This is a genomic window from Sediminibacillus terrae (assembly GCF_009602435.1).
Lineage (GTDB): Bacteria > Bacillota > Bacilli > Bacillales > Amphibacillaceae > Sediminibacillus > Sediminibacillus terrae.
Map to the genome: position 1 here is coordinate 1 of NZ_VZDQ01000024.1, position 57,671 is coordinate 57,671.

Consider the following 57,671-nt stretch of genomic DNA (forward strand, 5'->3'; position numbering starts at 1 on the left):
AGACCTGGCCTTCTTCCAATTGGCCCATCGGTCTTAAAGCGCCATTCCCTCGATTGTCATAGACTGTGGTAGTGTCGGTCACTTTAAAATAACCCGCTTCCGAGCCATCCCACGGATTCACGCTTTGGATGGTCATCTTCATGGACGATTGATCTTCAAGCTTCTTTTCCTCTTCCTGGACAGGATCAATCTTTTCTAGGTTATTAGTATCGATCTCTTCTTCTGAGATACTTTCTTCCTCTTCTGCTATCGGTTCTCCTTTAGAATAAATGCCATCCTGGTTTACTGATTCATTGGTAGGTCCTTCCTCAGTTCCAGCGTCTGCTATCTTAGTATCCTCTTCAATTACGGAGAGCTCCTCACCCGCCTTCTGAACCAAAGCACGGCTTCCATTATTGGTCAAATAAAATGCCACATTCCCTATGTAAATAATGTTTTTACCGTTCTCACTTTTATATACAGGATACTCACTAATTTTTTCTAGTGCTGTTACCTTCTTTTCTCCTGTTACATCTTTTGGGTATATAATTGCTTCCGGTTTAATTTCAACAAGTTTATACTCAGCGTTTGAGGGGAGTGATTGAAAAGTTGATATGTTATCTGTTGGCATTTCTGCCTTTTTAATATCTTCAGACGGAATACTAATTTGACCGTCTCCGAATTGTATGTTAATTTTCTCTTTGTCTATAACAGTTCCAAAGAAGTACGTATTAGGATTAATTACGAATTGATTATTGATGTTTAAAGGTTTTTCGGAATATAAAACTTCAACTTTATTACTTTCACTAGCCATAAAAGCATGGGGAAAAATAACCATGGAAAATAAGAACAAATATATAAAAAAGATTATTTTACTTTTCACTATATTAGACTCCTTTTCACAAAAAATATAACCTCCCTTATTTTATTATAAAGGAATTATTAAAGATAGATTTTTTTACCTCAAAGGGAATTCAATGTTAATAAAGCACGTAATATCCTAACTGGATTAACTACGTGCCATTTAGAGAATAGATTCACTTTAAAATTTATATCACCTTAAACTAATTTTCATTTCTTTTTGTATTGAATCTAAATACACATAATAGTTTTCTAAAGACAAACAATAAAGAGTTCCATCAACTGATTTGATAAACGCTTCGTTCATTATTTCTTCTATCACCGAGTTATTAAAGTCTATTTCATTTATTTGTAAAGTACCAACCTTATTATTATCAGTAATATAGGCTATATTTTCATAACTATATTCTACAATCAATTGGCCATCATCATTCAAATACTCATTTGTGATTCCTTGGGTAGTTTTTCTCAATTCCTCTAAATCACTACCTAACAATGAAATAAAAAATTCATAGGAATTTGATATTCTCCTAGGAAAGATATCAATGAAGTCTTCTATCTTCAAGTCAGATGTAATCTGCTCAGCTTGATCAATAATTAAAAGATCGTTTTTACTAAGGTAACCGCTAATACCATTAACTTCTACTTTATAAAAATTTTGTCGGGTCTCTTCTTCTAAAATATTCACCTTAGTTCCGAATGCTAAATCTTCAACTTTTTCCCTAGTGTCTATATTTTTATATATACTTGACTCATTTACAATAATCCATCCATCCATATTTAGAATATCTTCAGGAGAAAGCTCTTGTACAGGTTCTCCTTTCTCTACTTGAGATACTAATTTTTCGTCTCCTTTATTGTTAAAACTATTATCTAATGCTTGAAGAGGATTTTCTATAAACATAAGGAATGTACTAAAAAGAAAAAGCAATAATAATATTGATAATTGAACTATATGATGTTTCGAATGATTTTTTTTTCTATGTCGTGCATATCTTTTAGTTAAGACAGGTTCTTCTTTTCCATTTGATATCTGATTCCTTAATTTCTCATACCTATACTCTTTTTTTTCTTTGTTAGATAAACTGTTAAACCAAGAAGTAAACTTTTTATATTTCTCTGCAACCTCTTTTGTTTCCCCAAAAAGTTCAACTCTTCCAAAGTTCAACCATAAAATTTTATCAGAAATTGATTGAACTTGTGGTAGCGAATGACTAATAAAAAATATAGTTTTTCCTTGAGCCTTGAATTCATCAAATTTGTCAGTACATTTTTGATAAAAAGTATTATCTCCTACTGATAAAGCTTCATCAACCACAAGGATATCGGGTTGTACATGAACGGAAATAGCAAACCCTAATCTTGATTTCATTCCACTGGAATAACTCTTAATTGGTTGATCAATAAAATCTCCCAAATCGGCAAAGTCAATTATAGCTGGGGTTATCTCCTCAATTTCTTTCTTTTTCAACCCATGCATTAAGCATTTTAATTCTATATTTTCTCGTCCCGTAACAAAATTATTTAAGCCTGCTGAGATAGCAACTAATGAAGGGTCCCCCTTAACGGTTATCTCCCCAGAAGTAGGAGGAGCTATCTCAGCAAGTATGTTAGATAAGGTTGACTTTCCTGAGCCATTAATCCCTATGATTCCAATTGTCTCTCCCTTGAAGACTTCGAATGAGATATTTTTAAGAGCTGAAAATGTTTTCTTTTTTTGATTAAAGGAAAACATATCCAGTAAAATATCAGACTTTTTCCTATATAAATTATAAGTCTTGGAAACATTTGTTAATTTTACTATAGGGTTTTCCATAAGCAACCTCCTGCTATAAATAATCCACAAATTTATTTTTATAATTTTCATGCAGAAGTGCACCCAAAAATAAAATCAATATTGTGAGTGACCAAAAATACAATGTGGTTCTCCAATCTTCATAAAACCATGTACTATTCAATAAAGAGTCCCTAAATCCATTGACGATGTATGCAAAAGGATTCAATTGAATTATAGTATGGTAACGTTCGGGAAATTCATTCACACTCCATAATATTGGAGTCATAAAAAACAACAACCGCATAGAAGTTTGGACCAGTAATTGGAAATCCCTGATAAGCGCTGAAATGGTCGAAGTAAAAATCGTTATAGAATATAGCAACATGAATAAACAGACTAAGTAATATGGAAGTTGTAAAATATATATATTTACTGGTATACCATAAACAATCATTACAACAGCAAGAATTAATAAAGTAATTAAGAAACCAAATATATTACTCATTATTGTAATAGATGGCAATATACTAACCGGAAACTTCATCTTCGAAACAAGATTTATTTTACTGTAAATACTATTTGAACCTTGCACTATTGTAGGACTGATGAAGAACCAAGGAATCAACCCTACCAGCAGCCAAATGAAGAAGGGAGTTCCTTCAATAGGAACTCCATTTCTAATTCCCACTCCAAACACAAACCAATAAACACCTACTTGTAGTAAAGGGTTTATAAATTGCCAAAGTATCCCTAAAAAGTGCATTTGATATTTGCTCTTTGTCTCATAGAGAGCCACTCTTAAGATTAGTGGGAAATACAAAAACTGCTGTTTAATAGTATTTAGAACCGTCTTCATACTGGTAGATATGAGCGTTTCGTATTTTGATAAAGGTTTCCAAAATTAATATATTGAACATCCTTTGGTAGAGTTGAAATAACATTCTTGGTATCAAATATTCTTGCATGATTCATTCCTTTAAATTTAGACCAGTCCATATCCCTAAACTCATTATGATCGGTCAATATCACTACTAAATCTGAATCCTGTAAGGCCTTTTCAATGTCATTATCAACCCAGTCATTTTCCACATGTGGATCATACGCACTCACTTCATAATTTGAATTCGTTTTTAAGTGTGAATAAATATCCATTGCTGGGCTCTCACGAATATCATCTACATTCCCTTTGTAAGCTAGGCCAAATATAGATACCTTCCGACCACTGACTTGTTCCATAAGTTCATTTATATGTTCTACTACATAACCAGGCATAGATGTATTGATAGATCTAGATAAGCCAATTAACTTAGCTGCTTCTGGTGCTTTAGATACAATAAAATAAGGATCTACAGCCAAACAATGTCCTCCTACACCTGGACCAGGAGTATGCATATTAACTCTTGGATGTTTATTTGCCATTTCTATAACGTCTAATGCATTTATTTCTAACTCATTACAAACTTTAGTTAACTCATTTGCTAAAGCTATATTTACATCTCGAAAAGTGTTTTCCATTAACTTAGACATTTCAGCTGTTTTTGCATTGGTCTTAAGAATTTCTCCTTTTACAAATGTACTATAGACCATAGCCCCTGCTTCCGTACACTGGGGAGTTATTCCTCCCACAATTCTATTATTATATATGAGTTCATGCATAATCTGCCCTGGAAGTACACGCTCCGGACAATGTACTAAGAAAATATCTTCTCCAATGATAAATCCCACTTCTTCTATAAGAGGTTTTACCACATCATCCATTGTACGAGGAGCAATCGTAGATTCAACAATTACCACATTACCTTTTCTGAGGACTGGTATTACATTTTTCACTGCACTAATAACATAACTTGGATCCATAGATTTATGTTCATCATTATTGTTAGGTGTAGGAACAGAAATAATAAAGGCATCGGCCCTTTCAGGCGATAATGCAGCTTTAAATGTTCCTCTTTTAATAACCTCTTCTAATGCTTCTTGAAGGCCCGGTTCTTCTATATGAATATTGCCTGCATTCAATGATTCAATTACTTCCGGTTTAACATCTACACCTACAACTTCCACATCATGTTTAGCAAACATAATAGATGTTGGAAGACCTATATACCCCAAGCCCATTGTATTTATTTTCATAATTTTTAATTCCTCCTGTTTTTCACAAACTAACTATAAGTTTCTCCCATTCCAAACCAATCTTCTCAATGCTGAAGTTATCATTTACATATTTTTTTAACTCTTGCATCGTCTGTTGATCATAGCTAACATTTTTTATTCTTTCAACGGATTCTTCTACACTTGTCATTAAATATTTTTCTGGATAAATTGTATTACTACCATCCCAATTTAAGATAATTGGATAAGTACCCGAAGCCATCCCCTCGCTTGGTGATAAATGAAAACTTTCAAAGTCACTAGTTGAAAGAATAAACCCTATTTTCGTAAACCATTCTGGTATGTCACTTCCGAAACCATCAAATATTACAGAATCTTTCCATGGAGCCTTTTCAATTCTCTCATATAAACTCGTATAGTATAATCTTTCTTCTTCTTTTCTCCAAAGCCAGGGATACTCTTCAGGACGTTTTCCTTTTATATAAAGCGTATATCTTGAATCTTCATTCCAAAGTTTTTCTAAAATATCTACTGCTAAATCCAATCTTTTTCTTTTAGGACTCATTCCCACAAATCCTAAGTTGAATTTTGGTTTATCCTTTACTCTATCAAATTTTTTAGTATCTATTACATTATATATCATTGTCATTTTCTGTCTAGGGAACTTAAACACTCTATAGAATTCTTCATATACATAAGGAGAAATGGCTATAATTTTATCAATGTTACTTAAATTAAACCTTTTCGGATAAGGTGTATCGACTTCTTGTAAATGCATTCTTACAATCAGTTTTTGGTGCGAGAGCTTGTTTTGGGAATACCACACAGCATTGCCGAGCCCCCATTCACATACAATAACATCTGCCCAATGCAAATATTTTAGACTTTCCTCTTCATCATGCCCCGTATGTCCCTTCCAAACATCCTCCTTAACATCAAACCCTTCCCTTAATTCAAAGTAATTAATTATGTTGGTTGCAAATTTCAAATCATGCCCAGCAAACAATATATTAATATTTCCCATAATTTTACCCTCAGATCTCAATATAATCTTCAATCTCTTTTATATAATTTGGTTGAAGTTTTTCTTTATAAGCTCCTTCTACGTAATTTAACTTGTTGCTACTATAAAATTGCTTACCATATTTAAAATAAGGAGAAAAGTCACTTTTCACTATAAAGCTCTTCAGCAACTCTTCTAACGAAGCTTTACTAAAGACATTCGTTTTAATAATTGTTCTAGAAGCAGACAAACTTGAAACAAAAGTGTACTCAAGACCTGAATTACTCTCCAAGAGCATCCCCTTATCCATAGTAAAGTAATTAAACTTACCAATAAAGTCACTATCGGTGTACAAGGTACTTAACATTAAATCCAGAAGATAATTTTTTCCATAATAATCCTCCAAGGAAAAGTAAGCTATATAAGGAGTATCAACCCATTCCAATATATTATTATAGTTATGCATGTAACTTCTTATAAAAGTCTGGATAGAATCATCATTATATTTATTATACATTTCTAAATATCCATCAAAAGTGTCCACTAAAACAAGCAATTTCTTATGTTTGTATGCTTGCCTATTAAATTGTTGCAGAATTTGTAGATATTCTTCTTTAGTTGATGCAAATGCAATAACACTAACTTCGGGATATTGAAAATCAAAATTCAAGCCTGCATTTTTAACTATAGAATATAATCTATTTGTGTAGGTATGTTTTGTTAGTACTTCCCTAATTCCAATTATAGATTTCTTGTTATAAAAGCTTTCTTCTTCCAGTAGCTTTCTAAAGGATTCATCTAAATCTTCAGGATTTTCTTCCATTTCAACTAAATCCCCAAAAATATTTGAAACACCCTGAGCATAGGTACTTATTACGGGAGTCCCACATGCCAATCCTTCAAAAACGCGTCTAGAAAACATGGTTGGTGAATCTTTCACAGTATTAACATTGATCATTACTTGATAGCCTTTGTAGGCTTTATCAATTTCATAATATTTTAGATTCCCTTTTATAAATGGTTGGAATCTCTCTGGAAACTGATGATTAGGCATTAACCCTTTTTTAGTCATCAAATAGTTCCTATCATAAATATCTAATCCGAATTTCGAAGCTGAATCTAATAGCCTATCCATGTCTACTGATCTTTCTTCGTGATGACGGTAATAGGAACCTGCAAAGCATGCTTTCTTTTCCCTTTCATCAACAATTTTCATCGGATTATGGATTAAAGGTTGAGCAGCAAAGGGCAAGGCATAAACGTTACTATGACCTACACTTTTTTGATAGCTTTCAATCATATTCTCATCTGTGGTATAAATATAATCAAATTTTTTTGCTGTTTCAATAAATCTATTAAAATGGACCGGATCTTCTTTATTCCAAAATACAGTTGGTATATTATGCTGTCTACACCAATCAATCAGCATAGCTAGGGGCTTAGAATTTTCTTCTCCATAATCACCAACCCTTTTATTCCACGTTCCATCATTCCCATTCCACGCCGATTCCACCATTAATAAGTCTGGTTCTTCACTAGTTAAAACTTCCAACCAATTTTCTGGGGTAAACTGAATAAGATTACACTCGTATTTATAGCTTTCATAAGTAAACTCATCAAAAATTACGGCCATTTTTAACTTTTTTAGTGGTTTGTCCGGTAAAAGGTTTAATTTATTCACTTCAAATTTATCAATAAAGTTTAAAGACCGTTCACTCTTAAAGGACTCTATCTCTTTAATTTCAAATTTGGATATTTCAAAAGCACCTTCTCCTGCAACCCTTAAAGCAATTCTAAATTGGGTTACTTCAGGAGATGGTTTTATTTTCATAGAAGAATTAGGCTTCAATTGTAAAACCTGAATCTTTGTATTGTTTGAATATCCTATAAACATGGGCAACAGATTAACCCCATCATCAACTTGGGATTTAACAGAAAACTCATATTCATATCCTTTTTGAATATCCATTAATTTAGTTGTAGGCATCTTTCCAAAACTTGTATTGTTTTCTTTATAGGATATATATAAGTGTTTACCTACTGGAATATTTATGTTTCCTGTTAAGTTATCTTTTTTAGTATCAAGCTTTATATTTTTTTGGTTAGTCGAATGCCATAAAACGCTAGACAAGTCCAACTCCATACTATTTGTGATTTCAATCGGTTTTTCATCAATATTAATTTCCAGGTTTTTGAAATAACCTTCACCTGTGATTCTAATCATGAACCCAACCGATAAGACATCTTTATCAAAGATTATATTGAGACTTTCATTTAAAGGAACTTCATCTAATATGTTTTGCCCGCCCTCAGTATATCCAATTATTAAAAGCGAGATATTTGTTTTGTTATACGTTTCTCCCGATGGCATTATAGTGTAACTTTTACCGTCTAATGGGGTAATAAACTGAACCTCACTTTGATCAACGCATGTTAAATGTCTAAATTGGTTCCCTTTCAATTTTGTTTCAAAAATATCATACTTTTGAGAGTAATTTATTTTATCATCTTTTCTTTTCCAACCAATTAATGTTTCGCTGTTCAACCTGTAACTTTTTTGATGTTTTATCTCTAGATGCTTCTTAATTGGCGGCAACTCTTTTCCCCACCAGTAAAACTCATTATTTATTATTATTTCCTCAACACTAAAGGTTCCTTTTCCCGAAACACGAATTGCTAACCTGAAATAATCATATTCGTCGTCCAAACTTATATTGCTCTTCTCATTTAGCTTTATTTCACTACTATTGTTTTTTATTCCATCACAATAAAGAATAATCACTAATTTAACATCTACATTTGTTGTCTTTTGCCCATTAAAAAACACAGATAAGGAATTAGTGTCATTGATTGGGATACCATTTCCTTGAAGATTTTCAAACTTTGCGTTAGGTTCACTGTGAACTAAATATGTGTACCCTTGATCTACAAAATCAGCTTTAAAAGTGTTGTTTTCACTACTGTAAGAAAGATAAGTGTTTTCAGGAACATACCAATCACAAAAACTCAGGTAATGATATGTACTGTTTTTTTCCTCGTTTTTTTCTTCCCAAAGTATATTATTGTTGAGTTGCAATCGCTCAAGTTTAAGCTTTCCTTTTCCTTTAAATCGTATTGCAATCCTTATTTTTTCTATTTCTTCAGATAAAGTAATCTTTCTATTAGTATTTAAATCAGCTTTTAGTGTTTCAACTTTCCCACTATTATTATAGGAAAATACAAAAAAATCCACTTCTAGGGCACCAAGTTTTTTACCTTCGAATTTAAGAATGTTTTCATTTTGCCCTTTTTCGAATGGGATAGAATAGTTAGGGATATGGTCAAATCCATTGTTCTTCTCTAAGTACGTTAGATAACATTGATTATTTTCAGGAATGTTTACTTCGATAAAATTACTATTCTCATTATACATAATGTTATCATTTGTCTTTTTAAACCATTGAGATCCATGGATTAATTCTTCGAAAATTGATCCGGAGTTTCTTTTATTAAGCCAAGCCCTCTTTTCTTGTATGGATTTTAGCCTCTGTTTGATATTAATCGTCATACTTTTCTTGCTCCTTTTCTTTTAGGAAAAGTATCTTTCAACTTTTTTCTTAACTTCCAGTATTTTATTGTGAATTTACCTAACAAAGAATTATAAAGAGCAAAATACTTTTTTTCTAATAATTGATGTTTATTCTGTACATTCTCTAATTCTTTTATTTCTCTTTCTCTTAAATCTAACTGCTTTTCGATTTCATTTTTTAATAACTCATTCTCTTTCTTTAGTGCGATTTCTAGTTCATTGAGTGATTTGTTTTCATCCATCACTTTTTTTTGTTTTTCATATAGAAGGCTGTATTTACGCAATTTTTCTTGAAGAGAAGCGATTTCCGCTTTCAAATTATCTACTTGTTTTAAAACATTTTTTCTTTCCTCATAATTTGCATTTTTTGTTCCGTAAAGTTCTTTTTTCAGGATTTTGTTTTTTTCTTCCAACTCTTCTATTGTTGCTACTTTTTCTTTAATTAATTCGTTCTTTTCTCTTAATTCCTGAGTCAGTTCATATAATTCTTTTTCTAGTTTGTTTTCCTTATCCACTTCACTTTTTAATATTGCTATTTGGTTTAAAAAGTCTCTTTCTCTGTCATATATCTTGGTCTCAAATTCTTTCAGTAACTCAAGATTAAATTTATTTCCCTTTTCTTGATTGTTTTTCACAGTTAGTATTGTTCCTACCCAATTTCCTAAAAAGACTACATCATCAAGTTCTAATTTATCATTTTGCAAACGTAGCAGACCCTCAAGATAATAGGTTTTTTTATGATCAAAATAATCGTTAATACCAAAGGGTACAGTAACTATAATTCGGCCGTCTTCTCTTAGTAATGTAGAAGCCCTGTTAATAAATCTATGTGGGTCAGCAATGTGCTCTAAAATTTCCCCAAATATAATAGTGTCATACTTTTTTTCTCCAAAATCATAATTCATAAAATTTGCTATTTTAAAATCTACATTCTCTATTGTGGTTTGAGCTTCATCACTTAGTAAATCTTCTGCATGTTCTATAGATTCTTTCAATAAATCGATTCCTAATACCTTTTTTCCTTCTCTTGCTAACAATATAGATGTGATCCCCTGCGAACAACCTACATCTAAAATGGACTCCCCAAAAGCATTTTCACATATCCAATGGACTCTCTTTCTTACCTTTTCTCCAAAGCCAGAACCCATTTTATTAAAATATGCTTCTGAAATTCTATCTAACGGTTTTTTCATTATTCTCCCCCGCCCCTATGTTCAATTACCAAAAGTCATCCGAATTGATTATAGATTTCTAAGAATTTTATTTTTTCAAGTTCCCAATTATATTTACCTTTTGCAGTCTTCGTGTTCTCCGCCATTTCTTTGTGCAGCGTCTCGTTCTCCAATAATTCATTTACACCGGCTGCGATTGATAAATAATCATGAGAGTCCACACAAATACCCACATTTTCCCCTTCGACTACTTTTTTTATTTCGGGAAAGCTACAAGCCACAACCGGCACCCCTGCCATCATGTACTCAAATAATTTATTGGAGGAAGCAGAGTAATGATTGAAGTTGGTATTATTAAGAACTTGAAAACCAATATAAGCGGTTTTCGTGTAGCTGGGCAAATCTGTCAGAGGGACTTTAGGCAAAAACTTCACTTTCTCTTGCAAGCCCATTTCTTCAACCAATATCTCTAATGAAGGTTTTATCCTGCCGTCACCTATAAGTACAAGCGTTCCTTCAATAAAATGAGGAACCGCTTGAATTAATTTTTCAAGTCCTCTTCCGGCCTGAATGCCACCCTGATATAAAAGTATCTTTCCATCTGGAGGCAGTTGCAATAAAGAATGCAATGGTGCTCTCTTTATATGTTTATCTTTCTGTGCAAAAGGGTAATTGTGTACTACATTTGGATAAAACCCATATAAATCCTGATTGTATTTTGCCCTTGTATGATTCTCAACGATCATATCGTCAATTCTTTTTATATAGAATTTCTCAAGAGTTCCAAAGTACTTCTTGTCGTAACCAGTTCTACTTGTTTGTACTTCATGAGAATCATAAATAAGCCTTTTTTTCTTAATACGAAGTTTTGCACAAATATATCCTTGAGGTAATGTGTTTAAATCGTTTGAATGATAGATGGAATAATCCTTTCCATATCCTTTTGCTATCATTCTAAACAATATGCCACCTCTTACCCACAATACTTTTAGTTTAGTTTTCAACAATAAGAGTCCTACCATTGTGATAATTCCGGTAATGATAGGAATCAAATACATAAAAAATAGCCATATAAAAAATAACACTAAACAGAACAGTTTATTTTGAAAGCACTTCCGATAAACCTTTTGCATCAATTCTAACAGTATCGGGTACCTTCTCACTCGATAAACAGAGAAGTCATCATTCCGCTTCTCATAAGTAGGCAACCCCTTATCTTTCGGATCATGAATGCAAATCAAGTCTACTTTATACCCGTTTTCAGACAAAGCGGTGCATTCTCTTAGAACTCTGGCATCGTTGGTAAAATGATTCCACACAAACATACAAACTTTTTTATTCATAACGCCCAACCTTACTTAGTGATTTTTCATTGAATACTTGGTTAATCGTTTCTATCAATATATTAATATTATCTTCCCAAAGGAAATGCTCTCTTACATATCTTTGACCATTCATACCCTGTTCGTATCTTTTCTCAGGGTTTCTATATAAATAATCTATAAAATCAATCATTCCTGTAACATTAGTCTCTGATACATAGCCAACTTTCTCTCTGTTGATAATTTCCTTTGAAAAACCAGATACCGAAGCTACAATTGGAACTCCGCAAGTCATATAATCAACGATTTTACCAGGCAGTACCGTTTTAAACACATCACTATTAACTAGGGTAACAATTCCCACTTGATGTTGGGATATCAATTTGAAACATTCATTCCTTGTAAGGGGTGGAACAACATCGACATTCGTCAGCCCTTCTTTTTTAATGTCCTCTAACAATCCTTTTCGTTTAAGACCATATCCTATTATCGTCATTTTGATATGTTTCTTATTAAGTTCCTTAGCAAGATCAATCAACAGTTTATCATTCTGGGCTAGTCCAATATTCCCCGCATAAATCACTTTAAAGTCCCTTCCCGATGATAAGCTCACCGGATATACTTCTTCTGATTTCGCAGAGTTGGGGATATATACCATTTTCCGGTTAAAGTCAGGGGAAATAGATTCAATATAATTATAAAACCCTTTACTATTAATGAGAATTTTATCGGATGATTTATATAACTTCCCCTCAATTTGTTTAAAAAGATAAATTATAGGGGGAAAGTTGAATACATTTACTCCCTTTAATGATTCCGGCCATAAATCACGTATATCCAAAATGAATTTTGACCTAAAACGCTTCTTCGCTATCAGGCCTACTATACCTATAAAAATAGGGGGAGAGGTTGCAAAAACCATGTCATAATTTTTCTGTGAGCGGAAAATAAACCAAATCATCTTTAACGTGATTTCAATATAATAAAACAATCTGTTCAAGATGCTCCGAGAATATTTTTTGTTTCTCACACTCACTCTGTAGATGTTTCCCGTATCTACGTTTAATTCTTCATCATCCCAGAACGATTTATCAGAATACAGATTCCTGACGGGATATGTTGGATCTGTTGTCAGAATGTTTACAGTCAGGTCACTGTTTTGCAACATCGAGTAAATATTCTTCATCCTGTTCCCCGCACTTCCAATTTCAGGATAAAAATGTTGCGATATAATTAGAATTTTTTTCGACATAACTTTCCCCACTATATAAAAACTTCGAATTCTTTTTGACAATGTTCGATGAAAAACGTCAATCTTGCTAGATTATAACAGATATCCGGTGAATTTAATAGGTTTTCCTTTTACTTTTTATGTAAATCTAAGCTCTCTGTCACTATTTCTCGTTTACAATATTACAATTATATTACAAACAACAGAATCTTTCGTCACCTATGATATACTTATTTAATAGAAAATCTTGTAAAAGAACGGGGAATAAGGGGGAAAGTTGGAATGAAAAAGACGTTATTATCAATAACTGCCACTGCAGTAATTGCTTCTTCTTACGGAATGACAGTCGAAGCGGCAACCCACAAGGTTCAAAAAGGCGACTCGCTTTGGTCGGTCGCGCAAAAGTACAACACATCTGTCTCCTCGCTAAAATCGCTGAACAAATTGAATAATAATATTATTTTTCCCAATCAGGTGCTAAAAATTGACGGCAGTTCTACCCAAAGCAAGGATAAAAAATCGACAACTACCAAGGAAAGTAAAGAAAGCAGCAAGTCCACATCTACATACACTGTAAATGCAGGGGATTCACTCAGCAAGATTGCCGCTCAACATAACATTTCGTTGTCTAAACTGATGGAATGGAATAACCTGTCTACTACTTTGATTTATCCTGGCGATGTTTTTGTTGTTTCAAATCCTTCTTCCAATTCTAAGTCGGAATCAAAGACTAGCAACAACAAAGAATCCAAGAATTCGGAAAAAGAACAGGAATCCTCCAGTTCTTCTAGTGTTTCTACATACAAAGTGGTTTCTGGTGATTACCTCGGAAAAATTGCTAGTAAATATCAAGTATCCGTCGATGATTTAAAGAAATGGAATGGCTTGTCCTCTGACCTTATCTATGTTGGCCAAAAGTTGAAGGTAAGCGGCAGCAAATCCTCCAAAAATAGCGGTAGCAACGGAACAACAAAAAAGGAAGCGCCCGATACGAAGGTTGAGTCCAACACTGTTGATTACAACGTCACCAAATTGATCGATGAAGCCAAAAGTTTCATAGGAACCGGCTATGTTTGGGGAGGATCATCACCAAGCGGTTTTGATTGCAGCGGATTTATCTATTACCTCTATAATAAAGCGGGTAAAAACATCGCCCGGTACTCTACCGATGGATACTATAACCGTTCCTACTATGTTAACAACCCGCAGCTTGGTGACTTGGTGTTCTTTGAGGGTACATATCGGGCAGGCATTTCTCACATCGGTATTTATGTTGGGAATAACAGTTTTATTTCAGCTGAATCAAGCGGTGTGAAAGTGACTAGTTTGGATAACTCTTATTGGAAAAAGCACTTTGATGGCTTTAAGCGGTTTTATTGAAAAGAAATCCCCAATCACAGGTTGATTGGGGGTTCTTTTTCATTCTAGTATTATTTTCATATACAGCCGATCATCATAGGAACGGTTTCCATTCATTAACCCTTTGGCTGATTTGAATTTCCTGAAACAAAGAGGATCTTCTTCCAATACTTCCTTCAGCATAGCTTCGGATTCCACCAGTGTATCTTTCAAGTAAGGGTAACCGTCTGATGCAAATACCAAGTGTTTGGTTTCTTCCGGAACCTTTATTACCTTGATGTCACTAGCATCTACTAAAAACCCATTGACCACTTCAAACCCATATTGATTGGTTAAATCGTTTTGCAGGTAGTATTGTTGTTGGATCAATGGCTGGATATATTCCCAACCTGTATCTCTTTCTTTTAAATCGTTGATAGTTTTCCCTTTTTTTAATTCTGCTTCTAAGTACATGGACCTGGCGTTGGCTGTTATATGATCGATATCTTTTTCATTTTGGTGCAGCACTCCATCCATCATGAACTGACAATCGCCGATTTGCCAAATTTCCTGACGGTGTCTGCTGTACACGACCAAGCTGGCAGAGGGAGCTTTCCACCGATACCTTTCAATTTCTTCAGTTAAGTCGTATGCTTCATGAACTTTTTGCATGTTAGCATTAATCGTCTTAATCATTTGTTTGACATCGGCGTCAGGCTCCAGTTCTTCTATACTGGTTTTTATCGTTTCAGCTGCTATTCTACCCGGTGTTTTATGATGAAATAGCTTTCCGCTTACATTTGTGGCGCCGTCTACAACGGCTGCGAAATTTTCTGTCAGTACATATAAATCCTCGCAAAGTTCCGGATTTCCATGTTTGCCTTCGGTAAATTGCTCGATCAATCTCATTACCGGCTTCTTTCCATTTCGTTCATCTTTTGATTCAGTCGTTTTAACTGATCCCAAAATATTAAATCCTCCCTATTTGCGGTTACTCCGTTCCATTCCAGGCTATGTTCAACACCATCTTGGAAATGTGGAAACCGCCTGTATTGGTTTAAAAAAGCAGTAGAACCCGCTAGCGATCGATCTGCGGGAATCAGTGTTTCCTCCAAACCGATGGCTGCTAACGCATCCTTTTCCTGTAGAAAAGCAAGAAAAGCCGACACCATTCCTTTCCCCTGGTTATCCATCACTGCCAGCCCACTACCATTCACCAACATTTCATCTGAAATTGGCGGAAACTCGAACACTTCCCAGTCAAAGGTATTGCCAATCAACCGATCTACCAATAACAGATTCCTTGAACTGCTTAGCAGAATCGCTCCCTTACCATTCACAAAATCTGTAAGAGCTAGCTGATAAGCAAAAGATGGCATGAGTTGATCATTCAGACGTGCAGCACCCCAATCGGTCTTGAGGAAATCGTCTGGTTTTATGGTATGTGGCTGTTTTTCTTTCATCGTATTGATCATGTACCAGGGGAACATTAAGTCGGTATGAAGCTTCCACGCAGCTTCCTCTGATGTCTTCGCTGTCTCTGCTTCCTGCACAATCGCCTTAAAAGATGCATAAGAAGCATCCCTCTTTCTTTTCTTCACCCTACTTTCGTTCATGTACACCAACGGTACTTCATATCCGATCGGCAGTGCATATAGCTTTCCTTGATGCTTATACCGTTCCGTGATAACTTTGGCAAGATCGCTTCGAAAAGAATTGGTTATAAATTCATCAATCGGCACTACTGCTTCCGCCTCAATAAGGGAATGAATGCCATAGAAAGAAGGTATTTCAGCTATGTCGGGTTCTCCTCCATTAGAGACGGCTATTTTTAATTCTTCTATGAGATCATCTCCATTGGTAAAACGGCGTACATTTACTCCGAGGTCTTGCTGGGTGTTTTCATAATTTTTCGCTGCTTCGGCCAACGCTTCTGTGTACACCCATACGAACATCTCTTGTTCCGGATTAGACTCGCTTATCAAAAGATCGCTTGGCTTAAGACGATAAAGGGCGAACCCAAGAAAAATAACGACCACAATACTGATTAACAGTAAAGCATTTTTCAAAATGGTTCGCCTCCTTCACCCTACATAGGGATGCCTTTTTTCCCTGATATGATCGAAACAACAACCAAGGATATGATAGTACTCAACGATAAGATGGAAGCCAAAGCGGCAGCCGTGCCAAAATTAGCTGTGAAGACTTGTGAATAGATTGCTACCGTGATAGTCGCAGTAGATCCTGCATACAAAACGATGGTCGAGCTTAATTCATTTATTGTTGTGACCCAACTGAGGATAGCTCCGGAGAATACACCTGGGATCATCAAAACGGCGGTTGTCTTAAAAAAAGTTTTCATTGGCGGGACACCCAAACTTATGGATGCTTCTTCCACACTTAGATCTATCTGATACAAGATGGCGGTGCTCGACCTCATCGTGTATGGTAGTTTACGAATGAAATATGCTGCCACAAGGATAATCCACGTTCCCGTTATTTCAATCGGCGGCTTGTTAAATGCAATGATAAAACTAATCCCCAATACGGTGCCCGGGATGACATAAGGAATCATAATGAACGCATCGAGTAATGAGCTTACCTTTGAGTTCCTTCTTACCACAATATACGATAGCAGCAAACCGGCCAATACCATTAAAACGATTGCAACCGATGAATAAGTGAAGGTATTAAGAATAGCATGGGGTACACGATAAATGACTTCTCGATAACTGTCCAAGCTGAATTCGCTTGTGAAAACTGGCCCATTTGTTTTGAGAAAAGAAGTTGTTATCACGGTCGCCTGAGGAATCATGGACACACAGATAACCAATCCGATAAAAAGCATGGCAAAGAACTTTTGGACCGGTTTTAATTTTATTAGTTTCGGCTCTGTCATGGAACTCATTGAATAGGATTTTCTCGTGACCAAATACCGCTGCAGAAATAAAATAGTGGTACTTACGGCCAACAAAATCATACTTAACGTACTAGCCATTGCTGGGTTTGAACCCATTTCATTGATAAACTGTTCATACGCAAGGATGGGAAGCAATTTTGTTCCTTGACCCAGCAACATGGGAGTTCCGAAATCTGCGAAGGAGGCCATGAAGACCATTAGAGCACCCGTTGACAAAGTAGGAAAAATCAACGGAAGGGTGATTGTCCGCAACTTTCTCCATTTTGTACTCCCCAAACTGGATGAGGCTTCCTCGAGAGAACTATCCATGGTTTTTAGTGCACCGGAAACATACAAGTAAATATGAGGATAAAACTGGATGGTAAACACCCAAATCATCCCGTGCAATCCATAGATGGACGGAACATTCAATCCCCAGCCATTCAATAGATTGGTGATAAAACCGTTATTACCGAGCATCAATATCCACGAATACGCCCCGATGAAAGGCGGGGACAGCAATGTGAGGATAATCAGGATATGGATGACACTCTTAAACGGCAATTCAAACCTTGTCATAATATAAGCAACGGGAACACCAAGACAAGTGGCAAACACCGTAGCCATGCTGCAAACAATCAAGCTGTTTATAAGCGAGCTGTAGTAATATTCCAACGTGAAAAAATCCTGATAGCTTTCGATGGAAAACTGCCCTTCATAGAAAAAACTGTTGAGAAAAATACTGAATAAAGGATACAACAACAGCAGTAGAACGACAGCAAAGGCAATAACGGTGACAAAGTTCCAAAAATCCCAGCGAAATAGTTTAGACCGTTTCAAGGTAGGCGCGATCGTTGTCATGAATATTTAGTGCCTCCTCTCCGTCTTCACTGAAAATCACCGCTTCTTCCGGATTCAAATATAATTGAACAGCATCTCCCTCTTTCATCAAAAGGTTATAATGCACTGCGTGTTCGTGGACTTGGATTTTGGTTTTTGTCCTGGTCAACTCGACCATGTATTCAGCCTTTTCGCCGAGAAAGGATGCAGAAGTGATTATTCCGTCGACAAACGGGCCTTGGTAATGATTTTCCCTATTAATCTTTACTTGTTCCGGCCTGACTGAATAAATGACCTCTCCGACAGCGGTGCGGTTGATGGAAGCATGGTACACTTGGCCTTCAACTTCGACCCCCATTTCTCCTGTGTCGACTTTTTTTACTTTAGCATCCAAAAAGTTGGTCGAGCCGATAAAATTGGCGACAAATTTGTTTTTCGGTGTCAGGTAAATTTCATGGGGCCTGCCAATCTGTTGGATTTTCCCTTTGTTCAAAACTGCTATTCTATCAGAGACAGCCAGTGCTTCCTCTTGATCATGGGTCACATAAAGTGTGGTGATGCCTAATTCCTTTTGTAAACTGCGAATATCCGCCCTCATCTTTAAACGCAACTTGGCATCAAGATTGGACAAAGGCTCATCCATCAACAACAATCCAGGATGAATCACTATTGCCCGGGCCAGCGCTATACGCTGTTGCTGACCTCCACTCATTTTTGCAGGCTGCCTATCCTTCAATTCAGCTAATTCCACCATTTCCAGCGCTTCCATCACCCTTGACTTTATTTCGGATTTAGGTACCTTTCGCGCCCTCAAGCCGTATGCTACATTTTCAAACACACTCATATGCGGGAAAATCGAGTAGCTCTGAAAGACCATCCCGATATTCCTTTGATAAGTGGGAACGTCATTAATGCATTGCTCATCGAAAAAAATATCCCCTTCCTCTTGCCTGTGAAACCCGACAAGCGTGCGAAGCAACGTGGTTTTTCCACATCCACTGGGACCTAAAAGGGTAAAGAATTCTCCATCTTTTATCGAAATGTTTGCCGCATCCACGCCTTTAACGTCATCAAAGTACTTGGTTACATCTTTGATTCTTACTTCCGTCATTGTTATTTTCTCCCCCTTTAAGCAATAAAGAACCGTTTTTATACGATTCTTTATTGCGGTTATGTTACTTCCCGATAATTAGATCTTGAAATTTACCCATTACGGCTTCCTGATTTTCCGAAGCCCAATCAAAGTCGTAATCGACAAAAGGGATTTCATCGGTTGTAGTCAATCCTTCAGGAGGTTCAACATCCTCTCTAACAGAACGGCGGTTGAATTCCGACACTGTTAATTCCTGCACGTCCTTACTTGTCAAGAAATCAAGAAATTCTTGAGCGTTATCCTTATTTTTGGCATCCTTGATCAATGCTGCTCCATCCGGGACTGCTGAGGTACCTTCTTCCGGATAAGCAACATCGACGTTTGCCCCTCCCGATACGTATCGGTAAGCTGCTTCTTCTAACGTGACGCCAATCGGGAACTCCCCGTCTGCTACCCCTTTATATACCATGCTTGAGCCACTTAATATTTTTCCATCCAAGTTTTCAACAAAGTCAGCTACAAAGTCCCATCCGTCATTTCCATCATCTTTATTTGCCTCCAGCATGGTGACTAACTGAGTATAAGAGGAACCAGACTTTGCCGGATCAGCATAAGCTATTTTCCCTTTCCACTTTTGGTCAAGCAAGTCCTGCCATGTTTTAGGTGCATCTGCTTCTTCCACTAAATCCTTGTTATACATGATGACCATGGGCAGAGCCGAAAAACCTACCCAGCTGGAATCAGGACTCTTGTACATATCAGGTATTTGATCACTTTCAGCTACTTCGTAGGTTTCGAATTGATCGCTATATGCTTGAAGGGACTCAGCGCCGCCTCCCCACATAACATCACCCAATGGGTTTCCAGCCTCTGCTTCGATCCGGTTCAACAGTTCTCCTGTCCCCCCTGTAACCAACTCGACCTCGATATCTGTTCTGTCCTGGAATTCCTTGATAATCGGGTTGATGATTTCGGTTTGATGGGGAGAATAAACAGTCAGTTTATCCGAACTCCCTTTTCCATCTCCGCCTTCACCTGATCCGCTGGCACTATCTCCACAAGCCGCCAATACTACCAAAGCCAAAATACTCAGCCATACTGCCACAGTCTTTCTCATGTTCTGCCCCCTTTTTAATGTTTCATTGCTCCTGTCTCTTCCAGTATAAAGGAGCGAATTTTCAGAACAATGAGGTGGATTTGCGAAAATGTTTAATTATTTTCCTGTTGAGCCACATACTTTTTGCGATATACAGAAGGCAGGAATCCTGTATGCTTTTTGAATATCTGACTGAAATACCTGGCATCCTGATAACCAACACTACTTGATACCTCATTTGTCTTCAAACTGGTTCTGGACAACAATTCTTTCGCTTTTTCCAACCGTAGCTCAGTCATGTACTCAACAAAATTCTTACCGGTTTGCTCTTTGAAAATTCGACTGAAATAACTGTCCGATATATGTAATTCATTTGCCAGTTCATGCAAGGATAATGGCAAGTAAAAATTCTCTTTCAGATACTCGATGGTTTTCTGTAAATCTAGATAAATGGATAGTGACCCGAAATCCAGACATCCTTGTCTATGCATTGCTTTGTTTCGCTCAAGTGCCATTTTCGCCTGCTTGAAAAGAGACGGAATTCCTTTTGGAGAATGGCTGTGTTCACTACAGCCCCCAATACATTCTTTACTGAGGAAAAATTCATTCAAGAGGGCTGGAAGTTTCTCATTCTTATTCACATCATACAGCAATGTAGTCCCCTGGTTATCTGTAGAAGCTAGATGAAGATACGAATTCGAGAACATCGGTAACCAAGTTTCTTCAGAACAAGCGCCTTCCCACTGGATAACGAAAAAATCAGTTTGATCTTCCAGAAATGCAGGCAAGTCCTTGTTGAGTCCTTTCATATAATGGAGCACTTCCAATTTCGCTTTCTCGCGTGAATCCTGCTGATCTGCTTGTATTTCCGATACTAATCGTTTGATGATTTTTTCCAAATCCAAGTCATTAAGTGGTTTTAAAATAAAGTCATCAGCACCCAGACGGATTGCCTCCTGGGCATAAGCAAATTCACTGTATCCCGAAACAATAACCGTCTTGATCGTTTGCTTTTCTTCCTTCACGGCCCTGATCAAATCCAGACCGGATAAGCCTGGCATTCGTATATCCGTTATCAAAATGTGCGGATTCCATTTCTTCACCAAGGACAAAGCTTCCTTACCGCTTTCCGCCTTTCCAACAATTTGGATGCCTAATTTCTCCCAATCCAACGCCATTTTCATTCCTTCCCGGATGATTCTTTCGTCATCAGCTATCACCACTCTTAACAAGCAAATCCTCCCCTTCTATTAGTGGAAGTTTTATGGTCACAGTAGTGCCCTTTCCAAGTTCACTGGAAATAGCAAAGTGGAATCGTTGGTTGAAATAAAGCCGCAATCTGTCCATGACATTTCGCAATCCGATGCCTGTCGATTTTGTCTCTCGTGATGAATAAGTAGCCGTCTGGATTTTTTCTACCATTTCTTTTTCCATTCCTATTCCATCGTCGCTTACCTTTATTTCCAAAAAGTCCCCTTTTCTATCTATCAATATAGCGAGGACGCCCTTTGCCCTCCTTCATTTCCAGACCATGACTTATCGCATTTTCAACCAGAGGCTGGATCATCAGTACCGGAACCAGCAAATGCTTCATATTGACAGAAACGTCCAGCACGACATGAATTTTATCTTCAAATCGAATCTTCTGGATAAATAAATAGTGATTTAACAGGTTTATTTCCTCTTCGAGGGGAACAAATTCTTTTTCTTTATTGATGGAAGATCTCAACATTTCCCCAAGCGAATATGCCATCTGGCTGATTATTTTTATCCCATTCATCTTAGAGACGAAACTGATCGTTTCTAAGGTATTGAAGAGAAAATGAGGATTCAATTGCGCTCTAAGCGATTTAAGTTCCGCATCCTTCAGCAATGTTTTCCGCTCGACGCTTTCTTTGATCAGTCCGTCCACTCGTTTCACCATATGGTTGAAACTCAATCCCAAATCGTTGAATTCATCCTTATAAGGGTATTGAAATCGGGCCTGCATGTTTCCTTTTCTTACTTCTCTCATTGAACCGATTAATCCATCGATCGGTTTCGTAAGGGCTTTCGAAAGGAAGAAAGAAACCCATGCAGCTATGATTAAACCAATGAGACCGATTGTAAGTGCTATATATCCGATTAAGCGACTACCCCCTACGACTTCCTGTTCCGGAATAAAACTGACTATCTTATATTCGGATGCTTCTCCTGTATCATAGACTGCTATAGAAGGTGCCTTATCCAGTGTTGTATTCAAATAGCCGCGCTGGTTGGAAGTAATGGTGTCGAGAGAAGGATGGTCCAATTTTAAACCAACGGTCGTTTTATTCGGATAACTGGAAATCACGTATCCTTTCGCATCCAAAAGATACTTTTGCGTCGCATATTGATTCTCTTCACTCTGGTAAATCTTCGCAATGGTCGTTTCGGGGATGTCGATAATCAAATAACCGAGTGGTTGGTCTGTTTGCCTGTCTTTGATAACCCGTCCGGCACTGAGTACCACATCTCTGTTATCAACTTGGCGGATCGTGTAACGAGTTTCCCAAGTCATGGATCCGTTTTCATCTTTTGCTTTACGAAAAATACCCCAGTTTTCCATGAATTGATCATATTGATGAGGGAGATAATCCCCCGTAAAATATCTGTCTCCATTCAATCCGATTACATAGATATTCACATCCCAACTCTTTGACTCAGTCAGGGTCTGAAAAAGTTCGTCCATCTTTTGAAAATCATTGTATTTTTGAATATCCGAACGATTGGAGGAATGGTGAAGTGTTTCTTGAACAAGCTCATTGCTATAGATAAAACTGCTCAATTGTTCAATATCCTGCTGGAAGAAGGATAAGTTTTTGTTGATTTGGATAAGGCCCTCCATCACCTGGGCACTGACCTGTTCTTTTACGATTTCTTTTGATTTCTGATAAGTGAATATACCAACTAATACTAGAGGAATGACTGCTGCAGTTATAAAGAAGGTCATTAGTTTTTTTTGCAAGGGAAGATTCATGAATTTATTAATCACTGCATCACCAATCCTTTATAAGTATGCGATGAAAGAGGTAGTCTTACTTGATTATAGCACGAGAAACTCCCTTTAATTATGTGAGCAGGTAAAAATTTGACAGAGACTCAGATCAAGGTTCGTGACCAAAATAAAACCGAACGATATTCGAGATGACGAGCACTCGAATCTGTTCGGTTGGTTGATTTTAGGATTGGCACCTAGATAGATTTCCTTATGCCGTGGTTGGTTGAGTGACTTACATTGTTATGGCAAGATACTGCGCCTTTTGAAGCTGCACTCCCGGAATTCACAATATCTTGCCGAAGCGGAATGTTTGCCATCTCTCAATGAAACATTGTTACGCTTTTTATCCTGTGAGCTTGCGGTTTTTGGCAATGGATTTTTTGAATATCCATCCTCCCCCATTTACTTTCTAGGAATAACAGCCTCGACTGCTACCGGTAAATGGTCGGATGCCTCTGTTTGTAATACCCGCTGGTTGGTTAATTCAATTTCGGGTGTTGCAAAGATGTAATCGATTCTCTTGATAGGATCGATTACCGGAAAGGTGTTTGCATGGCCGGCATCTGCGAAAGCATCTACAAAATCCGTTTGATCAACCAAAAACTGGTACTCTTCACTATCAGGTTCTGCATTAAGATCGCCCATCAAGAAGGAAGAACCCGTGTGATGAGAGGCCACTTCAATTATTTCTCCAACTTGAGCCAATCTGCTGACAACATCCAATCCGAGATGTGTATTATACACATTCAAGTGAATGCCTCGTACATTTATTTTGGTTCGAAGCAACCCGCGCTGTTCCTGCCCGAAACTGCTAAGGAAAATATTCTCCGAGTCAATGATTGGATATTCACTAAGAATAGCGGTGCCATACTGCCTGTTTTCTGTCTGGCCATCGGCCGGTTCCAAATCTAGGTTTGCTGCAAAAACATAGTGATATCCCAGTAAATCCGCCAGTTCTTTTGCTACATCCTTGAATTCACTACGATCGCCGTAGTAGCGGTCCACCTCCTGAATTCCAATTATTTCTGCATCAGCTTCCTTTATCACGTTTGCCGTTCGCTGTAAATCGAATACTCTGTCGAGTCCTACTCCGTGATAAATATTATAAGACATTACATCGACTGAGACCTGCTTCCCTTGGGATTCAGCAGTTACTTCCAAACCTGAAGCAAACAAGAATACAACAGTTGCCATCATACTAAACAAAATCTTTTTCACTTACTTATCCCCCCAAAGATAGTTTGTTATGGATTACATTTACAAGATAATGCAATAAAACGTAAGAATATGATTATTATCTCTTCAATCTTTGGGGATATGCCTTGTCTGCGAGAATATGGACTTTTCTATATACACTTATTTCAGTCAACCTAACATTTCTCTACTAGCTTCGATGCGAACGCTTTTCTGTAATGATTAGATGGTCTTGGAGAATTTATTCAGATTCCTCCTTCATAAGAACCCTCCCACCAATGAAATCGCTTACGTGTTATTTTAGCCTAAAAAAACAGCCAACGGGGAAGTCCGTCAGCTGTTTATCAAAAAATTTCATGCTACCTAAAATTTTTACAGTTATAAAACATTTTTTCAGGCTTTAGGAAGGGGAAAAGTTCGAGTTTTGAATTGGCGTACTTTTTTCAACTACATATAAAACAATAACCCGAAAAACCTTGCAATTTCAGCTCATAGGAATATAGTTCGACCTATTATGACAGCGCTTTGTAAGTTCTATTACAAAACCATTACAAGGCTATTAATCTGGCAAATTCATGCTATATTGGAAAAGTCATAAAACATCTGAGGAGTGAAGGAATGAAGACTAAAAAGACATTATTGTCTTTCGCAGCAACTGTCGCTATCGCATCTGCTTTTACAACTAACGTTGAAGCCGCCTCGTACACAGTAAAATCTGGGGATACCCTTTGGGGAATTTCGCAGAAATATGGCACATCCGTTTCCAACTTACAATCTATCAACAGCATTTCCGGCCATATCATTTATCCGGGCCAGGTAATTGAAACGGACTCTAACAAATCTACTACTACATCTTCCAACAATACAGCTAGTTCCAGTTCATCTACTACATATAAAGTGAAAGCTGGAGATACGTTATCACATATCGGTGTCAAATACGGTGTTTCTGTAAGCAACTTGAAGAAATGGAACAGCCTTTCTTCTGATTTGATTTTTGTGGGACAAACCTTGAAGATTAACGGGACTTCCAGTTCTTCACCGAAAACACAAGTGAAATCTTCTACAGTAAGCAATGGTTCTGCTCTTGTAAACGAAGCAAAAAAACACATCGGAACTCCATATGCATGGGGAGGAACGAGTCCGAGCGGATTTGACTGCAGCGGTTTTATCTATTATGTATTCAACAAAGCTGGACAAAACGTATCCCGCACCAATGCTGCCGGATACTACAATCAATCAACCAAGATCAGCAGCCCACAACCAGGAGACTTAGTTTTCTTCAAAAATACCTATAAATCCGGTATTTCTCACATGGGTATTTATGCAGGAAATAACCAATTCGTACATGCAAGTTCAAGCGGTGTACAGCTAACAAGCCTAAGCAACTCCTACTGGAAAGGTCACTTTGCAGGCTACGGCAGCATATAAGGCATTTTAATACTTTGAAGAATACAGGACAGATCGAGAGGGCAATCTCGGTCTGTCTTTTTTATTTAAACCCAATTGCGGGCTGCTGTAAACTCAGTTGTTCTTAGGGACAGATCTCTAGGGATAGAGTTGGAATTACTGTTTATATACCCGCTGTTTGGATAGTTAAACCACTTTTTTAAATTTTTTTCGTTTGTTGGAGGGGCAGGGTAAAGGGACAGTCCCCCACCTTGGTAGCGCTGCGTCTTGGTAGTGTGTTGGGGGACTGTCCCTTCCGGTTGGATCGAAAATGCATGTTAGTAATGATTATTGGAATGATAAGCGTACAGGAGGTGTAAGGGATGGCTCAAGACGTGTTGTGTGAAGTGAAAAACTGTAAGTATTGGGCACACGGCAACAAGTGTGCAGCAGATGCTATCTATGTCGTCAGTCATACTGGCAAAGAAGCTTCAGACCAAGAAGAAACAGACTGCCAAACATTCGAGCCAAAACACTAAGCATCTTCTTGTAAGGGGCCTGTCGAGGGACAGGCCCTGGTTTTAAAACAGACACATTCAACGTACTATGATAGACACGGTGATCTTCTTTTTCAGAATTTCGCTCTTCTTCGCGGGGAAGTCGCTCCTCTTTTAGGTCTAGTTGATCTTCTTCGTTCGAGTTGATCTTCTTTATCCGGCTTGATCCTTGGTTTTTGTTCGTCCTCATCCGGTAAAGTCGCTCGAATTTGGTTTTCAAACACTAAATGACGAACCATTCTATTCCATAAATAAACCCGTCTAACCAAAAGTAAGACGGGAGACTCTAACTTGATACATTTTCCTGATTCTTCATTAAAGATTAACCAAATCGTCCAGTACTTGTGCTCAAGAGATTGCTGTTATTTACCCAACCGTTTCTGTGTAAAGGAAGAAACCCACAAACTAAGAAAGGAAAAAAATAGCAGTGGAATCATCAACGTCAAGGCCAACGAATTAAGCATGGCCGGCGGCTGTGATCCCGATCCTTGCAACACGCTGAAGACCATTACGTTCAATGTTTGTGTTTTCGGACCTGAAATTAACAGTATAATAGTAAAGGTATTAAACATCCTGATGAAAATGTTTATAGCCGAGGCCGTAATCCCGGGGACGATTTGCGGAATGATCACCCGTTGAAACAGTTTGAATTTGGATGCTCCCAAAGATTGTGCTGCATATTCCAACCTCGGGTCAAGTGATTCCACGTAAGGAAGAAGGATGAACACCGAAAAAGGTATCCCCACAATCAAATTAACGACGATTAAACCAGTCATTGTTTCCGCCAAACCGATTGAATAGAAAATAGAAGCTACCGGTATAGCATAAAGAAGGTCCGGCAACGTAAACGGCATTTGAAAGAAGCCGAGAAGTGCCTGTTTGAAAGGAAAATCCCTTCTAGCTAAAATATATACTGTCGGCAAACTTAATACCAAAGAAATAACGGTAGCTGTAAGGACGATTTCCATTGTGATTTTAAAATATTCACCAACTTCGTATGCCTGCCAGGCATTCACGAACCACTCAATGGTATACCCCTCTGGTAAAATAGTTCCGTACCATTCTTCCCCGAAAGCACTTAAAATAACCGCCAAGGTCATCCCCAATACAATGGTCAGGAATAAAAGTATCAACACCCAAGAAGATGTCTTATAGCCACCTTGCAGCAATTTTCCTTTCTTACTGTTTCTTAATGGTTTTTGATGCTTCCCTTTCACAACAGGAGTTTCTGTTTCTTCCTCGATGATCGGTTTTTCCGCTCTCATGATTCCTCACCTCTTTCTCTACTTAAATGTGCTAGCCGAACCGACAAACCCGCGTTTTCTTATTGCAAATACGATAGCCAACACCAATAACTGTGTAACTCCCATGACAATAGCTACTGTGTTTGCCATATTGTAATTAAAGTTTCGCATCGCTTCTTCAAATGCCACAACCACAAACGTCCTTGTTTCAGAAGCAGGATTACCGACAATGACTGCAGTAGAATAAACCCCGATTTGCATAATCAGATTCAGGGCGAAAACCGTTAATACATTCGAGCGGATCAATGGCCAGAATACCCGCTTAAATGTGACCCAATGACTTGCTCCAAGCGTTCTTGCCGCTTTTTCCAAACTGGGATCGATTGAATCCATCATACCAACTAGATTAGAGGCAATAAAAGCTACTCCCAGAATGATCAATGCGATAAAAGCACCCCAATAGTTATAAACCAATGTAAACGGTTCATCCAGTATGCCCATGTTAATCATTGTCGTATTAAACCATCCTGTCGGTTTAAAGAAGGCGATAACAGCCATATCAATGATGATCGAACCCAGGGTTAAGGGAAATATCGTCAAACCGGCTATCAACCCGCCCCCTCTCATTTTGCCTCTGATAAAATAAGTGATGCCAAAAGCAATGAACAACTCCAGAATTGCGGCCGGGACCACTAAGTATAAAGTTCGCCAAATCGTGTCATAGTACTTTGCATTTGTGAAGAACTCGATATAATTATGCATCGTCATTGCCGATGAACCAGGTTCCTGAAAAGTCATGATAAACCCTTTTAACAAAGGATAGACAAATAATAATAAAAGAGGAAGCAATGACGGGAGAAGCAGGAGATAATCTCTTTTCCTGGTAAACACCTCTTGGTTCATGCTCTTCACTCCTTGTCGATGATTAATAGTTTGTCGGGATCAAGGTAAAGCTTCACTTCTTCACCCAATGCATAAGGGTTGAGTCCTAACACATTAATTTTGAACGTCCGGCCGCCAGCTGTTTCTACCTCATATCCTGTTGCACTGCCAATATAGTCACTGACTGTTATGTATCCTTGCAGTGAATTCATTCCTATTTTGGCATCTGTAATGATTTCCACCATCTCCGGTTTGATCGTCAAGATGACCTCATCTCCAACCTGGTGCTTTTCATCCTGTTTTACTGCCAGACGGACCGAATCGTTGTTCGTCTCGAAAATAAAATACTCATCCTGTACATCGACAAGCGTTCCTTCCAGAAAATTACCGTATCCGATAAAATTCGCAACAAAATAATTTTTCGGCCTTCCAAAAATCTCCTTTGGCGTTCCAATTTGTTGAATAACTCCATTGGACATGACAGTCACCTTAGTAGAAAGCGACAAAGCTTCTTCCTGATCATGTGTGACGTATATTGTTGTGATTCCCAGCTCATTGTGCAATTTTTTCAATTGCGTCCTCATTTCTTTGCGCAATTTCGCATCCAAGTTACTTAACGGCTCGTCGAGCAACAATACACGGGGGCGGATTACAATGGCACGTGCCAAAGCAACTCGCTGCTGTTGCCCGCCACTCAAATCCTTGATGAACCGATTTCCTAAATCGGTTAGCTGCACCATGTCGATTGCTTCATTAACCCGTCTCTTCTTCTCCGCTTTGTTTATTTTTCTCATGTCCAACCCGAATGCAATATTCTGCGCAACAGTCATATGGGGAAACAACGCATAATTTTGAAAAACCATGCCGATATCCCTACGGCTCATGTCGATTTGATTAATCGGTTGACCGTTAAAAATGATATCACCGGAAGTGGGCTGCAAGATTCCCAAAATCATGGATAAAATCGTTGTTTTTCCACAGCCACTGGGGCCGAGCAGGGTCATGAATTCGCCGTTTTCGATGGTAAGACTGGCATTTTGAACAGCAGTAGTAGAACCGAATCTCTTCGTTAAATCGTTGATTTCGACTTTTGTAGATTCCGAAACAAAACGTTTGTTATTTAAGGCCTGTGCCAAGATCTTCACTCCTTTATTTCCCCGCCTTACTAAAAGGCGGGGTGTATTCTGCACTGTCGATTTATTTCGAAGCTTGAATTTTCTCTTCCCACAAACTATAGCTTTTGTTCGTTGGTTCTAAATCCGGGAATAATACCCAGTTGTCTTCAGGAACATAAATGGTGTCTCCATCTTTAAATTCTGGCATGACACCTTCCAAATATTTTTCATAAGTGGCTACGCGCTCTTCCTCTAAATACTCGGGGGAAGCATCTCCGTTTGCTGGTAAAAAGCCTACAGCATAACCTTGTGATTGAATTTCTTTAGAGGTGGCAAATTCAAGAAAATCCAATGCAGCTGCCTTTCGCTCTTCTGGCAAATCCTTCAGCATTACATAGAAATGGGAATCGATAATTTGTTTGGTATCCTCTAATACGACAGTTCCAATATTGGGCGGGACCGTTCCTGTGGCTACTAAGTTGGCAAACCAGAATGGTGTATGCGGGATGATGTCCACTCCTCCCTCATAAAGCATATCAAAGCTGTCTGACGTCTTGGTTGGGTAATTATCAATCGTTTCGCCTATATCCTCTAAGTACTTCCACGTTTTATCGAGGGACTCAGGATCATTAAAGTCTTCCCCCAGCGATTGAGCCAAGCCAAAGAAAAATCCTCGTGCAGGTCCGCTGGAAGGGACAGCTGGATAAGTAAATTTACCTGGATTTTCGGTAATCCAATCTTTCAGTTCAGCATAACTGGTTGGCGGGTTATCTACTTTGTCTTTGTTGTAAGCAAGAATCGGACCTCCTGAGCCTGTCGTAACAGGTGCGCCATAACCATCGAACTTTTCTTTATAAGCGCTTCCAATTTCGTTCCATTGATCAGCATGGACCTCTTCACTATAATCCGGCAACAACTGCTCCCATAGACCATCCTTGATTCCCAATGGCAATCCATCTAAACCAGTGATGACCACATCAATCGTTCCGTTATCCCCTTGCGTTTTTATCTTGTTAATTACCTCTTGCGGGGTACCCCGCCCATATTCAACGTTGTATTTGTCGCCATACTCCTCTTCGAACATCGGAATCACGATGTCGTTATAATATTCATCACCACCGGCAACTGAATAGACTGTTAGTGTCGTCTTTCCTCCAGAACCACCGCTACCCTCGGCACCGCCATTGCAAGCTGAGAGCAACAGCCCAATTACAAACATTGTCGTTATCAAAAACAGTTTTTGTTTTTTCAATTCATTTCCCTCCCCAAAGTTTTAAAAATATATCAAAGCACCATAGACTCTGCTGGATTGATTCTCAGTGAATATTGCGGAAAATCACCTCCTTCAAGAACCGCCTTATGTAAGCGTTTGCATAAATAGAAAAATTGAAGGTTTGTTTTCTAATGTGTCAAGTTTTTTTATTCGTTTGTAGTCATACTAATATGTCAGCCTAACTTAAAAACATTTTAGTTATACTAGTATGTTAGTAACTACATTGTACCCGCTATCTTTAGTAATGGCAATATTCTTACAATTAATTTTAGCTTTTGGTGCTTTGTGGCTATTTTGCTCTTTGTAATGGGCCTCTGCCCTTGTCATTAGAAGCAGAGATCTATAGCTTCATGGATGAATGTTCCTGTTTTGTTGGTCCGGAATTCCCGACTTCCTGTAAAAATAGGTGTTCACTTGATCACGCCATTCCATGGCATTGTCCCGTTGCTTTTTTAACCGCTGTTTGACACTTTCAAATATGGCTTTATTCACCTTTCCCTCTATCATGTTCCACTTGACGATAAAGGCTTCTACCTCTTCCACCCCTTCAAAGTGGGTATCATAAATATGCTGGATGACCGTCTTCCCTGATTTCAATTGATGGGTGTAAGGCACATGATGGAAAAATAATAACAGTTCATCTGGACAGAGCTCTAACGAATCATATACTTTTGCATTCGGCTCTTCATATTGCGAGCTATACCCTGTCCCTGTTTCCACCGTCCGGTCCACACCGATGCCATCACGATCGGCAAAGTGATAAGTCCCCCATTTCGAATACTCATAGCCATCGACATTGGGACCATAGTGATGGTTTGGATTGACCATCCAGCCAATTCCCAATGGTGCTGTGTACTTTTCATAAACTTTCCATGAATGAAGCAAAATGTACTCGACCGTGTCGACCACTTCTCGATCATGCCCGAAGGTCAAATGAATCCATTCCTTTGTTATTTGTTCTGTTGTCAACTCAGGATTCCAAATTAATCGCCCATATCCATAAAGGTTCGCTTGAGCAAGGGTATGTCCGGTCCAGTTCGCGTCATTTCCGATATTCGAGACTGCAGCGATACCGCTATATTGATAGTCATGAAGCGATCCGTCTACAATCGACTTAATCTTCGAACCCTCTCCCTTTGTGTACGTTTCAAAATCCAGTACCTCTTTCCACTGAGGAATCAAGTAGCACACGTCGATTTGCTGACCGGTATATTCCTGTGCAATCTGAAACTCCAGCATTTGGTTGGTTTGTGTCATGGCTCCCAACAAAGGGGAAACGGGTTCGCGCACCTGAAAATCCATCGGACCATTTTTTATTTGCAAGATAACATTATCCGTGAATTTTCCATCCAACGGCTTAAAATGATCATACGCAGCTCTTGCTCTATCTGTACTTCTGTCCCGCCAGTCCTGTAGATGATTGTAAACAAAGCAGCGCCAAATCACTTTTCCGTCAAACGGTTTTAAAGCCTTGGCCAGAACATTTGCCCCCTCTACGTGTCCCCGGTTATAAGTGAAAGGACCAGGCCGCCCTTCCGAATCTGCTTTGACAATAAACCCGCCAAAGTCCGGAATATATTCATAGATTTCCGCTACTTTATCCTTCCACCATTTTTCCACCTCTGCACTAAGCGGATCGGCCGTATCCAAACCGCCCAGTTCCATCGGACTGGCATAATTAATGCTTAAAAAAGGGATGATTCCGTAAGCAGAAAAAATGGATGAAACCGCTTTCACTTTCGGCAAAAATGTCTTGCTGATCAGCTTCGTTTCTACGTCCCATACATTTACATTGTTGATCGAAATAGCGTTAATGCCCACAGAAGCTAACAATCTGGCATAATCTTTCACTCTTTTTAAATCTTCTTTAAAATCATTATCTGCATAAAAAATAGATTGACCGGAGTATCCTCGCTCGATTGAGCCATCCATGTTATCCCATTGATTGATCATCCTGAATTGATTTCTTGGTGACTCGACTACTGCGATTGGGTCAATAGGAACCTCTTTTTGCAGAAGTCTTAACAAATGAAATGCTGCATATAGGGCTCCTCTGTCGGTTTTTCCGATTAACAGGATAGCCCGTTCTTCTTTTTCAAACACGGACTTCAACAGATAGCCTTCATCTGTGATGTCTCGAAAAGTATTAGGAGAAATCCCATATTGCTTCAGGTCCACTTGCTCGTATGTACCTAAGACAATGCGCCCTTCACCGAATGCGTCAGGATTGAGGGTTACCCCTAACATAGACTGGATTCCCTTCTTCAATTCATCTGCCGCAGATTCCAAAATCTTCGACTCTTCTTTTACCTCAATTGTTGCCAGCCATTTTTTGTATTCTTCTTTTTTCGCTCCTATCGGCCTATAATGGAGCCAAGCTTGATAGCTATCGGTATCTAACATATCTTTCACACTCTTCACCCTTTCTAGAGAATGGCTCTGCATGTTCAACTAAAATAATTGGAATAAGCAAGCTTTAACTCTTCTTTTTCGTAATTCACCAAATTGAGATGTTCAAGAATTAACTTCTCAGCCATGTCGGCTTCCTTTTGCTGAATATAATTATAGATATCGCGATGCTGTGAGACGAGTACATCCCAGTCCAGGTCTGAAGCCAGCCTCAAGACACGCAGTCTGTCGAAATGGCTGTTCATTTGTCTGATCATCTTCCATGTCCGCAATTTATTACACCCTTCGAACAGCAGCAGGTGATATTGGTCATCCAATTCCAATAATCTGGAATACGATCCTTTTTCTAAACATAATTCCTGCATGGCTAAGTTCGATTCCAAATGGAAAAGCTGTTCTTCCCCGAATTTTTGACATGCCTCCCGGACGATGGCTCTTTCAATATTCTCCCTCACAAATCTGCCTTCTTCTACAAGATTTAAATCAATTTTTGAAACAATACTTCCGATTTGCGGAAAAATTCCCAGCAAGTTTTCCTGTGATAACTTTAAAAAAGCCTCCCTGACTGGTGTGCGGCTTACTTCCAAGTCTGCAGCAATCTCTTGCTCGGAGATTTTATGGCCTGGCTCCAGCTCTAATTCAATGATTCTTTTCTTTAAAGTTTCATAGACAAAACTTCTTGTTGAAAGGTTTTCCCGAGTGATCACTGATGAAATTTCCCTCACCCCTTTACGTAACAACCGTCATTTGATACTCTAATTGTACTAGTATGGTAGTTATAAAAACAGTATAGAGTGTTTATCTGGCAATTTCAATCCCTTTTTTCGCTTGTCTAAATCGTTTTTAACGTTATCCCCCTAAATGACAACGCTTGTAAAAGGGGTTGTGATTGTATATAAATCAACTGATGGAAGGAGAAAAAATGAAGAAGAGAAATGGAATGGTTTTAAGTTTACTGCTGATTTTTGCACTAGTTTTTGGGTCCTTCGGTTGGCAAAGCACCTCTCTTGCCAAAATGAAAACTTCAACCGAATCCCCGGTAACAGTTATTAAATGGGACAATCAACTTCAAGAGATGGACGGTTTTGGCGGATCATTTGCCTTTCACAAGGGCGGCTCGATTATGCGGTTGGAGGAGCCGGTAAGAACTAAAATCCTTGATCTGCTGTTCAGTCAGGAAAATGGCATCGGCCTTAGCATTGTGCGAAGCATGATTGGAGACGGCGGCATTAATGATTGGGGAAATGAACACTACGACGGCCCAACCGACACCATTTTGCCTTCACCTGAAGAATATGTGTGGGAGAATCCCGACTGGGATAAAGAAGCATTTGACCAGTATCAGATTTGGATCATGAACGAAGCTAAAAAACGGGGCGTGGATACATTCTTAAGCACTGCTTGGAGTGCTCCGGCCTGGATGAAGCAAAACGGCAGTGTAATCGATAACGGCACAGCCCCAAACAAGCTGAGAGAAGATATGTATCAGGAGTATGCAGACTACTTAGCAGCATACGTGGAAGGATATAAGGAACACTTTGATCTCGATATCACCCACATTTCTCCAGCAAATGAACCGGATTTCTCCGGTGGCTACTCCAGCAGTTTGTGGACACCAGAAGAACTGAACACATTTGTCAGGGATTTTATGGGTCCGACGTTTGAAGAGAGAGACATTCCGGCCGACATTGTTTTGGGGGAATCAGTGGGATTCAATGAAGAATTCGCTCTTCCGGCCTTGAACGATCCGATTACCAACGAGTACGTCGATGTAGTTGCCGCCCACGCATATACTGGATTGCAAAACGGGGGAACAGAACCAGATCCGGAAGCTTTCCACCAGACACAGGAATTGGGGAAAACCATCTGGCAAACCGAATACATGAACCAGGGAAGCAACAAACAAACTTTTGAACATAATACGATTACAGACGGACTTAGATACGCCAATTTAATTGGCAATATGTTTGAGGAAACCGGGGCGAATGCCTATTTTTGGTGGTGGCCGGCAGCAAATAACGGAGCTGATGGTTCGGATTTGATCCGCCTCGTTAATGATGGCAGCGACCAAGGCATCGCACCGACGGAAAATGGCCAATTCCGGATTTTTAAACGTTTTTACACCTTCGGAAATTATAGCCGTTTTATCCAGCCCGGCTACCAAATGATTGAGGCCGATAAACATCCAGCAGAAGATATCATGGTTACCGCCTATAAAGATCCTCAGACTGATAATTTCACCATCGTAGCAGTAAACAACAGCGACCAAAATCAAGAGATTACTTTTGACCTGGAAGGATTCCCGGGAGATGCAGAAGCCGTAATACCTTATCGCACTTCTGCCAGTGAGAATCTTGAAAAACTAGATACGGTCGAAACAAACGACAACCAATTTTCAATGGAGCTTAGAGAATCCAGTGTTACAACCTTTATTCCTAAACAATTCGAGCTTCCTGCTCTTCCGGATATGAAAGATGTATTTTCCTCTTATGTGGCAGCAGAGAATGATGGCCAATCCTCGGGACTGCAAACCATGGAGAGTAAAGCTGGTGACAAAGTGATCACCAATGTCAGGGATGGCTCCTATATCAAATATACGAATGTGAATTTTGCCGATGGGTCAGCCAGCGGACAGGCCGATAAGCGGGGAATCCTCAGTATGAACGCTACTGTCGCTCCGATTGCTGGAGGTACCATTGAGGTTCGGCTGGACGATCCGGAAAATGGCAAAGTAGTCGGAACGATGGAAGTGCCTAGAAACGGAAACCCGAATGACTGGAAGATCGTTTCTACCATGATTGACACTAATTCTACTGAGGGCGCAAATGGTTTCCACGATTTATATCTTGTATTCACTAACGATAACCATAGTAACAAGAAGATGTTTAATGTAAAGGAATTTCAGTTTAGTGATGAAGTAGTCGAATAGGTGCGGCTGCCCTCATTTTGTTGGGGGCAGTTTTTTATTGTTTTAAGAGGGTTTTCTAGCAAAATGGAGAATTAAGAATGGTACTAGGAAAGGAAGGTGGTTATTATTGATTGTCAAAAAAAGAGCAGTTCCACGCAAACTGCAAGTGCTGGAAGCATTGATTCGCCGTTTACCTGCAAGTCACTCCAAATTTCCCTCTATAAAAGAAGATTACGCCAGAAGACTCACCGGTTATCATGGTGAAAAGCAGATCGATTTCCATCTAACTTCTCTCCCTCCAGATTCCTTTTCCATCTTTCATGATTTACGCCTCCCTTACAAACAACATTTTTTTCAAATGGACTCTCTACTGCTGTCGAAAAAGTTTGCTGTTATTCTGGAAATAAAAAATGTGACGGGCACTTTGCTGTTTGATCAAACTTTCAATCAATTAATCCGGACTGCAGACGGGAAAGAGGAAGGTTTTCAATCGCCTCTTGTACAAGTTGAGAGTCAGAGAAGGAAGCTATTGGAATACTTTCAACAGAACAAACTTCCACTATTGCCCATCGAATCATTTATCGTGGTCAGCAACCCCAGGACAATTATAAAGGCAAGCGGCAACATTGAAGATATCTCGCGAAAAGTAATTCACTCCGAGTATTTAACAGAGAAGTTGAATGAAGTAAAAAGTCACTATGCAAAATCTCCCTCTTATTCTTTAGAAAAGATGCGAATTTCCCTTCTTGATTCCCATATCGAAGAACAAGTCAACGCCTATACATTTAAAGGAATCAGAAAATCGGAAATCCGGGCAGGGGTCCAATGCCCTGATTGTAAAACCTTTGATATGGAAAGAGTTCATAGCAAATGGATATGCTCTTACTGTAAAAGTGAATCAAGAGATGCACATTTACAAGCAATCGCAGACTATATGCTTCTATTTACCCCCTTCATTACAAATCATGCGTGTCAACAGTTTCTTCATATTGATCGACATACGGCTAAGCGACTCCTAAGTAAAAATTTCTCAGCAAAAGGATATTCAAATCAGAGAAAATATTATAATAAATAATTGTTCTATTCATTATATTATATGGAGGTGATCTTCTTCCCGTGGGAATTGTTCTTCTTTCCGGGGAAGTCGCTCCTCTTTTGAGCCTAGTTGATCTTCTTCGTCCAGGTTGATCTTCTTTTTCTGGTTTTCGCTCTTCTTCCCGGGGGAGTCGCTCTTCTTTTGAGCCTAGTTGATCTTCTTTTTCCGGGATGATTTTCTTTTCCTGGAATTCGCTCTTCTTCCCGTGGAAGTCGCTCCTCTTTTGAGTCTAGTTGATCTTCTTCGTCCAGGTTGATCTTCTTTTTCTGGTTTTCGCTCCTCTTTTCGGAAGAGTCGCTCCTCTTTTGAGCCTAGTTAATCTTCTTCGTCCAGGTTGATCTTCTTTTTCTGGTTTTCGCTCCTCTTTCCGTGGGAGTCGCTCCTCTTTTTACTTTAGTTGATCTTCTTTTTCCGGTTTTCGCTCTTCTTTCCAGGGAAGTCGCTCTTCTTTTCTTACTACTCGCTCTACTACAGGAACTACAACAACAGAAAAACCCCCGACTACGTCGGGGGTTCTCTCATTATCTATTTATTTCTCCGGTGCCAGTTCTATTGCCTGACGCAATGCTTCCAGTAAACTTTGGTCATCGGCGATACCGGTGCCGGCGATGTCGAAGGCGGTGCCGTGGTCGACGCTTGTGCGGATGATCGGCAGGCCGACTGTGATATTGACGCCAGCTTCCAGGCCGAGCACTTTGATCGGTCCGTGGCCTTGGTCATGATACATGGCGACCACAATGTCGAAGTCACCGCGTTGGGCGCGGAAGAACAACGTGTCCGCAGGAAGGGGGCCTTCTACGTTGATTCCTTCTCCTGTAGCACGTTCGATGGCCGGAATGATTTTTTCTTCCTCTTCACCATAACCGAACAAGCCGTTTTCACCTGCATGCGGATTGATACCACAAACGGCGATTTTCGGCTGTTTGATGCCGGAATTGCTTAACGTTTCATGAGCAAGACGGATAACGTGATAAACGCGTTCCGGTTCGATCATGTTGATGGCGTCAATCAGTCCGACGTGCGTCGTTACATGAATTACTTTCAACTTCGGTGATGAGAGCATCATCGAGAAATCTTTCGTGCCGGTTAATTCGGCCAAAATTTCTGTGTGGCCCGGATATACATGGCCGCCCTTGTGCAGTGCTTCTTTGTTTAAAGGCGCGGTACAAATGGCATCAATCCGGCCAGCATTGGCAAGTTCGATCGCCGTTCTCAGATATTCGAACGCTGCATGCCCTGCTTCCGGAGAAACTTGGCCAAACGGCAAGTCTACCGGTAATATATCAAGATCATAACAGGCGATTTCACCGAAAGTGGTGTCTTCAAAATTTTCTGCTTCATTCACTCGTTTAATGGTGATTTCGGTATCGAGCACTTTTGCTGCCCGTTCCAGCATTTTGGCATCCCCGATGACAAATGGATGGGCATTTTCGTATACTTCTTGTTTTTGTAAACTTTTCACGATAATCTCTGGGCCGACACCTGCGGCATCACCCATAGTTATACCGACGATTGGCTTCTTGCTCATCATGTAAGACTCCTTTCAATTCCTGCATCGCTCGGTAAATCGATTCTGTTTGTCCGAACGCTCCTGCTTTTGTGACTGCTGTAATTTCACGGCTGGTTCCAATCAGCGTGCCGACAGGAATTCCCGCCTCTATTTGTTTGATCAATCGGAAGCCTACAGCCCCTAAGTGGCGGGCGGTTTCTTTGGCGGTATCACCGCCTGTCAGAATAAAGCCTGTCAACTTTGAATGCTGTTCGGCGACAGTTGAAACAACCTGGCCGATGGCTTCCGAAATACGTTCTCCGATTTGGTTTTTACTAAGTTCCAGTTCTTTTCCCAGTTGCTTCACCTGTTCACGGATTTGCTGGTTGGATGGAACATAAAGCACAATGTCCTTCCCCTGTTTTAACGCGGCTTCGCTCATCTGCACATAGTGTACCGCATGTTGCTGCCAATTACCGGAAAAGATTTGCATGGTGTCGATTTCCACAGGTACGACGTTTTCCTGCTCCTTGGCATAGTGGACCTGCTGCTGCGTTACTTCCGACAAGCTGCCGCAGACTGTCATCACCTGCTCAGAATGCGGGACCACACTTGGCGCGGATTGATCACCTAGCTTAAGAACCAACGGAAGCACCTCTGCCAAACCGGCTGAACCTGCCCAGACAAGGTTGTCAGCCAACAATACCATCCGCTCCACGATGGCTTGCAGGTCGGCTTGTGTTTCGGCGTCACACACAATATATTGCACGTTTTGTTCCTTGAATTGTTTTATTTTTTCGACCCAGGAAACAAAGCTTTTACGTAATTCATCGGCTTTTAGCAATCCGACAGGCGCTCCGATTTCCTCTTCAATGATTGCCGGGATATATGACTCGGTGACGGGATGCTTGGGATCCTGTGCAATTTCCGTCTCGGAAATCTTCACACCTTTCACATAGTGATGACCGTCCACGGTCGTTCTGCCGTAAGGGGGAAAAGCCGGAGCTACAATGACAAACTCCGGTTGAAACACTTCCCGTACAGCTTCCAGTTCTGTTCCAATATGGCCGCGTAACGTAGAATCCATTTTTTTATAAATATGCTGATAGCCTGAATTTTTCAAGTAACTTGCTGCTTTTTTTGTTACATCATAGGCATCTTCCCTGCTTAATGCCCGGGAATTGGTGTCGATGACAATGCCTTTATCTACCTTTTCCTGATGGGTTGGGATATCAAACAACACAGACGTGTCGATACCTTTTTCTGTCAGCTGAACACCGCTGTCATTAGCGCCGGTTAAATCGTCTGCGATTATCCCGATTACTTGTGCCATACTAATCCCCCGTTCTTAAGATGCAGAGATTGAAGTTGCTTTTCCAGAAGAGGTATCTTTCTCTTCGTAGTCTCCAGGAAGGTTTACTCCCTTTTTCTCCAATCGTTTTACTAAAAATGCAATATATATCGGTAATAAAATTGCTGTTGTCACGGTCGACGCTGCGACCTGTACTGTCGCAAGATCAGTAACACTGGCGAAGCTGGCGTTTGCCGCCGCGATGGCTGCTGGTGTCGCCACTGCATTTCCCGCAGTAGAACCTTCTGCAGCTCCGACAATCGGATTCCATTTGAATGCTTTAAACACAAAGTAAGAAATGGTTCCTGTAAGGAAAACAGTCATCAAGCCAAGCACGATACCTGTCAATCCGCCTTCGATGATTTTACCGAAATCGATTCCCATACCAAGCGCAAAGGCGAAGAATGGAATAAGCATCGAACTTCCCTTGTCAAGGAAATCACGCATATCCGAATCCAAGTTACCTAAAACCATACCAACCAGAATAGGCAGCAGAACTGCGATGAAAGATTGCAGCGAGAACATCCCGTCAACGAAGCCCATTGCCCCGAAAATGGACAAAGCGACCATGGTGAAAAACGGTCCATCGTTTAATGCCAGCAAAGAATATGCCGCACGGTCTGTTTTGTTGCCGTATTGGCCGACGATGGCGATATACAAACCACCGTTACTGTTGGTCATTGCAGCGATGATGGCGATCGGTGCCAATCCAAGCCATAGCCCGTTATCTCCTGCCAGTGCGTAGGCAAGCAAACCGAATGCTGCACCGACGACCCATTTTGTCGTCAACAGTGTGGCGCCTTTCCCAAGACTGACTCCCACGTTGCGGAAGTTGATTTGTGCACCGGTACATAATAGGAACAAAGCGATCAAGGTACTTGCCCCATCCACGAACAGTGCCTGTGTGAAGTTACCGATTCTGAGTAAATCAGGAGCAAAGGTATTCAGGATCGCCGCCAATAGTAACGGAACGACCATCATGCCCCCTGGAATTCGATCTAACGTTGCTTTAATTTGCATTTTTCTTCCTCCCCCATTTTAACATGATTGTTTCAAAATAAAACAATATAATTGCTATAAAGCGTTTTCAGTTATTATATTAATGCAAACAGTTACAAAAAGCAACACAATTTGTAAAATTTTTGACGAAAAATACAACATTTCTCTTTCGGTCACGTTTTATTTTGCAACAAAATGGCGTAAGCTCAGTGATTGAGCTTACGCCAAAGCGTAGATCGATTGATTCCCAATCTTTTTGCCGCCTTCGATTGATTCATTCCTTCTTCTGCTAATACCTTTTGCATGATTTGCTGCTCCATATCAGCCAACGTTCCCTGGATGGAAAGGATGGATGTACCTTCTTGAGCAGCGAGTCCAGTCTGCGTCTGCAGGACAGATGGAATAATGTCCTGTTCGACGTAATATCCGTTTGTACGCATGCTTAGTTCTCGCACGACCAGTCTCAACTGATCCAAATTTCCGGGCCATTCGTAATTTTGCAATTCCTGGACTGCCTCCTGCTTGATGCTTAATGTTTCACTGCCTTGATTGGCGTGAAACTCGGATAAAAAGTAGTGGACGAAAGCCGAGATGTCCTGTTTCCTTTCCCGCAATGGAATCAAATGCAATGTAATAGCGGCCAGGTGTTGGAAGAGTTGGTTGTCCAAACGTTCGGCTGCGATTTTCAAGTCTCCCATCGCAATTACGGATACTCGTTGCTGTTTCCCAAAGAGCAGCTGCAACAACACCCTTTGAACGCCTGTCTGGAGTTTGTCTGTTTGTTTTAGTAAAACGGTCCCTCGCTTTAATTCTATAATCGATGCTCTGCTTTCCAGTAAATGTAAATCCTCCTCAGTGACCCTGGCACCATCGATTACAATCATCGGAGCCTCCTGACCAAAACGTTCAAAATGAATGGCCTGTGCAACCGTTTCGCGCCCAGTCCCCTTTTCACCGGCAATCCATATCGCCTCTTCCGCTCCCGCATAATTATGTACACACTCTTTTACGTTTTGAGCAAAGGGGCTATTACCGATGATCGGCATGTGAGCCGGATTGCTTTTAATCTGAATCGCTTGTTCGGTCGCTTGCGATAAAAAGGAAGGACGGAGCAGGATCCCAACGAGCGAATCATCCTTTGTCGGAAAGGTCTGCACAAAATAAGACCGGTTCTTGCCAGCGATTACGGCGGATTGCTCTGCTTGCTGACCGTTCGTTTTTTGCAACATCTTCAGGACAGATTCTGTCTGCAAAAGATCCTGATCAAGAACCGTTTCGGAATACATGGGATTACTGGCCACGACTTCACCGTCTGGTTTGGCCATTGCAAGTGCAGCGGGCAATGATTCAAATGCATTCTTTAAATGGGAGAACTGGGTTTTCACTTTACTGAACAGCCTGTGAATCCGTTTCGCTTCATTGAAGGCAGCCAATACCGCTTCCTTTCCGGATGTGATAAGTATCCCCCTTAAGCCGACCTGCTCTGCCGTCTGGACGGTAACGACATCTCCCATGACTACCGCGTAGCCTGCTTGTTTCAATGCTTCCAGGTGTCCTTTCACTTCTTCGCCGCTCCCGATGGTAATCATTTTGATGTCATATTCGAGAATATTGCAAATCGTAGCCGCTCCTTGCGAAATGTTAGGAAATCCAACCATTGCCACGCCTGCCTCCATGTCGCGGACCAATGTGAACACCCGTAGCATGTCATAGCCGGTGACATCGATCTGGATAACCGGTATTGACACAGCTTCTTCGATCAAGGAAGCCGTACCTCCCCGGCTGATTATCAGATCATAGCCGTCTTTCTCCGCCTGACGGGCCAATTCCACACCTTCCTCTAAGTTTCCGACTCCGATATCTATGGCAAGTTCCTTTTCTTGTTGTCGAAGATGCTTGACTGTCTCTGCTAACCCAGAATATGGAGCAATCACCATTGCTTTAATCATGATTATCCCTCTTTTTCTATTTCTGTTGCAAATTTCAACAAGTACATTATGTCATAGATTTTCGGGTATGTCATTAATAGGGACAGCCATTCAGGCGTTTAGCAAGTCATAGAATCTGTTTATACTTATGAGTAGAGGAACTTTCATATTATTTAAGGAGCCTTTATATGATTAAAATAGTTGCCGTAACAGAAGAAAACCGAAAATGGACCGACATCGATATAAGAGATGTCGATTTTTCACAGTACAAATGGTGGTGGATCGATTTCAGCGAGCCGGACTCCGAAGAAATCAAGCAGTTGGACACCGCTTTGCATTTCCATCCGCTCGCCATTGAAGACTGCATTCATAGTCTCCAGCGTCCCAAGCTGGACTACTATGATGATTTCTCTTTTTTCGTCACACATGCCATTCGTGCTGAAAGTCTCGAACAGCGGGAAATCGATTTTTTTATCGGAAGCAATTATGTGGTAACCTTCCACCACTGGGATTCTGCCGAGGTTCAGCAGGTATGGGACAGGTTGATGCAGCAAGAGGATCTGACTGGCTGGGATGAATACCGGGTCTTTTACGAAGTATTGGACAAGGTCGTCGACAACTTTTTTCCGATAGTTTATCACTTGGAGGACCTGATCAATCAAGTTGAAGAAAATCCGGAGGACAAGCCGATGGATGTACTGCTCGATCAGCTTTTCGATTTAAGGCACGAGCTGTTGCGATTGCGCCACACGATCAATCCAATCAGAGATTTATTTTACCGGATGTTAAGCTCCCATCGTTTGGACGGAATCCGGGAACGGAGGGAATACTTCGCCGACATTTATGACCATTTGATGAAGCTGTCTGAAATGGTTGCATCCAACCGGGAAATCACGAATGACATCCGCGACAACTTTATTTCCGTCAACTCTTATCAGCAAAACAAGGTTATCCAGGTACTGACCGTCATCACCTCGATTTTTGCGCCTTTGACCTTCATCGCAGGCATTTATGGAATGAATTTTGTCAACATGCCTGAATTGGAGTGGCAGTATGGCTACCATGCCTCCCTCGCCGTCATGTTTATTATTACAGTAAGTATGATTATCTGGTTCAAGAAAAAAGGCTGGTTCGGATAAAGCATAGCATCGGAGGGGGGGACAGTCCCCATAATGAAGACGCATAGAGAGGGACTGTCCCCTCGGATTCATGGTTTCCCGACAAGCTTCTAAATAGGGACGGATTTTGCATCCCTGAAGGTTGATATCCAAAGGATTTGTATGTTTCGAAACGAAAATGGAGGCTTAAGAGGGTCAGTCCCTCCTAAGCCTTCCAAAAATCCAAAACGCCAAAAAGGGACTGTCCCCATAAATGGGACAGTCCCTTTTTGGCGTTGATGTTTTAGTTTTCAGGAGATGTCACTTGTTTGAACCCTAATTCGGCTAACGCTTGTTGCAATGTCGCCCTTGTTGTCACCCCTTTGTAGTCAAGGCCGAGATTGCCGATTGTCTGCGCAACCTCTGGACGAATGCCGGTAATGATCGCCTTGATGCCAATCAAACTGAGCGCTTTTAAAATTTGAAAGATTTGATCGGATACCATGGTATCGATCATCGGGACACCCGATATATCCAATATGACAAAGTCAAGTTCGAGATCCGTCCCTTCCTTTAACACAATCTCTGTTATAAGCTGTGCACGATGGGTATCGATTTCTCCGACAATTGGCACGGCAGCGATTCCTGGGGCGACTGGAACCACTGGAACAGACAACTCTTCCAAGGCACTATAGGCAACCTTCATAAGACGGTCGTTATGTTCCTCGTAAACATTTCCAATCACCGCACTCACTTTGTCCAGCAATGGATCAATGATCTTGGATACATCCAACATGGTAATCGGTGCAAACTGCCGACTTTCCAACTCCCTGGTGACCGCATCCCATATCACCCTTCGGTAAAAGGAAACTGCCCGTAAAGCATCACTCAATTTCACATTGTAGCGAATCGTAAAATCAGAAACGCGCCTGGCCCAATCTTCCACTGAAGGCAACATGGTTTCGGATTCCTTATATAAGGATTCGCCCAAATACTTAATCAGCTCTGCCCGGAATTCCGTACGATCCTCGATAGGCATTCCCGAATTTACTAGACTGTTCGTATAATCATCATCCATAGCCCTTTCAAGTTTTTCCGCCAACTCTTGATGCATATTGACTACTTTATTCCCAATATACTCCAATTCGTGTTTCAAAGGAATACCACCTTAATTAATTGGTCTCTTTTATCTAGAATATAGGATATTGGACAGAAAGGGCAAACAATATAGGTTTGTAAATTTTATCCTACCATTAAAACAGGAACTGGATAGGTCAGGTTTTGAGATAAATTGGCCAACCACGTCTGTATTACACAATCAAAACACTTCACGCGACTACAAAATCAGGGTGCCCCGGATATTCTCGTCACTTCTGAATTACAGAGATTGAATGATAGGTTGGAGAACCGCCGGTTATAGTAAGTAATGACCGACGGTTTTGAGGGTAGGAATAATTTTATTTTAGTTTTCCTGGCAAGGCATGGATTGACTCGATCAACGTATTCAGCTTTCCTTCGATACGGTGAAGCAAGTAAAACGTCACTGCTGCCGGAAAACCGACATCCGTCGCCAAAGATAACCACGTCTCCACGCTTCCTCCTCCTCTCCTTGGTTTAGGGGACAGACCCCAAATTCGGACTTTCCCCGGGATATGTCATCGAGAGGGACTGACCCTTCCCCGACTAAATCGTGCTGCATCAAGCTTTAAGATGTGTTGCTAGTCAGATCGGCCGCTCCAGGGGACTGACCCCAAATCGGGGTCTGTCCCCGAAATTGAAGGGGCGGTCGATGACCGCCCCCTTTGCTTGTTGATTATAATTCGATTTCTTCGACGTTTCGCTCGACTATTCGGGCACTTTTTTTGCTGACGAGGTCACCGCCGGAAGAAAAGAACGTGTTTTGATTGATGATTTCATCCATCGCTGCATTGACAGCGGCCGGGTCAGCGGGTTCCACCGGCTGATCAAGGGATATCGTCACGGTTTTGTCCTCTTCATTCAAGAATTTAAGCTCCAACTTCTTCATGTCTCCACCTCCTCCCTCTATTGAGAAAATCGGAACACTACTGCGCGTCCGCCCTACCTATTCAATAATAAGCGAGCTGTCATTTCGCTTAATTGAATAGAGTTCACGTTGCTGCAAATCCGCCAGTGCTGTCGAAACAACAAGCAACTGGTCTGCAGTCGCCGCTGTTTTTACGTTGTTGAAGGTTTTGTTTTTCAGAATCGGCTCTCCGCTTTCCCCGTCTACACCGTCTTGAAAGACCAGCTGCAACCGGGAATCCACCTTTTGCATGTCAGCCATACCACTCACCTCCTTTCACTTCCATGATCGCCGGAAGTTGAAAGATAGGTGCTAAGAAAGGAAAAGACTCCTTACTCCACTCTGACTCATCTGGGAATCCATAAGACGCATCCAGCTTTTCAAAAAGCCGTAAAGATTGGCTTACGCCAATCTATGACAAGGAGAGGAGACTATTGAGATAACGCACGCCACAAGAGTCATTATTTGAGCATTTTAAAGATGTGTCACCCAGAGGAGTTAAAGAGAGAGATTAAGTAATACATCACGTACTACAACCACTACCGATTCAATGCAATTAAAAAAAATGACCCCTGTTCAAACAGAAATCATCTTCTTGATCCAGCCTAGATTTTTTTAATGTCCTTTACATAGGGTACACATTTAAAAAAGGAAAATGTTTTTATAGAAAGTACTCCATTAAAGTTTGCTAGTTTGAATAATCTTTGGTAGCTCACTATACAGAACGGACATCACTTCTTGTAAGGAAGCGCCATTCTCACTTCTTAACAAAAGATGCTTTAATAGTTTCTCCAAACGCTTCAAATCCTGGGTATCATACACAAGTTTTGTATCTTTTTCTGTAAACTTACTCATTTATATCACTTTTTTTCTTTAATAACTTTTTTCTTCTGGAAATTGTAGTCGAGAAAAGTTTTTCAATTTCCAAAAGCCTTTCCGCTTCAGTATCTTGAAGGATATATCGAACCGTTTTTTTTACAGACTTAGGTAATTCATCAAATTGTTTCATATCTGTCAATCCTTATGTTGTAAGATTTTTCAATAATTACTTTACCATTTTAACAGGTAATGAACTGTTATACAATCTTCTATCCTATATGAGATGAACTCACTATTAAAAACGATTATTTAATTAAATCAAAATTCAATTTACTAGTGTCGGATTTCAGTGTAAAATAAAAAATAGTGTTTTATCAAGGATTAGCTCTATCAATAAGGAGACTAGTGAATGGAAAATAATGCCCAACAAAGACGAATAAGGAAACGAAAAGTAAAGAAGCGGAGACGCCTTTTATTTATATTTTTGCCAATTTTGATTTTGATTGGTGCTACGACTGCCTATGGGGCATATTTATATAATAAAGCAGATGAAGTTGTCAGCGACTCCTATGAAGATGACGGGAGAGACAAATCGGAGCTTCGTGAAAAAGAAGTGGACCCGGACGTTGATAACGTTTCGGTATTGTTCATCGGCGTAGATGAAAGCAACAAACGTGACAATGAGGGAAGCTCGCGCTCTGACGCTTTGATGCTTGCCACGCTTAACAAGGATGACAAAAGCGTCAAGCTACTAAGCATTCCACGTGATTCCTATGTGTATATTCCGGAAGTTGGATATAATACCAAAATTAATCATGCTCATGCTTATGGAGGTCCTAAAGCATCCATTGAAGCGGTAGAAAGTCTACTCGACATACCCGTAGACTACTATGTGAAAATGGACTTTGAAGCTTTTATCGATGTGGTCGATGCCTTAAATGGTATTAATGTCGATGTTCCTTATGAAATGTCTGAACAGGACTCTAACGATAAAGCAAACGCTATTCATCTATATCCCGGTGAGCAAAACCTAAACGGCGAAGAGGCATTAGCTTTGGCTAGAACGAGGAAACAGGATAACGACATTGAACGGGGTAAACGTCAACAGGAAATCATTAAAGCTGTGATTAAAAAAGCTGCCAATATTGGATCGATAACAAAGTATGATGACATTATGGAAGCAGTCGGAAACAACATGACTACGAATATGCGTTTTAGTGAGATGAAGAGCTTTATTTCTTATGGTACCAGCGGCAATCTGAATATAGAGACTCTTAATCTCGATGGCCAAGATTCGATGATTGATGGCATTTATTATTACCAACTTGATGAAACCGATGTAGCAAATAAACGAATCGAATTGCGTAATCATCTCGATTTGGAAAGTACTGAACATCCAGGTGAGGATGCAAATGGGAACAACGATTATCAAAATGATTCTGATCAATCCACTGAAGAACCATCCCAAGACGGGACGAATGGTAACGACTCCTATTCGGATCCTAGTCAGGGTGAGCAAAATAATCAATATGACAACTTCAATTCAGAATCAAGCTACTAATTCAAGAACCGCGGATAAGCAAAATTGCTTATCCGCGGTTCTTTTTTTACTATTTTTACCGATAAAATAGTTCTTTTTCATCCTTTAAAAAGGGACACATCGTCGGAGTTTACAACGAATAAAATATGGGTAAAAACAAGATACTGAACCTAATGGGAACTGTCGTTAGAGAAAGGAAATCAGATGATGGAAAAATTAGCGAAAATACATAAAGGAAAAAAATTCATTTACAAGCAAGCAAAACGCCAAATCAGAAAATTGCGTTCTCACCCCTTCCGTATTTCATCCCTCTTCTTTGAGAATAATCAATTGATAGTAGAATTGATAAATCGCGGTAAGAAGAAGCAAACCTTTTCAGAAGCAGCTTTACTTTTAAGAAGTATGGATGAAGAGAAAACAGAATATTACTTTCCTCTCTCCCATTTCTTAAATGGTCGTTACGAGCATCAAATGCATACTTCTCTAGTAATGGAAGAACTACCCGACTTTTCCGAGACCGGAAAGTGGGCTTTCTATTTAGTGGATAAAGATAAATTGTACCGTCTTCCTCCTTCTAAATCTTTTCGCAAGGAAATTTATAGCTTTGCCAATAAAAAAGTAGAAGGAAACCTAATTATCGAACCTTATATCACCGTAAACGGAAATGTCAGCCTGCAGGCAAAGGATACCATTCTGGACAATCAATTGTACCAGGTTCCTAACTTCGTCGATCAAGTGACCACTCTGCAAAGCAGCTTGAAGATAGAAGGCTGGGCAGACTTTTTTCATGAGGATAAACAGCATATTCAGCTGTTAATACAAAAAAGGGACTCTACTTTTCATTATTACCGGCCGATAAGATGGCTGGATGATGGTAGATGGCAAGCAACGGTGGCCTTTTCCGGAATGGACTATCCTAAAGGGACTTGGGATTACTATTTTCATCTGGCAAGCGGTCAGAGATTCAGGATAAAAGTCAAAAACAGCAAAGTCCTTGCTTACCAGGATCCCCTCTATTATCAAACGGAAAAAGAATCCAGAGAATTACGCACCTACATGACGAAAAAAGGCTCTTTGTCTTCCAGAAGCCGGATGGCCTTCATCCGGCTTCGCGGGTTGGAAAGTTCCTTGGTGGACAATTGGTCCGTGCATATGCACGGCATATTGAGGAGTTATTTGTTAAACAAACACGACAGTGATGCTCCGATGCAGATCGCTTTGCGTCAACGAAATACGGATGAGTTTCATTACTTCCCAATAGAAGTCCAGCGTGATCCTGCATCCGAAGGGTTTTTATTTGAATTCCCGTTCGACTATCGGGACATCATTCCCTTTGAAGATATCGACAGTATTCGTTGGGATGCCTATTTACAATTAAAAATATATGGCGAAAAGCATCTGTTTCGCTTGCGAGTCAAATCAGGAACAGTAGCATATAACTCTCGTATCCAGTTCCAAAATTCTACCATTTATCAGGCATTTTATTACCCGACAGTGAAGAACCATTTGTCCGTGTCTTTAACCGAACTGACCGTACAACGTGATTTGCAGCGATTCAATCTCAAAGATGGTCACTTGCAATTAAAAGGGTATGCCTATCTGGATACAGTCAATTTCGATCATCCTAACGTAATCGAGCGCTTTCTGATTATCCGGGAGCGGGAAACGGAAGAGGAAATAAAAATACCATTACTTTCAAAAAAAGTGAACCGACTGCATTCCAGACGATACGATTATCGGTTTGCGGGATTTGATATCAGTGTTCCACTTGAACGGATATATACTCACCTAAAAACCGAAGACAAAGAAATTTATGATTTATTTGTTGAACTTCATTACAAAGGCATTGTCCGAGAAAGAAAGTTAGGTGCACAACAATACACTTACTATAAAGATGAAATTCTTAGAGAGAACACCGTCCCATACGACGGTAATTATATAAGGAATTACTTGACCTACACACCTCGAGGGAATCTTAAAATAGAATCTATTTCTTTCTCTGAAGAAAAGCTGCACTACTTGAAGTACGGTCAGTATATCGATCGTTTTCGGAATCGGCACCGGGATATTTGGCTGGTTGGGGAACGACCGGATACCGCCCAGGATACCGGTTACCATTTCTTTCGGTACTGCCGGCTGCATCATCCGGAAAAAGAGGTCTATTATGTAATTGACCGGGATTCCGAAGATATACGTAACATACTGGATTTAGGTAATATCCTCTACAATGGTTCAGCAGAGCATTTACGAATGGCTTCACTGGCGTCAGTGTTCATTGGTTCTCATGATCCAGATTACTTCCTGCCCGCCAAAGGAGCAGAGTTACAGTCCTTTAAAAAGGGAAAACGAATCTTCCTGCAGCATGGCGTGTTAGGCAGAAAGAATGTAGAGTACCATCGCAAGTACTATAAATATCCATTTCATATGGTATGTGTCAGTTCCGAGCCGGAAAAGAAACTTGTCATGAATAAAATGGGATATAAAGACAGGGAAGTGAAAATCACTGGTCTTTCCCGTTTTGACAACTTGCTGACCGAGCATCATGAAGAACGCTCGATTCTCGTGATTCCAACCTGGCGGGAATGGTTAAAAACAGAGGAAGACTTTTTGGAGTCTGAGTATTTCTGTCGGTACAACAATTTGTTGAACAACGAACGCCTTCATGATTTACTGGAGAAATACGATGTCACCTTGAACCTTTACCCGCATTATCGCATGCAGCAGTTTATCGAACATTTCAGCGGCCTTGCCTGCGATCGCATCAATGTATTGAAACTTGGTCAGAAAAATGTTCAGGAACTAATCATGGAAAACAAATTGATGATCACTGATTTCTCGTCTGTATCTTTCGATTTCAATTTCATGGCGAAGCCCGTCGTTTTTTATCACTTTGATGCAGACTCCTTTTTCCGGGATGGTATCCTGCGTCCGATTGAGGAAACCTTCCTAGGGGACATCTGCCGGTCGGAAGAACAAATGGTCGATGCGATTGAATATTATTTATTAGATAACTTTCAAGAGCACTCTTCCGTATCCGAAAAGAAATACTTGATTTTTTCCCAAGTGGACCGGGACAACTGTAAACGTATCTATCAGGAAATCAACCATATATAAAAAAGGCCGGAAATCTCGGCCTTTTTTTATATTCTATCAATATTTTTTTAGTATTATCCGAAACATAAACTCAAATACTTTCAGAATTCGTCTCCACCTAAATGGCTGCTTTATAGTTCGATAAAGCCACTCTAGTTGAAGATTCACCCACAATTTAGGGGCTCTTTTAACTTCTCCAGCGATTACATCAAAGCTTCCTCCCACCCCCATAAACAGACCTTTATTAAATTCATTGTAATATCTCGTTATCCATTCTTCTTGTCTTGGGGAACCTAATGCTACAAATACTAAATCAGGTTGACTGTCCAATACTTCTTCCATGACTGTACGGTCTTCCAATTCAAAAAAGCCATGGTGCCTTCCCGCGATATGCAAATATGGATGAAGCGATTTTAACCGCTCGATCATTTTTTCACTTACTTCTTCTGAAGCACCTAAAAAAAAGCAACTTAGTTTCTGATCTTCCGCGTAACCGATGAGATGAGTCATTAAATCAAAACCGGCAATACGTTCCTGAATCGGCTGCTTTATTAATTTTGAAGCCATGACAATCCCAGTTCCATCAGGAATAATAAAATCAGCCTGCTTGACCATATTTTTATATGTCTCATTTTCTTTCGTTTTCATAACAATTTCAGGATTGGCGGTGACAATGTATGTTTTCTTTTCCTCAGCTATTCTAGGGTAAAGATGTTTTTCCAACAGCTGCTGTTGGGACAAATTGAGGAAAGGTATATCCATAATGGATACATGGCTATTTGTTTTCAACACAATAAACAACCTTTCAAGTCTAGTTATTTAATCTCATTAAAAGTGAAATCTTATAACTAATAAATATGAATAGAAAAGGATATATCAAGCAGATAATCACAGTATTATACCTGTCCTATTATGCCATTAAACCGTGGCTTCGACAATTAGTATTTTGTTAATACAAAGCAAAGCTATATATCCAATTAAAAACACCACCAATAGTGGCGGTGTTTATAATTATTCGGATGGTAATGGTTGTTTTCGGGCGCTTTTTAGAGCGTCATCACGATGTTTTTGTTTTTCCTTTTTAGACATTTTCTTGAAGGTCTTTAAAAATTCTTCATATTTTGGCATTACTTCTTCAACTGTCCCATAATCTTTCACCTTTCCGTATTCCAACCAAAGCACTTTTTGACAGAATCTTTTCATCTGACCAATGGAATGGCTGACAAAGATCATTGTTTTGCCCTTTTTTTTAAATTCATTCATCTTCTCCAGGCTTTTTTCAGCGAAGGCCTTATCTCCAACTGATAAAGCCTCGTCTATAATCAGAATATCAGGATCAATCGTTACAGAAATCGCAAAACCCAAGCGAGACTTCATTCCACTTGAATAAGACTTTACTGGTTGGTCAATAAATTTTCCTAGTTCTGCAAACTCAATGATATCAGGCTCCATTGCTTTTATTTCTTTTTTTGAAAATCCGAGCATCAAACATTTCAACTCGATATTATCTCTTCCAGTAAGTTCTTTCTTCAACCCAGATGAAACAGCAATCAAGGAAGCTTGCCCGTTTAACTGTACTTTCCCAGATGTCTCGGGCACTATCCCTGCGATTATATTGGAAAGTGTTGACTTCCCTGAGCCATTCACACCAACAAAACCGACAATATCACCTTTTTCCGCTTCAAAGTTGACATTATGAAGCGCATAAAAATCTTCTCCAAAATTTTTAGGCAATATCAAATCAAATATTCGTTCTCTTGAGTTGTTGTACAATTTATATTTTTTCGAAACATTTTTAACTATAATTGATTTTTCCATATTATTCCCTTCTTTAGAGAAAGTCTATAAAATGTCTTCTGAATTTTAGATGCAGAGTAGAACCTATGATAAGCAATACGAAAGTCAGTATCCAAAAATAAACTGTGTACTCCCATTGGCTGACAAAATACCATTCTGATCCCACGTATGCAGCGCGGTATCCTGATATGACATAATACAAAGGATTTAACTTCATAATAAATTGTATAGAAGGCATATCTATAGTTGCAATAGGCCATAAAACTCCTGATAAATATAACACCATTCTTAATGCAGATGCCAAAAGCATATGCAAATCTCTCACTATTGTAGAAAGTGTAGAGGTAATTAATGACAGTGCATAAGTGAATGCAAACGTCGCAAAAGCAAAGTAAATTAATTGCAAATAATATAGATTAATCGAGAAACCCGAGAAATTGAAAAAAACCATCGCTATTACAATCATGATTAAATGGATGTATAGCTGCGAAAAAATAACGAAACTTGGGATGACACTCATCGGAAAATTCATTTTAGAGAGCATGCGTAAGCGTTTATAAATCGACTTAGAACCTTGAATAGTGGATTGGAAAAAAAAGAACCATACAATGAATCCTGCCACCATCCATAGAACAAAGGGTACTTCAATCTCACCCATTTGAATGTCAGCCCGATGTCTTAAACCATATCCAAATACAAACCAATATATTGCTATTTGAATTAATGGATTTATTATTTCCCAAAGTACTCCCAAGTAATTTCCTTGGTTAGCACTTTTTATTTCATATAACGATAACCTTCTGATTAAGAAGAAGTGTTTAATCTGCTCTTTTAACACTATTATTGCTGATTTCATAAGGTATTCCTTCCTCAAATAATTCTATCTATTCACATACTTATCAAATTATACTAAGGTCAATGAAAAAACACAACCTAATTCCGAAGCTCTATCAATACGGCTGCTCCTCTTCAATCATCTGCATAACCTATACTTAAATTAACTGTACTTATTATCTTCAAATACAGTATCCACCACCTGCTTTGCTGCATCACCAGATTCCAATCCACAAAAACGCTGGTAGAAATCCTGATAGTTTTTGTCTGCAGTGATGTCTGCTTCTTTCGCTCGATTTATCTCTTCAATAACTCCTTCGGTGGTTTTCACCAGTGGACCAGGGGCTTGCTCTTCAATATCGAAATAAAAACCTCTTAATTTGTCCCTGTATTCATCGATATCATATACATAGAAAATGATTGGCCTATGCAAATTCGCATAGTCAAAGAAGACAGATGAATAATCGGTAACCAGGATATCTGCCAGCAGGTATAGTTCGCGAATATCTTCATGCATAGAAAAGTCATATGCAAAACCCTTGTAAGCTGACAAATCCAGGTTCTCTGCAACTAAATAATGCATGCGCAGCAGCAGGATATACTCCGAATCCAGGTTTTCTTTCATTTTTGACAAATCAAGCGGGTTGTCAAACTTATAGCGTCCTTTTTTATGAAATTGGTTGTCTCTCCACGTCGGTGCATAAAGGACGATTTTCTTATCCAAGGGCAAATGATATTTTTGTTTTAAAGCTCTCATGGTTTCTACATTATTGGCATGGTACAAATAATCATTTCGCGGGTAGCCTGATTCAATCACGGTTTTATTAAAACGAAAGGCTCTTCGAAAAATTTCTGTGGAATACTCATTCGGCGACACGAGATAATCCCATTTCGCTGCTTCTTCTGTGAAATTGCGTTTGTATTTCTCGGTGGTTGTCCCTGGCATATGGACTTCCTTCATGTCTGCCGCCAGTTTTTTTAATGGTGTGCCATGCCAAGTTTGAATATAGGTCGTATGCCTCGGTTTTGGTATCCACAAGGGCAGTCTGCTGTTGGTGATCCAATATTTGGCTCTTGGCATGATCATCAGCCACCTCAGGGATAGTCTTCTTACCGTATTCAATCCTCTTCCCTCAAACAAGTGCTCGTTGCGTTTATCGACACTCCAATAAAAGGTATAATCCATATCTTGCTCTTTCATATACTCATAAATGGCGCGTGGATTGTCACTGTATTGCTTCCCTAAAAAACTTTCGAATACCGCCAATTTTTTATTAGGGGGAAGCTTTGTCATTATCCAAAACAGCATTTGGTAAATTCTTACATAAATTCTTTTCAATACATTATAAAGCGATGCTAATAAGGAAGCCATTATATTCCTTCTCCTTTAACATGTCTTATCGCCATTTTATCTGTCTGCAATCGTTAAGTAAATTAATAACATAACTGGAACTTATCAATAAATAACAGGACTGATTTTTTCAGCCCTGTATTTCCTGCACTACTATTTGTTAAACACTCGATTGACAACTTTCTCGGCGGCATTTCCCTCATCCCATGCACAGAACCTTCCATAAAACGCATTGTAACGTTCTGCGTAATCTTTACTTAGTTCTTCGATGTTTTCAATGGCTTCGATTATTTGTATTGTGTTTTTCAAAAGTGGACCCGGTGCTTCCTTTTCAATGTCAAAATAGAAACCACGCAAAGTATCCTTATACAAATCCAAATCATACGTATAAAAAAGAATCGGCCTTTTTAAATTGGCATAATCAAAAAATACGGAAGAATAATCTGTGATCAATATATCGGATATCAAATAAAGATGACCTATATCATCATATTTGGAAAAGTCAAAAGCAAATCCATCAAATTCACTTATATCCAATTGATTTGCTATGAGGTAATGCATTCGAAGAACAACAACATAGTCATCGCCCAATCGAGATCTCATTTGTTCTAAATTTAATTGAAGATTAAATCTGTACTTGCCTCGTTCAAAAAATTCATTATCTCGCCAAGTCGGCGCATATAAGACGACTTTTTTTTCTTCCGGTATGCCCAACTTGGTCTTTAGTTCTTTTTGCAGTTGCTCCATATCAGGGGCTGAAAGGATATCATTTCGAGGATATCCCGTTTCCAACATTTCATTTTGAAATTGAAAAGCACTCCTGAATATTTTCGAAGAGTAGGCATTCGGTGACACCAAATAATCCCACTTGCCCGCTTCCCGGACAAAATTACGCTTATATTTAACCGTATTCGTTCCCGGCATACTAACCTCATCCATATCTGCAGCCAGTTTTTTCAATGGTGTACCATGCCATGTCTGTAAATAGGTTGTTTCCTGCCGTTTATTTAAGTAGTTGGGCATCCGTGCATTGCTTATCCAAAACTTGGCTCGCGCTACGTTGTAATAATAACGAAGACTCAACCTTCTTACTTTCTTAGGGTTGCCAGGAATATCTTTATTGAGATCATTCAAACTCCATACGTATTCAAATTCCGGGTAATGTTTCCTCATATATTCGTAAATATATTTAGGGCTGTCATTGTAATTTTTACCTTGAAAACTCTCCAGTATTACCATATTGTCTTTTACTGGCATTTTCATGAACACCAGACGATACAACCCGATAAAAAATTTATTTTTACTTTTTGTCATGTTTCTGATTTGCCTTAAATTGTTGTGTAATTTAATTATCGCCTTATACTTATGCAAATCTTTTGTTCTCAACGTTCTCATTTCTTTACGAAGAATGACTGATTTATTTTTAAGGAGATTTTCATCTACTTTTTTCGCTCCGGCTTTTAGTAAGTCATAAACTTCTTCGATGTTTATTGTATTCTTGATGTATATCGCGATTTGCTTTCGATAATAATTTAAAAATTGTCGATCCAGGTACCTTCCTGCAATAGGGACTTCTTTATATGCTTCTCGCAAGGAATTGTAAATTTGTAAAAAGTCTTTTACTTTTTCTCTACTCTCTGATTGGTTTAACGATGGATTATGAATTGGGTCGTTTCGTCGGCGTTTATAATAAAAGCTGTTTTTTACTAACAGGATATTCTCAAGATTTATCAAGGCAGGAACAAGAAATGCCAAATCCGAGTGATGTTTTACTTGTTCTGAAAAACGCAGCCCATGTTCTTCAATGAAATCTCGTGCGACAAGCCGATTAAGCACTGATCTGTTCTTAAACAGTTTCGCCCTTTTTTTCTTGTATAGAACAGTTTTATCCTTTGGAGTCGTTTCTTCCTCCAGATTACTTGTCTCGTCCTCGGCTGAATATTTTGGAGACTCCAGGT

Annotated in this window: 45 protein-coding genes and 1 pseudogene (1 of these 46 running past the window's edge); 8 read left to right on the forward strand and 38 right to left on the reverse strand. The window is 39.6% G+C overall.

From position 1 onward, the window contains the following. From F6X55_RS11370 to F6X55_RS11410, 9 genes are all read right to left on the reverse strand, one after another. Positions 1–862: hypothetical protein (locus F6X55_RS11370; protein WP_153463361.1), on the reverse strand; the 862-nt coding region annotated here is incomplete at its 3' end. Positions 863–1,033: 171 nt separating this feature from the next. Beyond that, on the reverse strand, positions 1,034–2,656 hold the full coding sequence (locus F6X55_RS11375) for an ATP-binding cassette domain-containing protein (RefSeq protein ID WP_161993075.1): 1,623 nt from the start codon (positions 2,654–2,656) through the stop codon (positions 1,034–1,036). Positions 2,657–2,669: 13 nt separating this feature from the next. Continuing rightward, on the reverse strand, positions 2,670–3,473 hold the full coding sequence (locus F6X55_RS11380; protein WP_153463365.1) for an ABC transporter permease: 804 nt from the start codon (positions 3,471–3,473) through the stop codon (positions 2,670–2,672). Beyond that, positions 3,470–4,747: a nucleotide sugar dehydrogenase gene (locus F6X55_RS11385; RefSeq protein WP_153463367.1), complete on the reverse strand. Its 1,278-nt coding sequence runs from the start codon at positions 4,745–4,747 to the stop codon at positions 3,470–3,472. The genes F6X55_RS11380 and F6X55_RS11385 overlap by 4 nt, the downstream gene beginning before the upstream one ends. 22 nt (positions 4,748–4,769) lie before the next feature. Then, positions 4,770–5,750, reverse strand: a complete 981-nt coding sequence (locus F6X55_RS11390; RefSeq protein WP_153463369.1) for a glycosyltransferase family 4 protein — start codon at positions 5,748–5,750, stop codon at positions 4,770–4,772. Between the two features lie 10 nt (positions 5,751–5,760). Further along, positions 5,761–9,276, reverse strand: a complete 3,516-nt coding sequence (locus tag F6X55_RS11395; RefSeq protein WP_153463371.1) for a CgeB family protein — start codon at positions 9,274–9,276, stop codon at positions 5,761–5,763. Next, positions 9,273–10,490 (reverse strand): methyltransferase domain-containing protein, encoded by a 1,218-nt coding sequence (locus F6X55_RS11400; protein ID WP_153463373.1) that lies wholly within the window; start codon positions 10,488–10,490, stop codon positions 9,273–9,275. Before F6X55_RS11400 ends, F6X55_RS11395 begins: the two co-directional genes overlap by 4 nt. A gap of 35 nt (positions 10,491–10,525) precedes the next feature. Beyond that, entirely contained in the window at positions 10,526–11,812 is a 1,287-nt protein-coding gene (locus F6X55_RS11405) for a glycosyltransferase (RefSeq protein WP_153463374.1), read from the reverse strand. Next, on the reverse strand, positions 11,805–13,043 hold the full coding sequence (locus F6X55_RS11410; RefSeq protein ID WP_153463376.1) for a glycosyltransferase family 4 protein: 1,239 nt from the start codon (positions 13,041–13,043) through the stop codon (positions 11,805–11,807). The genes F6X55_RS11405 and F6X55_RS11410 overlap by 8 nt, the downstream gene beginning before the upstream one ends. A 261-nt stretch (positions 13,044–13,304) precedes the next feature. Here F6X55_RS11410 and F6X55_RS11415 point away from each other — a divergent pair, with 261 nt between their 5' ends. Next, a complete protein-coding gene (locus tag F6X55_RS11415; RefSeq protein WP_153463378.1) occupies positions 13,305–14,402 on the forward strand; it encodes a C40 family peptidase in 1,098 nt (365 codons plus the stop codon). A gap of 39 nt (positions 14,403–14,441) precedes the next feature. On the opposite strand, the gene F6X55_RS11420 is transcribed toward F6X55_RS11415, so the two are convergent. The 9 genes from F6X55_RS11420 to F6X55_RS11460 form a co-directional block, all read right to left on the reverse strand. Then, on the reverse strand, positions 14,442–15,326 hold the full coding sequence (locus F6X55_RS11420; RefSeq protein ID WP_153463380.1) for a hypothetical protein: 885 nt from the start codon (positions 15,324–15,326) through the stop codon (positions 14,442–14,444). Next, the gene (locus F6X55_RS11425) at positions 15,269–16,429 is read right to left on the reverse strand and encodes an extracellular solute-binding protein (protein WP_153463382.1); all 1,161 of its coding nucleotides are present in this window, start codon (positions 16,427–16,429) and stop codon (positions 15,269–15,271) included. Before F6X55_RS11425 ends, F6X55_RS11420 begins: the two co-directional genes overlap by 58 nt. 20 nt (positions 16,430–16,449) lie before the next feature. Beyond that, positions 16,450–18,120, reverse strand: coding sequence for an ABC transporter permease (locus F6X55_RS11430; RefSeq protein WP_153463384.1), 1,671 nt, complete (start codon positions 18,118–18,120; stop codon positions 16,450–16,452). Further along, entirely contained in the window at positions 18,086–19,210 is a 1,125-nt protein-coding gene (locus tag F6X55_RS11435) for an ABC transporter ATP-binding protein (RefSeq protein WP_153463386.1), read from the reverse strand. The genes F6X55_RS11430 and F6X55_RS11435 overlap by 35 nt, the downstream gene beginning before the upstream one ends. Positions 19,211–19,274: 64 nt before the next feature. Continuing rightward, positions 19,275–20,309 (reverse strand): ABC transporter substrate-binding protein, encoded by a 1,035-nt coding sequence (locus tag F6X55_RS11440; protein ID WP_153463388.1) that lies wholly within the window; start codon positions 20,307–20,309, stop codon positions 19,275–19,277. Positions 20,310–20,401: 92 nt separating this feature from the next. Next, positions 20,402–21,511, reverse strand: a complete 1,110-nt coding sequence (locus F6X55_RS11445; protein WP_237648669.1) for a response regulator transcription factor — start codon at positions 21,509–21,511, stop codon at positions 20,402–20,404. Further along, positions 21,498–21,755, reverse strand: coding sequence for a sensor histidine kinase (locus tag F6X55_RS11450; protein WP_161993076.1), 258 nt, complete (start codon positions 21,753–21,755; stop codon positions 21,498–21,500). The genes F6X55_RS11445 and F6X55_RS11450 overlap by 14 nt, the downstream gene beginning before the upstream one ends. A 13-nt stretch (positions 21,756–21,768) precedes the next feature. Further along, positions 21,769–23,301, reverse strand: a complete 1,533-nt coding sequence (locus F6X55_RS11455) for a cache domain-containing sensor histidine kinase (RefSeq protein ID WP_153463394.1) — start codon at positions 23,299–23,301, stop codon at positions 21,769–21,771. Positions 23,302–23,709: 408 nt separating this feature from the next. After that, positions 23,710–24,525 (reverse strand): endonuclease/exonuclease/phosphatase family protein, encoded by an 816-nt coding sequence (locus tag F6X55_RS11460; protein ID WP_153463396.1) that lies wholly within the window; start codon positions 24,523–24,525, stop codon positions 23,710–23,712. A gap of 594 nt (positions 24,526–25,119) precedes the next feature. Between F6X55_RS11460 and F6X55_RS11465 the strand changes: the two genes are divergently transcribed. Further along, positions 25,120–25,929 (forward strand): C40 family peptidase, encoded by an 810-nt coding sequence (locus F6X55_RS11465; RefSeq protein ID WP_153463398.1) that lies wholly within the window; start codon positions 25,120–25,122, stop codon positions 25,927–25,929. Positions 25,930–26,270: 341 nt separating this feature from the next. Further along, a complete protein-coding gene (locus F6X55_RS11470) occupies positions 26,271–26,426 on the forward strand; it encodes a DUF1540 domain-containing protein (protein ID WP_074599965.1) in 156 nt (51 codons plus the stop codon). Between the two features lie 380 nt (positions 26,427–26,806). Here the strand turns inward: F6X55_RS11470 and F6X55_RS11475 are convergent, their stop codons facing one another. The 6 genes from F6X55_RS11475 to F6X55_RS11500 form a co-directional block, all read right to left on the reverse strand. Beyond that, positions 26,807–27,709 carry an ABC transporter permease gene (locus F6X55_RS11475; protein ID WP_026571263.1) on the reverse strand — a complete coding sequence of 301 codons (903 nt, stop codon included), beginning with the start codon at positions 27,707–27,709 and terminating at the stop codon, positions 26,807–26,809. An 18-nt stretch (positions 27,710–27,727) separates the two neighbouring features. Continuing rightward, complete coding sequence (locus F6X55_RS11480; RefSeq protein ID WP_153463400.1) at positions 27,728–28,591, reverse strand: ABC transporter permease; 864 nt, start codon at positions 28,589–28,591, stop codon at positions 27,728–27,730. Positions 28,592–28,596: 5 nt separating this feature from the next. Continuing rightward, positions 28,597–29,706 carry an ABC transporter ATP-binding protein gene (locus F6X55_RS11485; protein ID WP_237648651.1) on the reverse strand — a complete coding sequence of 370 codons (1,110 nt, stop codon included), beginning with the start codon at positions 29,704–29,706 and terminating at the stop codon, positions 28,597–28,599. Positions 29,707–29,767: 61 nt separating this feature from the next. Then, positions 29,768–30,937, reverse strand: a complete 1,170-nt coding sequence (locus tag F6X55_RS11490) for an extracellular solute-binding protein (protein WP_153463402.1) — start codon at positions 30,935–30,937, stop codon at positions 29,768–29,770. Positions 30,938–31,306: 369 nt separating this feature from the next. Next, entirely contained in the window at positions 31,307–33,361 is a 2,055-nt protein-coding gene (locus tag F6X55_RS11495) for an alpha-glucuronidase family glycosyl hydrolase (RefSeq protein ID WP_153464032.1), read from the reverse strand. A 44-nt stretch (positions 33,362–33,405) separates the two neighbouring features. Further along, positions 33,406–34,074: a GntR family transcriptional regulator gene (locus tag F6X55_RS11500; RefSeq protein ID WP_153463403.1), complete on the reverse strand. Its 669-nt coding sequence runs from the start codon at positions 34,072–34,074 to the stop codon at positions 33,406–33,408. Between the two features lie 215 nt (positions 34,075–34,289). Between F6X55_RS11500 and F6X55_RS11505 the strand changes: the two genes are divergently transcribed. Continuing rightward, complete coding sequence (locus tag F6X55_RS11505) at positions 34,290–36,296, forward strand: glycoside hydrolase (RefSeq protein ID WP_237648652.1); 2,007 nt, start codon at positions 34,290–34,292, stop codon at positions 36,294–36,296. Between the two features lie 106 nt (positions 36,297–36,402). Then, complete coding sequence (locus F6X55_RS11510) at positions 36,403–37,350, forward strand: nuclease-related domain-containing protein (protein ID WP_161993077.1); 948 nt, start codon at positions 36,403–36,405, stop codon at positions 37,348–37,350. 550 nt (positions 37,351–37,900) lie between these two features. Here F6X55_RS11510 and pdxA read toward each other — a convergent pair. The 4 genes from pdxA to F6X55_RS11530 all read right to left on the reverse strand — a co-directional run bounded on the left by pdxA (position 37,901) and on the right by F6X55_RS11530 (position 43,159). Then, entirely contained in the window at positions 37,901–38,899 is a 999-nt protein-coding gene (gene pdxA / locus F6X55_RS11515; RefSeq protein WP_419866468.1) for a 4-hydroxythreonine-4-phosphate dehydrogenase PdxA, read from the reverse strand. Continuing rightward, positions 38,862–40,193: a four-carbon acid sugar kinase family protein gene (locus F6X55_RS11520; RefSeq protein WP_153463429.1), complete on the reverse strand. Its 1,332-nt coding sequence runs from the start codon at positions 40,191–40,193 to the stop codon at positions 38,862–38,864. The genes pdxA and F6X55_RS11520 overlap by 38 nt, the downstream gene beginning before the upstream one ends. A gap of 15 nt (positions 40,194–40,208) precedes the next feature. Beyond that, positions 40,209–41,231 carry a 2-keto-3-deoxygluconate permease gene (locus F6X55_RS11525; protein ID WP_051382142.1) on the reverse strand — a complete coding sequence of 341 codons (1,023 nt, stop codon included), beginning with the start codon at positions 41,229–41,231 and terminating at the stop codon, positions 40,209–40,211. A gap of 185 nt (positions 41,232–41,416) precedes the next feature. Next, positions 41,417–43,159 carry a sigma-54-dependent Fis family transcriptional regulator gene (locus F6X55_RS11530; RefSeq protein WP_153463431.1) on the reverse strand — a complete coding sequence of 581 codons (1,743 nt, stop codon included), beginning with the start codon at positions 43,157–43,159 and terminating at the stop codon, positions 41,417–41,419. A gap of 167 nt (positions 43,160–43,326) precedes the next feature. Between F6X55_RS11530 and corA the strand changes: the two genes are divergently transcribed. Further along, complete coding sequence (gene corA, locus F6X55_RS11535) at positions 43,327–44,277, forward strand: magnesium/cobalt transporter CorA (RefSeq protein ID WP_026570720.1); 951 nt, start codon at positions 43,327–43,329, stop codon at positions 44,275–44,277. Between the two features lie 262 nt (positions 44,278–44,539). Here corA and F6X55_RS11540 read toward each other — a convergent pair whose 3' ends face one another. The 5 genes from F6X55_RS11540 to F6X55_RS20070 all read right to left on the reverse strand — a co-directional run bounded on the left by F6X55_RS11540 (position 44,540) and on the right by F6X55_RS20070 (position 47,288). After that, positions 44,540–45,391 (reverse strand): STAS domain-containing protein, encoded by an 852-nt coding sequence (locus F6X55_RS11540; protein WP_153463433.1) that lies wholly within the window; start codon positions 45,389–45,391, stop codon positions 44,540–44,542. 301 nt (positions 45,392–45,692) lie between these two features. Next, a complete protein-coding gene (locus tag F6X55_RS11545; RefSeq protein WP_081704599.1) occupies positions 45,693–45,827 on the reverse strand; it encodes a YvrJ family protein in 135 nt (44 codons plus the stop codon). Positions 45,828–46,048: 221 nt separating this feature from the next. Next, positions 46,049–46,261, reverse strand: a complete 213-nt coding sequence (locus F6X55_RS11550) for a DUF2922 domain-containing protein (RefSeq protein ID WP_026570722.1) — start codon at positions 46,259–46,261, stop codon at positions 46,049–46,051. Positions 46,262–46,318: 57 nt separating this feature from the next. Beyond that, positions 46,319–46,540, reverse strand: coding sequence for a DUF1659 domain-containing protein (locus F6X55_RS11555; protein ID WP_026570723.1), 222 nt, complete (start codon positions 46,538–46,540; stop codon positions 46,319–46,321). A 586-nt stretch (positions 46,541–47,126) separates the two neighbouring features. After that, positions 47,127–47,288, reverse strand: coding sequence for a hypothetical protein (locus F6X55_RS20070; protein WP_202616138.1), 162 nt, complete (start codon positions 47,286–47,288; stop codon positions 47,127–47,129). Between the two features lie 219 nt (positions 47,289–47,507). Between F6X55_RS20070 and F6X55_RS11560 the strand changes: the two genes are divergently transcribed. Next, positions 47,508–48,659 (forward strand): LCP family protein, encoded by a 1,152-nt coding sequence (locus tag F6X55_RS11560; protein ID WP_153463435.1) that lies wholly within the window; start codon positions 47,508–47,510, stop codon positions 48,657–48,659. A 186-nt stretch (positions 48,660–48,845) separates the two neighbouring features. Continuing rightward, positions 48,846–51,752 carry a CDP-glycerol glycerophosphotransferase family protein gene (locus F6X55_RS11565; RefSeq protein ID WP_161993078.1) on the forward strand — a complete coding sequence of 969 codons (2,907 nt, stop codon included), beginning with the start codon at positions 48,846–48,848 and terminating at the stop codon, positions 51,750–51,752. Positions 51,753–51,788: 36 nt separating this feature from the next. Here F6X55_RS11565 and F6X55_RS11570 read toward each other — a convergent pair whose 3' ends face one another. The 5 genes and pseudogenes from F6X55_RS11570 to F6X55_RS11590 all read right to left on the reverse strand — a co-directional run. Further along, a complete protein-coding gene (locus F6X55_RS11570) occupies positions 51,789–52,523 on the reverse strand; it encodes a WecB/TagA/CpsF family glycosyltransferase (RefSeq protein ID WP_237648653.1) in 735 nt (244 codons plus the stop codon). 219 nt (positions 52,524–52,742) lie between these two features. After that, positions 52,743–53,549, reverse strand: a complete 807-nt coding sequence (gene tagH / locus F6X55_RS11575) for a teichoic acids export ABC transporter ATP-binding subunit TagH (protein WP_153463439.1) — start codon at positions 53,547–53,549, stop codon at positions 52,743–52,745. 13 nt (positions 53,550–53,562) lie between these two features. Then, positions 53,563–54,384, reverse strand: a complete 822-nt coding sequence (locus tag F6X55_RS11580) for an ABC transporter permease (RefSeq protein WP_153463441.1) — start codon at positions 54,382–54,384, stop codon at positions 53,563–53,565. A 141-nt stretch (positions 54,385–54,525) separates the two neighbouring features. Beyond that, a pseudogene (locus tag F6X55_RS11585) lies at positions 54,526–55,683 on the reverse strand (CDP-glycerol glycerophosphotransferase family protein); the annotation flags it as partial. A 183-nt stretch (positions 55,684–55,866) separates the two neighbouring features. Then, positions 55,867–57,671 carry the 3' portion of a bifunctional glycosyltransferase/CDP-glycerol:glycerophosphate glycerophosphotransferase gene (locus tag F6X55_RS11590; protein WP_153463445.1) on the reverse strand. It continues 418 nt past the right edge of the window, so 1,805 of the gene's 2,223 nt are visible here — the last part of the coding sequence; the start codon falls outside the window, past its right edge; the stop codon is at positions 55,867–55,869.

Excerpts from the sequence above, each read along its gene's own strand:
- F6X55_RS11435 (WP_153463386.1), bottom strand. The coding sequence starts at position 19,210 with ATGACGGAAGTAAGAATCAAAGATGTAACCAAGTACTTTGATGACGTT.
- F6X55_RS11480 (WP_153463400.1), bottom strand. The coding sequence starts at position 28,591 with ATGAACCAAGAGGTGTTTACCAGGAAAAGAGATTATCTCCTGCTTCTC.
- F6X55_RS11375 (WP_161993075.1), bottom strand. The coding sequence starts at position 2,656 with ATGGAAAACCCTATAGTAAAATTAACAAATGTTTCCAAGACTTATAAT.
- F6X55_RS11580 (WP_153463441.1), bottom strand. The coding sequence starts at position 54,384 with ATGAAATCAGCAATAATAGTGTTAAAAGAGCAGATTAAACACTTCTTC.
- F6X55_RS11440 (WP_153463388.1), bottom strand. The coding sequence starts at position 20,309 with ATGAGAAAGACTGTGGCAGTATGGCTGAGTATTTTGGCTTTGGTAGTA.
- tagH (WP_153463439.1), bottom strand. The coding sequence starts at position 53,549 with ATGGAAAAATCAATTATAGTTAAAAATGTTTCGAAAAAATATAAATTG.
- pdxA (WP_419866468.1), bottom strand. The coding sequence starts at position 38,899 with ATGAGCAAGAAGCCAATCGTCGGTATAACTATGGGTGATGCCGCAGGT.
- F6X55_RS11555 (WP_026570723.1), bottom strand. The coding sequence starts at position 46,540 with ATGGCTGACATGCAAAAGGTGGATTCCCGGTTGCAGCTGGTCTTTCAA.
- F6X55_RS11385 (WP_153463367.1), bottom strand. The coding sequence starts at position 4,747 with ATGAAAATAAATACAATGGGCTTGGGGTATATAGGTCTTCCAACATCT.
- F6X55_RS11525 (WP_051382142.1), bottom strand. The coding sequence starts at position 41,231 with ATGCAAATTAAAGCAACGTTAGATCGAATTCCAGGGGGCATGATGGTC.
- F6X55_RS11390 (WP_153463369.1), bottom strand. The coding sequence starts at position 5,750 with ATGGGAAATATTAATATATTGTTTGCTGGGCATGATTTGAAATTTGCA.
- F6X55_RS11410 (WP_153463376.1), bottom strand. The coding sequence starts at position 13,043 with ATGTCGAAAAAAATTCTAATTATATCGCAACATTTTTATCCTGAAATT.
- F6X55_RS11565 (WP_161993078.1), top strand. The coding sequence starts at position 48,846 with ATGGAAAAATTAGCGAAAATACATAAAGGAAAAAAATTCATTTACAAG.
- F6X55_RS11495 (WP_153464032.1), bottom strand. The coding sequence starts at position 33,361 with ATGTTAGATACCGATAGCTATCAAGCTTGGCTCCATTATAGGCCGATA.
- F6X55_RS11380 (WP_153463365.1), bottom strand. The coding sequence starts at position 3,473 with ATGAAGACGGTTCTAAATACTATTAAACAGCAGTTTTTGTATTTCCCA.
- F6X55_RS11505 (WP_237648652.1), top strand. The coding sequence starts at position 34,290 with ATGAAGAAGAGAAATGGAATGGTTTTAAGTTTACTGCTGATTTTTGCA.
- F6X55_RS11465 (WP_153463398.1), top strand. The coding sequence starts at position 25,120 with ATGAAGACTAAAAAGACATTATTGTCTTTCGCAGCAACTGTCGCTATC.
- F6X55_RS11430 (WP_153463384.1), bottom strand. The coding sequence starts at position 18,120 with ATGACAACGATCGCGCCTACCTTGAAACGGTCTAAACTATTTCGCTGG.
- F6X55_RS20070 (WP_202616138.1), bottom strand. The coding sequence starts at position 47,288 with ATGAAACAATTTGATGAATTACCTAAGTCTGTAAAAAAAACGGTTCGA.
- F6X55_RS11560 (WP_153463435.1), top strand. The coding sequence starts at position 47,508 with ATGGAAAATAATGCCCAACAAAGACGAATAAGGAAACGAAAAGTAAAG.
- F6X55_RS11550 (WP_026570722.1), bottom strand. The coding sequence starts at position 46,261 with ATGAAGAAGTTGGAGCTTAAATTCTTGAATGAAGAGGACAAAACCGTG.
- F6X55_RS11415 (WP_153463378.1), top strand. The coding sequence starts at position 13,305 with ATGAAAAAGACGTTATTATCAATAACTGCCACTGCAGTAATTGCTTCT.
- F6X55_RS11470 (WP_074599965.1), top strand. The coding sequence starts at position 26,271 with ATGGCTCAAGACGTGTTGTGTGAAGTGAAAAACTGTAAGTATTGGGCA.
- F6X55_RS11395 (WP_153463371.1), bottom strand. The coding sequence starts at position 9,276 with ATGACGATTAATATCAAACAGAGGCTAAAATCCATACAAGAAAAGAGG.
- F6X55_RS11520 (WP_153463429.1), bottom strand. The coding sequence starts at position 40,193 with ATGGCACAAGTAATCGGGATAATCGCAGACGATTTAACCGGCGCTAAT.
- F6X55_RS11475 (WP_026571263.1), bottom strand. The coding sequence starts at position 27,709 with ATGAGAGCGGAAAAACCGATCATCGAGGAAGAAACAGAAACTCCTGTT.
- corA (WP_026570720.1), top strand. The coding sequence starts at position 43,327 with ATGATTAAAATAGTTGCCGTAACAGAAGAAAACCGAAAATGGACCGAC.
- F6X55_RS11530 (WP_153463431.1), bottom strand. The coding sequence starts at position 43,159 with ATGATTAAAGCAATGGTGATTGCTCCATATTCTGGGTTAGCAGAGACA.
- F6X55_RS11405 (WP_153463374.1), bottom strand. The coding sequence starts at position 11,812 with ATGAATAAAAAAGTTTGTATGTTTGTGTGGAATCATTTTACCAACGAT.
- F6X55_RS11400 (WP_153463373.1), bottom strand. The coding sequence starts at position 10,490 with ATGAAAAAACCGTTAGATAGAATTTCAGAAGCATATTTTAATAAAATG.